The sequence below is a fragment of the Nonomuraea sp. NPDC050547 genome, from assembly GCF_044457345.1.
Classification (GTDB): domain Bacteria; phylum Actinomycetota; class Actinomycetes; order Streptosporangiales; family Streptosporangiaceae; genus Nonomuraea.
In genome coordinates this window covers 1-56,441 of the sequence record NZ_JBITGW010000030.1, presented here as the reverse complement: position 1 = coordinate 56,441, position 56,441 = coordinate 1, and the positions used below count along the sequence as shown (strand labels likewise).

Here is a 56,441-nt window from a genome sequence, read left to right as displayed (position 1 = left end):
TGGTGCTCCTCCACCCTGAAGCTGTTGACCTGGTAGGTCTTGGTGCCCGTCTTGCCGTAGCAGAACTTGGGGGTGACGCCGGAGTACGGCTTGTCGCCGTCGGGGTGCGGGTCACCGGGGTAGCCGAAGGCGTAGACCGGCTGGCCCTTGGGCTGGTTCCACGCGAACCCCTGCCCGCCCACGACGTCCCCGAGCTTCCCGGTGTCCTTGGCGAGACCGATGATGTACTCGGCCACGAAGTACTTGCGGCTGGTGCCGGGCTTCACCCACTTCTGCGTGTAGAAGTGGGTGATGGTGTAGTTGCCGTACTTGTCGGTGCCGGGCTTGCCCGGACCCTTGTAGGCGTCGTGCGCCGCCTTGGTGACCTGCTCCACCACGGGCTCGCCGAACTTGAAGCCCTGACCCTTGCCGATCTTGGCGTCGGTGTAGGTCTTCTCGTTGACCTCGACCTTCTCCAGCACCGCGCCGGGGAAGTCGGGACCGACCAGGTCGGCGGGCTTGTCCTCGCCCTCGGACCAGCAGTCGCCGAGGTTCAGCTTGCACTTGGCGAACTCTTCTGCGGTGATCTCGCGGGGTTTGATCCACTTGTCGCCGGCCCAGGCCTTGTACTGCTGCGCGGTGACCTTCTTCTCCTCGGTCAGCGTGAAGCCGTTGTGCACGGCCACGAAGGCGTAGTCGCCGTCATAGTCGTCGTACACGTCGAGGTCATACGTGGTGAAGGCGTACGCGCCCGCGTAGACGCCCCAGGGGGCGTTGCCCTGGTAGTAGCCGGGTACGAAGACCCACTTGCGGTAGACGTCCTTGCCGTCCTCGTACACGCAGTGGCCGGCGGTCGCGACCAGGTTGCGGTGGCGCGACTGGATCGAGGTGGCCGAGCACCAGCGGTAGTCGCCCTTGCGGTCGAGGAAGAAGACCTTGCCGATGCTGCGGGGCAGGTTGACGTTCTTCACCTTGGCGCCGGGCTTGGACGAGGTGATCGGGGCGGTCATGCCGGGTTTGCCGTCGAACTTCTTGGCCTGGGTGGTCACCAGTTTCGGGACATCCTTGGCGTCCCAGTGGTACTGGGTGGCCTTCTTCAGCGCGGCGGCGTTGCCGTCCAGCCAGAAGAAGGCGTTGCTGTAGGCGTCGGCCGGCTTCGGAGCGAGCGGATCCTGGACCCAGCTGGGCTCGGCGGCGGCGGGGAAGGCGACGGCGGCAGCACTCAAACCGGCGACGGCGAGGGGGACGAACAGGCGCTTCACAGGGGGGCTCCACAGGAGTAACAAAGGGGATGTCAGGACCCTATCGACCCTTGCGCCCCTCTGATAAGGGATCTTCGCGGAAAATTCCTGAAGAATGCCGAAGGGCCCGGCACAAGCCGGGCCCTTCGGGTGATGCTGGGGCGAGTCAGAGTTTGGACCTCCGACTCAGGTGATCACGAGGTTACTTGGCAACCGCGGTGATCGGGCCGGACCACACGTTCGCAGCGGCGGAGTACACCGAGTGCGTCTCCTCGTCGAAGTACGGCGAGGACATGTAGTCCCAACGGTCGTTGCCGTCCGTGTCGTACAGAACGCTGGTCACGCCGTTGACGTAGCCCATGCGCTTGGCGTTGCTGTACTTGAGCAGCCACGGGGCGCCGTTGTAGCCGCCGGTGACGGCGCACTTCAGCGACACGTGCTCCTCGATCTTCAGGCTCGCGACCTTGGTGGCCTTGGGGCCGGTCTTGCCGTAGCACCACTTCGGCGTAACGCCGGAGTAGGGCTTCGAGCCGTCGGGGTGCTTCGAGTAGGGGTAACCGAAGGTGCGAACGACCTTGCCGGTGCCCTGGTTCCACGAGAAGCCCTGGCCACCGACGTTGTCACCGAGGCGACCGACGTCCTTCAGCGCAGCGCTGAAGAGGTAGTAGTCGGTGCGGGTGTACTTGGTGGCCTTGCCCGCCTTGTACCACTGCTGCACGAAGTAGTGCGTGATGGTGGCGTTGGTGTTGCCGTCGACCGCGACAACGCCCGGGTAGTCCTTGGTGGGCGTGGGCAGCGCGTCGCCCGGCTTCCAGCTCGGCTTCTGCTTCTTGATGTAAGCAACAGCCTCGTCGTAGGTCACGTGCTCGACCACGGGCTCGCCGTACTTGAAGCCGTTGCCCTTGCCGACCTTGGCAGCGTCGTAGATGAACTTGCGAACCTCGACCTTGCCGACGACAGCGCCGGGGTAGTCGGGGCCGGAAGCCTCGTCAGAGCTGCCCTCTTCGACGTTGTAGTCGTCGGTCGTGGCGGGGTCGAGCTTGCCCTTCTTGTACTCCTCGGCGGTCACTTCGACGACCTTGGTGTCCTTGGACCCCGTGAAGGCGTCGTACTCCTTCTTCGTGACCTTCTTCGCGTCCGCCTGCACGCCGCCGATACCGTTGTAAACGGTGACGAAGGCGTAGTCGCGGTCGAAGTCCTCGTAGTTCGAGAAGTCGTAGTGGGTGAAGGCCTGCTTACCCACGTAGATGCCCCACGGAGTCTTGCCCTGGTAGTAACCGGGAACGAAGACCCACTTGGAGACGACTTCGCCGTTGTTCTTGTAGTCGTACGCGCAGTGGCCAGCGGTCGAGACCAGGTTGCGGTACTTGGCCTGGATCGAGGTACCGGAGCACCAGTAGAGGTTGCCGTCGCGACCCTCGAAGAAGACCTTACCGATGGACTTCGGCAGGTTCACGTTGTGGGACTTGACGGTGACCTTCTTCTCGGCACCGATCGGGGGGAGCTCGCCGGGCTTGGTGTTGCCGACGTAGCCGCCCTTCTCGACGATCTTCTTGACGTCCTTGTTGTCCCAGTAGTAGGCCGTGGCCTGCCGCAGGGCAGCGTTGTTGGACTTGGTCCAGAAGTTGAGAACCTCGGCCGCCTTGGCGTTCGACGCCGCAAGGGCGTCGGCGTCAATGTTCGGCTCGGCCTGGGCGGCACCGGCGAGGCCGGCGGCCAGAAGACCAGTGGCCAGGATGGCGCCACCGGCGGGGAGGAGGATGCGCTTCAAGGTAACTCCTTGCGCTGTCGTGGAACGCCTCTTGCGTCCCATGCGTCAGTAAAGGGATAGCCAGGAACATACAGCGCCGATCTTGAAAACAGGAACCCGCTTCGGGCGGAAAAGATGGGACAAGTCGGCCGTGATCGCTTCGTGATGTTTATGCAGCCGATGTGGCTGACCGGGCGAGAGGCCAGACCTGTGATGTTTTCGCAGATCAACAGATGCTTGTTGCTGGTGTGACGTGTGGGGTTGGGGTGTTGCCTTGATGGGCGGTTCGCCCCCAATGTGACGCAGATCACATCAAGTTCATGGCACCGTCTGCGGACCCCATGCGTCCAAACGGCTTCAACTTTCGGCGGGACAGCCGTGGGGCCCGGCGATTGCCGGGCCCCACGGGTTGTTCACGATCTACGAACAGCTAGTGCCGCTCGCGTTGCGTTACCTAGAACGCCTTGCCGGACCACACCTTGGCGGCGGCCTTGTAGACAGCCGCGGTCTCACCGTCGAAGTACGGCGAGGTGATGGTGTCGACGCGGTCGTTGCCGTTCTGGTCGGCGAACGTGCTCGTGACACCGTTCACGTAACCGATGCGCTTGGCGTTGCTGTACTTGAGGAGCCAGGGGCCACCGTCGGCGCCCTCGGTCATCGCGCACTTGAGCGCGACGTGCTCCTCGATCTTCTTGGCGGCCGAGGCGGCCAGCTTCGAAGAGGTCTTGCCGTAGCACCACTTCGGCGTGATGCCGGTGTAGTTCTTGTTGCCGTCGGGGTGCGGGGCGGCCGGGTAGCCGAACACACGGACGTACTTGCCCGTGGGCTGGTTCCAGGCGAAGCCCTGGCCGCCGACGTTGTCACCGAGGCGACCGGCGTCCTTGACGAAGCCCTCGATGATGTAGAACTCGGTCTTGTAGAACTTGGTCGCCTGGCCCGGCTTGTACCACTGCTGCACGTAGTAGTGCGTGATGGTCCAGTTGCCGCGCGCGTCCTGCTTGACCGTGGCCGGGTACTTGACCGGGTCCTTCTTCTGGTTCTCGACGTAGGCCTTGGCAGCCGGGTCGGTCACGATCTCGGTGACGGGCTCGCCGAACTTGAAGCCGTTGCCCTTGCCGATCTTCGCGTCCTTGTACTTGTCCGCGCTGACCTCGACCTTGGCGACCTCGGCGCCGGGGTAGTCGGGGCCGGTCGGCTCGGCGTCCGAGCCCTTCTTGACCCAGCAGGCCTCGATCGAGGTGGGGTCGAGCTTGCACTTGCGGAACTCCGCGCGAGTGATCTCGACGTCCTTGGCGTCCTTGACGCCCTGGTACTTGTCGAACTCGGCCTTGGAGACCTTCTTGGCGGTGCCGTTGCCGAGCTGGACGCCGTTGTAGACCGTGACGAACGCGTAGTCGCGGTCGTAGTCCTCGTAGGTGGAGAAGTCGTAGTGGGTGAAGGCCTGCTTACCCACGTAGATGCCCCACGGCGTCTTGCCCTGGTAGTAACCGGGGACGAAGACCCACTTGGACATGACGTCCTGGTTGTTCTTGACGTCGTACACGCAGTGGCCGGCCGTGGCGACCAGGTTGCGGTACTGCGACTGGATCGAGGTGGCCGAACACCACTTCTTCTCGCCCTTGCCGTTCACGAAGAACACCTTGCCGATGGTCTTCGGCAGGTTCACGTTCTGAACCTTGGCGGTGGTCTTCTTCTCGGCGCCGATCGGGGGCGTGGTGCCGGGCCGGCTGTCGGCGGTGTAACCGCCCTTCTGCTTCAGCTTCTCGACGTCTTTGCCGTCCCAGACGTTGGACTCCTTGGCGCCCTTGAGGGCGGCGCCGTTGTTGTCCGCCCAGAAAGCGGCGATGGCCTTAGCGGTGGCTGCGCTCTTCGCCATCGCGTCGGTGTCGACGTCGTTGGCGGCCGAGGCGGTGCCGGCCAGGCCGGCAGCCAGCAGGCCGGTTGCCAGAACGGCTCCACCGGCGGGGATGAGGATGCGCTTCAAGGGAACTGCTCCTTGGTCTGTCGTGGGTCGCAACATGCGTCCCATGCGTCAGTAAAGGGATAGCAAGGAACATACCCGTGTGATCTTTGCAGGTGGAAGCCGTTTCGCCCGGTCTGGTAGTCACCCTTACCGCCGTGACCGTGCTGTTATCTGTCAGATACAATTACCCGCGGTGATCGTTTGGGCATGTTTTCACTGGCCAATCGGGGGCATGTGGCGAACGGTGCAAATGAGCGGTAAGTGCCTCGGCACTCCCCGTGGCCCGGTGAATGTGACATAGATCACAGGAACCAGATGGGGCCCTCACCCCGTCTAAGTCGCTCCGATCATGAGCGGGCACGGGTGCGCGGCGGTCCTATTCGGGCAGCAGACGACCGCCAGGGATGCGAACCGGCCGCCCGTGAGCCAGAAACCCCACTGGACGTCGACGCCGCCCGTGAGGGATTCGGTCGCGTTGGCCAGCCGTACGGCACGCCCGACGCGCTCTTCGTCGGCGGGCAGGAGCAGCTTGCGGCACGCCGGCGTGTACTCCCGGCCCAGCCAGCCCACCGCGTCGGCGGCGGACTCGAAGGTGGCGGCCACCTGGCGGCGCGGGCGCGCGAGCCAGTCGGCGGTGCGCACCGGAGGCAGCGGCGAGCTCGGGAACTCGGGCGTGCCGGTCCGGCGCTCCTCCTCCAGGCGCAGTTCCTCGCCGATCCCGGTCCACCGGTAGGCGTGAAAGTGGCCGGCCATGCTGGGAGATATGCCCAGAAACGCGGAAGGGGCCCGGCATCGAGCCGGGCCCCTTCACACGGTGGTCTTACTTGTAGAGCTCGCCGTTCGGGCCGACGACCTTGCCGGACCACACGTTCTTCGCGGCGTTGTAGACGTCAGCCGTCTCGCCGTCGAAGTACGGGGAGGTGATCCAGTCGATGCGGTCGTTGCCGTCCTGGTCGGCGAAGGTGCTGGTGACACCGTTCACGTAACCGAGACGCTTGGCGTTGCTGTAGTTCTTCAGCCAGGGGCCGCCGTCGTAACCGGGGGTCACGGCGCACTTGAGGCCCACGTGCTCCTCGATCTTCAGCCAGGAGGCGCCGACCTTCTTGCCGGTGGTCGGGCCGTAGCAGGTCTTCGGGGTCACGCCCGAGTAGACCTTGTTGCCGTCCGGGTGCGGCGCGTACGGGTAACCGAAGGCGCGCACCGGCTTGCCGCTCGGCTGGTTCCAGGAGATGCCCTGGCCGCCGACGTTGTCACCGAGGCGACCGGCGTCCACGAACTTCTTGCCGTTGTGGCCGATGCCGTTGTAGACGGTGACGAACGCGTAGTCGCGGTCGTAGTCCTCGTACGTCGTGAAGTCGTAGTGGGTGAAGGCCTGCTTGCCCACGTAGATGCCGAACGGCGCCTTGCCCTGGTAGTAGCCGGGGACGAAGACCCAGCGGTCCATGACGTCGCGGTTGCCGTCGGTGTCGTACACGCAGTGCGCGGCGGTGGAGACCACGTTGCGGTAGTTCGACTGGATCGAGGTGGCCGAGCACCAGCGGTACTTGCCGGACGCGTCCACGAAGAAGACCTTGCCGATGGTCTTCGGCAGGTTCACGTTCTGGGACTTGCCGGAGCCGGCGGACTGCGGCGCGGTCTGGCCGGGACGTCCGTCGGGGCTGTAGCCGCCCTTCTGGACGACCTTCTTCACGTCGGCGGCGTCCCAGGTGTAGGCCGTCGCGTTGCGCAGGGCTGCGTAGTTGGACCGCATCCAGAACGCGGCGACAGAGTAGGCCGCCTTGGTGTTGGTGGCCATCGGGTCCTTGGCGATGTCGTCGGCGGCCTGGGCGGTACCGGACAGGCCGGCAGCCACGAGACCGGTCGCCAGCAGAGCGCCACCGGCCGGGAGAAGGATTCGCTTCAAGGTAACTCCAGGTTGCGCTGGTATGGGCGCTCCAAGCGCGCCGAACTCAGCAAAAACGGACAGCCCGGAACCTACAGCGCTGACTCGTGTCATGTGAATTTTCGGTAGATCATGTCAACCGGTCCAACACGCGGTGTGATCGTTCCGAGACAGAAGGAGTGCCTGATCACAGAGTCGACCTATGGGGCCGATGTGACTTGCCTCACTTTTCGCTGCTGCCCTGTGCGTCGGCCTGCCGGTAGACGTCGGCGGTGGTGGCGATGAAGGGGGGCGCGGACACCGCGTCGTACGCCCCGCGGGCGTCGCGGTTCCAGGTCAGGCTGTTGACCCCGTTGAGGTAGCCGAGCTTGGTCGAGCTCTGGAACTTCCACAGCCAGGGGCCGCCGCTCGCGCCCGCGGTGAGGTTGCAGGGCTGGAGCAGGACGCCGTACTGCAGTTCCCGGCTCGGCGCGGTCGTCTTGCTGGTGCCGCCGGCGCAGGTCTCGAGCGTCTTGCCGTTGAAGGGGCGGGTGCCGTCGGGCTGGGCGCCCGCCGGGTATCCGAAGGCGTTGACGCGGTTGCTGTATCCCTTGGAGATCGCCAGGCCCTGGCCGCCGACGTTGTCCTGCAGCTTGCCGACGTCCTTCATGGAGTAGGTGCCGTCCTTCTGCTTCTCCCAGACGAAGCCGCGGTGGACGGTGACGAAGGCGTAGTCGAAGTCGTAGTCGCCCTTGACCCAGTCCTCGTGCAGGCTGAGTGAGGCGCCGACGTAGATGCCGTCAGGCGTGGTGCCGTCGGCCTGCGGGTTGGGGACGAAGATCCAGTTGTGCGCCTCGCCGGGCTGGCGTGGGTCGTAGGCGCAGTGTCCGGCCGTGGCGACGACGCTCTTGCTCTTGGACGCCACCGCGCTGGCCGAGCACCAGAACTCCTTGTTGCCGAACCGGAAGAAGACCTTGCCCATGGTCTTGGCGGCCGAGCCGCTCTTGGGCAGCGCGGGCGCGACGTCGCGGGGGCCCGTCTTCGCCTTCTTCGCGGTGGCGGAAGCGGCCTGTACGGCGGCGCCGGCCGACGACCCGGCGGCGGTCGAGGAGGCAGCGGGAGCGTTGCCCGCGGGCGTGGCCGGCGAGTAGCTGTCGGCCTTCTTGAGCCGGTCGGGCTGCCAGTACTCCGCGACCTTCTTCATGTCCGCGTCGGTCTTGGCCAGCGGGACCGTCATGACCTTGCTGGGCGCGGCGTTCGCGATCCCTGTCAGGGCAGGCACCATCAGCAGCGCGCCGAGGGCGGCGGCCGCGAGGGACCTGACCGGGGGGATCATGAAATGCCTTTCTTGGGGTCGTAAGGGAGGATTTTTCCAGATCGACTCACTCTATGGCAGCTCGGATGGAGATTCGTTATCTGATCAAGGTTGACGTGTGTCCCATAAAGCCCATGTGAGGCATGCGTCCCGCGCGTCGGTCGTTGGCCGCCGATGATCTGCGAGCAAGGCTGCCAGTATGCGACTCATGTGTCTCGCCGTCCTTTCATGTACGGCTATCGCCGCTGGTCCAGCCGCAAATCCCGCGGAACCACCGAAGAACGGATTCGTGCTCACCCACGGCGCCCGCCACGTCCTGCTCGTCTGCGACGGCAACCCCAGCGTGCACCCGCGCGCCACCGAGGCCTGCGCCGCGCTGACGGCCACCGCGGGCAACCCGGCGCGCATGCCGGTGGCGCAGGTGCTGTGCACGGAGGAGTACAGCCCGGTGAAGGTCACGGCCACCGGCGTCTGGGGGGAGCGGCTGATCAACCACACGGCGGTGTACGGCAACCGCTGCAGGATGAGCGCCGCCACGGGCCCGCTGTTCGCCTTCTGAAGGGCCTCGGAAACGGGGAAAGTCCCCGGGGAGGGCCCGGGGACTTTCAGCTCGCGTCAGACCGCTACAGCGGGAAGTTGCCTGTCCACCGGTTGGCGGCGGCCTTGTAGACCTTGTAGGTGTCGGCGTTGAAGTACGGCGACGAGATGTGGTCGTACCTGTCGTTGCCGTCGGTGTCCCACGCCACGCTGTTGACGCCGACCAGGTAGCCGGTGCGCGAGGCGCTCTTGTAGTTGTAGATGAACGGCCCGCCGCTGGCGCCGGCGGTGAAGGAGCACTTGAAGCCGATGTGCTCCTGCAGGTTGTACTTCGGCGCCGACGGCATCGGCTTGGTCTTGCCGTAGCACCACTTCATGGTGCGGCCGGTGAACGGCTTGTCGCCGTCGGGGTGCTCGCCGGCCGGGTAGCCGAAGGAGAAGACGTTCACCTTCGTGCTGCGGTTCCAGGCGAAGCCCTGGCCGCCGACGTTGTCACCGAGGCGGCCGACGTTCTTGACCGTCCACTGCCACTTGCCGTTGACCTTCTCCCACTTGACCTTGATGCCGTTGTAGACGTTGACGAACGCGTAGTCGAAGTCGTAGTCCTCCTTCACCACGAAGTCGTCGTGCGCGTTGAACGTCCTGGCGGCGTAGATCCCGTAGGGAGCCTTGCCCTCCCACGCGTTGTTGCCGTCCCAGTACGACGGGATGAAGATCCAGTTGTCGTAGAAGACGTCCTTCTTGGTGTCGTAGACGCAGTGCGCCGAGGTCGCCACCATGTTGCGGAACTTGCCCTGGACAGAGCTGGCCGAGCAGAAACGCCAGCTCTTCGGGTCGTTCGGGTTGGCGCCGGGCAGCGTGAAGAAGACGCGGCCGACCGTGTTGGGCAGGTTGACGTGCTTGCTCTTGGCGGTCTTCGTCTTCTCCTCGCCGATCGGCGGGACCGATCCGGGCGGACCGTCAGGGCTTTGGGTGCCGCCCTTGACGCCTCTGGACGAGATGTCCAGGGAGTCCTTCATGTCCGTGGCCAACCGGATGCGGTCGGGCGTCCAGAACTGGACTGCCTGAGTCGCGGGCGTCGTCGCGTTCTTGGAGACGACGTCCTTGGGTGCCTGAGTCGCCGAAGCGGTGCCGCTCATCATGCCGGCGGCCAGTCCGATGGCCACGAGGCCGGCGAGCGGAATCGCCATGCGCCTTGCTCGGGAATTCATGGAGCTCCTTCCAGTTCTCGGCGGCCCAGAGCGGGGTACGGCGCCCCGGTGGGCCAGGAAAACGCTGGGAACGCTAATGAATGGCGCGGGGCGAGTTCCAGGAAACGACGCGAAAAAGTCTGGGCCGGTTCCGTTCCGTTATAGAAATAGCAATTGGGCATGTATTCTCAATCGGTATTCGCGCAGGTCTCCAAGGCGCCCGGAATTCATTTTCCTCACAGATAACAGGGGTCACTTATATCCGTGCGCCGCCTGTGCTCACTCCGGTCAGAAACGTCACAGGCGAGCCAAACCGAATCTTGTTCTGGTTAGATGGGTGGCATGGATCCGCGCACCCCCTGCCTCGTCGGCGCCGCCCAGCTGACCGTCCGGACGCAGCCCGGACCGGAACCCCTCGTCCTCTGGGAGCACGTGGCCAGGCAGGCCGCGCGCGACGCCGGTCTCGCGCCGTCGCGGCTCGACTCGATCGGGCTGGTCTACACCGATTCCTGGCAGTACGACGCGCCGCCGTACCGGCTGGCGGAACGGCTCGGCGCGGCGCCGCGCCACAGCGTCTACTCCAATGTCAGCGGTACGGCCCCGCAGATGCTCATCGGCGCCGCGGCGGGACGGATCGCGGCGGGGGAACTGGACAGCGCTCTGGTGGCGGGGGCGGAGGCGCTGGCCACGCGCAGGTACGTGCGCAAGCTGGGCGAGCATGTGGCGTGGAGCCATCCGGCCGATCCGAAGCCGCCGTACGGGTGGGACCGGCCGCCGCATCCGGCGGAATTGGCGCACGAGTTGTTCCTTCCTGTCCACACTTATCCGATCCTGGAGACGGCGCACCGCTTTTCCCGAAATATGGCGATAAGTCGGGAAATGTCGGAGCGAGCGCGGTTCATGTCGCTTATGTCGGAGGTGGCGGCGGCCAATCCCCATGCCTGGCGGCGGGAGGCGTTTTCTCCGGAGGAGCTGGAGTCCGGGCGGTTCGTCGGCTGGCCGTACACCAGCAACACGGTCGCGACGCTGGAGGTCGACCAGGCCGCCGCCGTCATCCTGGTCAGCTCGGAGCTGGCCGACCGGCTGGCGATCCCGCTGGAGCGGCGCGTGTACCTGCGCGGCTGGGCCTACGCCGAGGACACCTGGGAGGTCGCCGCCCGTCCCTCGCTCGCCTCCTCCCCGGCGATCGCCAAGGCGGCCGAGGCCGCGTTCGCCCGCGCCGGGCTGGGTCTGGACGACATGGCCGCGCTCGACCTCTACAGCTGCTTCGCCATCGCCCTGCGGCAGGCCTGCGACGCGCTCAAGCTCGACCTCCTGGACCCGCGCGGCCTCACGGTCACCGGCGGCCTGCCGTACGCCGGCGGCCCCGCCAGCAACTACGTCCTGCACTCCACGGCCACCATGGCCGGGCTCCTGCGCTCACAGCGCGGCCACGGCCTGGTCACCGGCGTGGGCATGCACCTGACCAAGCACGCCTGCGCCGTCTGGTCCACCGAACCCGGCGGCACGCTCGGCGACGCCGCCCCCGTGCACACCGCCACCCCCGTCCCCATCCAGGACCTTTACGAGGGCCCCGCGACGGTGGCCGGCTACACGGTCGCCCACGGCCGCGACGGCGCCCCCGAGCGCGCCATCCTGGTCGTCGACGTCCCGGGCGGCGCCTCCAGGGCCCACGCCGTCGTACGGCGGGCCGACCTGCTGGCCGACGCCGAGACCCGCGAACTGGTGGGCCGCCAGGTGCGCCTGCGCCCCGAGGGACAGGCGAACGTAGCCGATTGGTGACAGGCCAACCCGATGCGCGGCCGTAGCCGAGCGGCTACCCTTCGTGTGTTGACATTTTTATGTCACCGGCGAACGCTGGAGTCATGCGGAGGACCACGGTGCGCATCGACGAGACGCTCCTCAACGAGGCGAAGGCGTACGCAGCACGCAACGGACGCAGTCTCACCTCGGTCATGGAGGACGCCTTGCGGCAACTACTCAACCGCTCCACCGAGGCGGCCCAACGCCCACGGGTGGAGCTCCCGGTCTCCGGATCTCGTCTCCGGCACGGGATCGAGCTCACCCCCGAGTTCATCAAGGACCTGCTCGACCGGGAGGACGTCGAGCATCACGTCAAGTCGGTGGACGATGCTGCTGAGTGACGTCAACGTCCTCGTCAACGCCTTCCGCTTGGAGGCGAAGGAGCACCGGTCCTGCCGCGCGGTCATCGAAGAGCTGGTCAACGGCGATTCGGCCTACGCGGTCTCGGATCAGGTGATCAACGGCTTCATCCGGATCCTCGCGAATCGGCCGCTCTATGAGAACCCGGCCACGATGGAGGAGATCCTCGCCTTCGCGGAGCTGGTCCGCAACCAGCCCCACGCGATCGTGGTCAGCCCGGGTGAGCGTCATTGGGAGATCTTCACCGTTTTGTGCAAGCGGATAGGCACGAACCACAAGCTCGTGCCCGACGCCTACCTGGCTGCGCTGGCGATTGAGCACGGTTGTGAATTTGTGACCTGTGACAAGGACTTTGCCCGGTTCGAGGGGTTGCGCTGGAGGTCGCCGCTCAACTGAACTGGGGCCGAGGGCGTAAGCCGCACTACTCCGCGAGGATCGCTGGTGGCGGATCAGTTCGACGTCATCGAGGCCGGCGAGAAGGGGCGTCGGCGGTGGATCGGCATCGTGGTGCTGGTCGCGGTACTCGCGGTGCCCGTCGTCGGCCTGCTGGCCAGCCGGGCGCCGGAGGCGGAGCCGCCCGCGCGGCCGACGGCCGACCCGATTCCGACGTTGACGACGCTCACGTCCGCACCCAATGTGCTGCATGCCCAGGCGCGTGCCAAGGGGGCCGACGAGGTCATTCAGGTGGTCTTTCCGCATGGGCTGCGGGCTGATGTGCGGTATCCGGCCGAGCTGGGGCTCGACGACCTCGGGTCGCGGCCGTTCGTGGGGCTGTGGATCGCCGGCGGGGAGTTCTCGCAGTACCGGCAGCTCGCGGCGCCCTACGGGGGTGACGTCGAGGTGACTCGGGGGGAGAAGCCGCTGCGGTCGTTCACCGGCAACGTCACGCTCTGGCCGCGCCCGCCGGGGCCGGGGCTGGTGGGGCAGGTGATGTTGTTCGCGTTCGGGCCGTGGCGGATGGCGATGTACGACCGGCCGACCGGGATGCGCTTCGAGCAGCGGATGGAGCTGGCCACGAGCCTCAAGGGAACGGTGACCAAGGACGGCTACCTGGTGCTGAAGTCGGCGGGGCGGATCCGGCTGGCCGCGCCGGGTGACGGGCGGCGTAGTGATCCGGTGGGGCCGCAGTTGCTGTTCGGCGGCGGGTCCAGCGACATGCTGGCCCTCGTGCCCACACCGGGCTGCGCGCTGCCGGAGGTGCCCAGCGCGATGGGCGCGCGCGGGCGCCACACCGAGTCGGTCTGCATGGGCGACTTCATGGTGGCCGCCTCGGGCTCCCGGGAGTTCGTGCGAACGGCGGTCAGCAAGATCCGCATCACCGTGAAGTAACCGGCCGGCGGTCTGTGGGAGCGACGCGAAACCGGTCCGTGAGGGTGCCGTGAATCCGGTCTGTGAGGGTGCTGAGGAACCAGTCTGTGAGAGCGCCGGGAAGCCAGCTTGTGAGAGTGCCGCGGAATCAGTCTGTGAGGGTGCCGCGAACCGGCGGTGGCGGGGATCAGGGTGGTCTTCGCGGCAGGAACGCAGCGGTGGGTCAGTGGGTGGCGCTGGTCAGGTGGCGGCGCGGGCGGGTGCGGGCGGCGCGGCGGGCCTGGTAGGCGAGGGGCATGTACCGCAACCGCTCGGGCAGCCGCGGCGTCACCATCGCCACCAGCCGCCCGATCCGCCGTAGCCGCCGCTCGTCGCGGGCCGTCCACCTCAGGCCGAGCGTCGCGCGGACGGCGGGCGGCAGCGTCCCCACGGTCACGAACGCGTTGAACCCCCCGGAGGCCACCCCCACCGGCATCCACAGCCGCCGCACCGCCGCGGGCAGCCGAGGCGGGGCGGGTGTGCCGCGCATGACCGCGAGCACGTCCAGCGCCGTGGGGTGCGCCTCCAGTCGGTGGGCGACCATGTCGTCGAAGTAGGCACAGAAGGCCGGCATGTCCGGCGGCATCTCCCGCTCGGGCACCCGCAGGATCCGGGCGAGCCGCCGTGACTCGGCCAGCATCCGTTCCTCGTCCGCCGCCGAGTAGGGGGTGCCGAACACCCGGTTCAACGTCAGGAACCGCTCGAACAACGACCAGTGCACCCACGCCCACGCCTCGCCGTTGAGCGCGTGGTAGGCCCGGCCCCGCTCGTCCACGCCACTGATCGGCTCGTGGAGCTCGCGGAGGCGCCGGCCTTCCGCCAGGCCGTTCTGCCCGCCGTACACCCAGGTCTGGACGGAGGTGAGCGTGCGGTCCAGGCGGCCCCACGGGTCTTGTTTGAACGTGGAGTGCTCGGCGACGGCGGCGCCCACGGCGGGGTGCATGGTCTGCAGGATCAGCGCGCTGCCGGCGACCAGCAGGTTGCGGTACTCGCCCGCGGTGTCCCAGTGCATCGATCCCGGGCCGAAGGGCTCCACGTCCATGACGTCGCCTCCTGGGTGATACATCCTCTCTTTCGTTGTATCACCCAGAAGTCACCCGAGTAACCCATCACTTATCTAGAGGGTGAAGACGATCTTCCCGAAGATCTCGCCCTCGTGCATCGCGGAGAACCCGGCCGCCGCCTCGGCCAGCGGAAGCGTCCTGTCGATGACCGGGCGTACCCCGGTCTGCTCCAGGAAGACGGCCAGGCGCTGGAGCTGGTCTCTGGTGCCCATCGTGGAGCCGACCACGGACAGCTGCAGGAAGAAGACCCGGTTCAGGTCGGCGGGCGGGACCGCGCCGCTGGTGGCGCCGGAGACCACGATGCGGCCGCCCGGCCTGAGCGACTTCAGCGAGTGGTCCCAGGTGGCCTGGCCGACGGTCTCCATGACCGCGTCCACGCGCTCGGGCAGCCGCGCGCCGGGCTCGAAGACCCGGTCGGCGCCCAGTTCGAGGGCCCGCTCCCGCTTGTCCGCCGACCGGCTGGTGGCCCATACCCGGTAGCCGCCGGCCCGGCCGAGCGCGATCAGCGCCGTGGCCACGCCGCCGCCGGCGCCCTGCACCAGCACGGTCGCGCCCGGCTGCAGCCCGGCCTTGTCGAACAACATCCGGTAAGCGGTCAGCCACGCCGTGGGCAGGCAGGCCGCCTGCTCGAAGCTGAGCGCCGCCGGCTTGGGCACCAGGTTCCGCTTCGGGACGGCCACGCGCTCCGCGAAGGTGCCGTCGTAGGTCTCCGACAGCAGGGAGCGCTTGGGGTCGAGCGTCTCGTCGGCGCCCGAGCCGATCACCGAGTGGACGATGACCTCGTTGCCGTCCTCGTCCAGGCCGGCGGCGTCGCAGCCGAGCACGATCGGCAGCCGGTCCTGGCGGATGCCGACGCCCTTCAGCGTCCACAGGTCGTGGTGGTTGAGCGCGGTGGCCTTGACCGTGACGGTCGTCCACCCGTCGGGCGTCTTGGGCTCGGCGTGCTCGCCGAGCCTCAGGCCGGCGAGCGGGTTGTCGGGATCGGTCTGTGCGGCGGTTGCGGCGAACATGGCCGCACCCTACTTCAGCCCGTCAGCCGAGCGTGTCGCGGATCTGCCGTGCGGCCGTGTCGAGGGTCTGGCGGACCTCCTCCAGGCGTTCGCGGGTGAGCTGGCTCTCCGACGCCTCCTCGCGCACCTGCCCCACGAAGTCGGCCAGCATGCCGCCGAGCTCGTTGTCCAGCTCGACCCGGTTGGGGGAGACGCCGCCGATCGTGGTCCAGATGTCGCCCCAGATGCGCCGCCACTCGTGCTTGAGCCGCTCGCTCTCGCCCTGCCACGAGCTCACGTTCTGGGTCCACTGGCGCTTCTGCTCCTCCTTGAGGCGCCGCATGTCGGCCTTCTGCCCGGTACGCACGTCCTTGGCCATCTTCGTCAGCTCCTCGCGGAGCGACTTGACGGTGTCGCGGACGTCCTCCTTGACCTCGCGGGCGATGTCGCGGACCGAGGCGGAGATCTCCTGCTCCAGGTCGGCCAGTTCGTCGAGGCGCTCGTCGAGCTCTTCGCGGCCCTTGTCGGTGATGGAGAAGACCTTCTTGCCGTCTACTACCTCGTGGGTGACCAGGCCCTCCTCCTCCAGGCGGGCCAGACGCGGGTAGATGGTGCCGGGGGAGGGCGAGTAGACGCCGAGGAAACGGTCCTGGAGGAGGCGGATCACCTCGTAGCCGTGACGGGGGCTCTCTTCCAGCAGCTTGAGCAGGTACAGGCGCAGGCGGCCGTGACCGAAGACGGGGCTCATTCCTTCTCTCCCTTGAGCAGCGCGACCTCGCCGGAGACGGTGGTCACCGTGAGCGAGGCCATGCCGCCGCCGAGCCGTCCCGACATCGACTGCGAGCCGGGCTTGCTTTGGTTGACGAGCCGGTCGAAGGTGCTGACGACGCGGCCGGAGGTCGAGCGGACGGCGACGTCGGCCTCGACGTTCTCCGGCAGCCTGACCAGGATGCCGCCCGAGACGCTGTTGAGCGTCACGTGGCCGGTGGGCCGCAGCGCCAGGTCGGCGGTGATGCGGCCGGACACGGTGTTGGCTTTCAGCCGTCGTGGTATCCCGTCGGCGACGGTGAGGTCACCGGAGATGCTCTTGAACGCCAGGTCACCGGCCATCGCGCGGCTCTCGACATCGCCGGAGACGGTGGTGGCGCTCACGTCGCCGCTCACGCCGTCGAGCACGATCTCGCCGGAGACGCTCCTGACCTGCGTCTGCCGCTCGAACCCGGCGACCACGGCGGGCGCGGAGACGACTCCCGCGTTGACCCTGCAGGTCTTCGGCACGGTGAGCGTCAGCACCGAGCGCCGCTTGTCGCGGCGCAGCCAGCCGAGCAGGCCGTCCCAGGTGAGGTCCTTGTAGGTGACGCTGAGCTCTTGGGCCTCCTCGTCATAGGTGACGATCAGCGGCGAGGCCGACTCGACCTCGGACACCTCCAGCACCGGCGGTCCGTCGCTGGCCAGCACGTTGAGCTTGCCCGCGACGATGCGCACGTCCAGCGCCGTCACGGGGCCGAACGTGAGCTCTTCGGGCCCGTCGATAGTCCACTGAGCCATGACCCCTCCGCGTTAGGTTTCCTCCATACACGATATGTCGCGTCAAGCCAAAACTCAAGATGTATCGCGTTTGCTCGCGAGGTCGCGCCTACTCGTCGTCGTCATCCAGCCGGGCCAGCCACGTGGCCAGACGCTCCACGGGCGTCTCGAACTCCGGGTTGAGATCGACGAACTCCTTCAGCCGCTCCCCGAGCCAGAGGATGCTGACCTCCTCCTCGCCGCGGCGCTCGACGAGCTCCTCGATCCCCCGATCGGTGAAGTACATGGTGCTCCGTTCTAACAGAAAGCCCCCGCCGGAGCGGGGGCTTCCAGGTGGAATCGACTAGCCGAAGAGCTCGTGCACGATCTCCTCGAGCTCCTTGTCGTGAGCGGCGTGGGAGCCGGTCGCGGGGGAGCTGTTGGGGGTGCGCGAGACCCGGCGGAGGGCACGGCCGCCGAGCAGCTGCGGGTCCTCCGCCAGCTTCAGCGTGAGGTACGGCCACGGCCCCATGTTGACCGGCTCGTCCTGGGCCCAGAACAGCTCGGCCTGCCCGCCGTACCGGGAGAGCTCGGCGGTGAGCTCCTCGGCCGGGAACGGGTAGAGGCGCTCCAGACGGACGATCGCGACATCCTCGCGGCCTGCCGCGTCACGACCCGCCGCCAGGTCGTAGTAGAGCTTGCCGGAGGTCAGCACGACCTTGGTGACCTTCGACGGGTCGACGGTGGTGTCGCCGATGACCGGCTGGAAGGTGCCCGAGGTGAAGTCGGCCGCCTTCGAGGTCGCCTTCTTGTGCCGCAGCAGCGACTTGGGCGTGAAGACCACCATCGGCTTGTGCCGCCCGGACTCCACCTGCCACCTGAGGAGGTGGAAGTAGTTGGCCGGGGTGGTGGGCTGCACGACCGTCATGTTGTCCAGGGCGCAGACCTGCAGGAAGCGCTCGATCCGGGCGCTGGAGTGGTCGGGCCCCTGGCCCTCGTAGCCGTGCGGCAGCAGCAGGACGACGCCCGACTTCTGGCCCCACTTCTGCTCACCGGACGAGATGAACTCGTCGATGATCGTCTGTGCGCCGTTGACGAAGTCGCCGAACTGGGCCTCCCACGCCACGAGGGCGTCGGGGCGGACCACGCTGTAGCCGTACTCGAAGCCCAGCGCCGCGAACTCGCTGAGCAGCGAGTCGTAGACGTAGAACTTCGTGGTGCCGTGGTTGAAGGTCTTCAGCGGGGTGTGGTCCTCGCCGGTCATCCTGTCGACCAGCACCGCGTGGCGCTGGGTGAAGGTGCCGCGGCGGGTGTCCTGGCCGACGAAGCGGACCGGATGGCCGTCGATGAGCAGGGAGCCGATCGCCAGCGCCTCACCCATGGACCAGTCGATCGCGTCCTGCTCGACCATCTGGCCACGCCGCTGCAGCACCGGCGACAGGCGCGGGTGCACGGTGAAGCCCTCGGGCAGGTTGAGCTGGGTGTCGACGATGCGCTTGAGCGTCTCGTCGGTGATCGCCGTGGGCGTGTCCGTGTGCGACCACTTGATCACCTCGGTCGGCGGCACGCGCAGCTCGCCGGAGTCCTGACGCGGCTGCTTGGCCGCCTCGCGGACCTCGGTGAACGCCTGCTCCAGCTTGGCCTGGTAGTCGCGCAGCGCCGACTCGGCCTCTTCGACCGTGATGTCGCCGCGGCCGATCAGGGCCTCGGTGTAGAGCTTGCGCGTGGAGCGCTTGGCGTCGATGAGGTCGTACATCAGCGGCTGGGTGAAGGCGGGGTTGTCGCCCTCGTTGTGGCCGCGGCGGCGGTAGCAGATCAGGTCGATGACCACGTCCTTGCGGAACGCCTGACGGTACTCGTAGGCCAGCTGGCCCACGCGGACCACGGCCTCCGGGTCGTCGCCGTTGACGTGGAAGATCGGGGCCTGGATCATCCTGGCCACGTCGGTGGCGTACACGCTGCTTCGGGAGGAAGCGGGCGAGGTCGTGAAGCCGACCTGGTTGTTGACCACGATGTGGATCGAGCCGCCGGTGCGGTAGCCGCGCAGCTGCGACAGGTTGAGCGTCTCGGCCACGACGCCCTGGCCGGCGAAGGCCGCGTCGCCGTGGATGAGGACGGGCAGGACGGTGAAGCCCTCCTCGCCCCGCTCCAGGAGGTCCTGCTTGGCGCGTACGACGCCTTCGAGCACCGGGTCGACCGCCTCCAGGTGGGAGGGGTTGGCCACGACCGAGGCGGTGATGGTCTTGCCGCCGGGTGCGGTGAAGGTGCCGGAGGCGCCCAGGTGGTACTTCACGTCGCCGGAGCCGTGGGCGGTCCGCGGGTCGATGTTGCCCTCGAACTCGGTGAAGATCTGCCCGTAGGACTTGCCGACGATGTTGGCGAGCACGTTGAGCCGGCCGCGGTGGGCCATGCCGATGACGACCTCGTCGAGGTCCTGGTCGGCGGCGTCGCTGATCACCGAGTCGAGCAGCGGGATCAGGGACTCGCCGCCCTCCAGGGAGAAGCGCTTCTGGCCGACGAACTTCGTCTGCAGGAACGTCTCGAACGCCTCGGCGGTGTTGAGCCGGCCGAGGATGTTGAGCTGCTCCTCGCGGTCGGGCGAGGCGTGGGCCATCTCCACCCGCGCCTGTATCCAGGACCGTTCCTCCGGGCTCTGGATGTGCATGTACTCGATGCCGACGGTGCGGCAGTACGAATCGCGCAGCACGCCCAGGATCTCGCGCAGCTTCATCAGCGGGCGGCCGCCGAAACCGCCGGTCGCGAACTCGCGCTCCAGGTCCCACAGCGTCAGGCCGTGCGACTGGATGTCGAGGTCGGGGTGCTTGCGCTGCTTGTACTCCAGCGGGTCGGTCTCGGCCATGAGGTGGCCGCGTACCCGGTAGGCGTGGATCAGCTCGATCACCCGCGCCGACTTGGAGACGTCGTCGTCGTGGGAGGCGGAGATGTCCTGGACCCAGCGGACCGGCTCGTAGGGGATCCGCAGCGCCTCGAAGATCTCGTCGTAGAAGCCGTTCTCGCCCAGCAGCAACCGGTGGATCTGCCGCAGGAAGTCGCCCGACTGGGCGCCCTGGATGATCCGGTGGTCGTAGGTGCTGGTCAGCGTCATGACCTTGGAGACCGCCAGCCTCGACAGGGTGTCGGGGGCGGCGCCTTGGTACTCGGCCGGATACTCCATGGCGCCCACGCCGATGATCGTGCCCTGGCCGGGCATCAGGCGTGGCACGGAGTGGACGGTGCCGATCGTGCCGGGGTTGGTCAGCGAGATCGTGGTGCCGGCGAAGTCGTCGACGCCCAGCTTGTTGCCGCGCGCCTTGCGGACGATGTCCTCGTAGGCCATCCAGAACTGGCGGAAGTCCATGTCGTCGGCCGCCTTGATGGACGGCACGAGGAGCTGGCGCTCACCGTTGCTCTTCTGGACGTCGATGGCCAGACCGAAGTTCACGTGCTCCGGCTTGACCAGCGTCGGCTTGCCTTCGACCTCGGTGTAGGAGAAGTTCATCTCCGGCATGGCCTTCAGCGCCTTGACGATCGCGAATCCGATCAGGTGCGTGAAGGAGACCTTGCCGCCGCGTCCCCGCTTGAGGTGATTGTTGATCACGATGCGGTTGTCGATGAGCAACTTGGCCGGAATGGCCCGGACGCTCGTCGCCGTCGGTACCGACAGCGACAGGTCCATGTTGGCCGCCGTACGGGCCGCGGCGCCGCGCAACTTGACCTCTTCGGCGCCCTTGGGCACCGCAGCGGCCGGCTGCTTCGGCTTCTCGGCCGCGGGCGCCGGGGTGGCCGGCGCCTTGGCGGGAGCTGGTGCGGGGGCGGGCGCGGTTGTAGTGCCGTTCGCCGCCTCCCTGGCCGGGGTTCGGCCCGGTCCGTAGTCAGGGTTGTAGTCAGCGAAGAAGTTCCACCAGGCCTTGTCCACAGACTCGGGATCCTGGAGGTACTTCTGGTACAGCTCGTCGACAAGCCACTCGTTTTGCCCAAAGCTTGCCAGCGGGTTTGACCGCGACGACTCAGACGACACGGCGGAAATCGCCCTCTTCCGCAGATCGGCGTTGATGTTAGAGAACCGGTCCAAGGCTACTCGCACAGACCGGCAGAGCGCGCCGGAGAGACCACCGCGCCCCGCCTGATCCTCTCAGGAGAGTCCAAAGAGGTCACGTCCCCCTAGTCAATCCAGGTGGTGCAGCCAATATTACTGTTTGGTCTCAACAGGCTGACAGGAGGTTTAGTTCCCGGCGGAGATGACTCTGCTGGTGATCCGCACGCCGGGGGAGAGCTCGGTCACGAGTTCCGCCAGTTCCTCGCCGGCGACCTTGAGCTCCTCCAGCGTCATCGGCTCCAGGCGCTCCAGCAGGAACAGGCCGTTGACCGTCTCCTCGGTCAGCCGGGTGCGCGCCACCTGACGCCAGTTCCACCGCCGGCAGGTGACGCCGAGGTCGTCGCGCCAGATCACCTCGCCGGGTTCCGGCGTGCCGAGCGCCTCCTCCGACGCCTCGTCGCCGCTCGCCCTGATCAGCCGGGCGGGGCCCGCGTACCGGTCGAGGTCCTCGCCGCCGATCGGCAGCGCGTGGGTGACGCTCACGGAGTTGTAGGCGTCGACGATCCGGTTGATCTCCGGCAGCGGCAGCCTGCGGGTCAGCGCGTCGACGCTCGGGCGCGTGCGCTGGGGCTTGGCGCCGAACGCGCGGTAGGCGTCCTTCCAGGCGTCGATCTTCTCGCTCTGAACGGCCCGCGCCGAAGCCTCGGCCAGCCAGCCGCGCGCCCGCTCGTCCGTGGGCCCGTTCTTCATGCCGTGGGCCGTCATGACCAGGACCGCGAAGTCGGGACGGAGCTCGAAGATCGCCTCGTCCACCCGGATGTGCTCAATCATGCCTGGCAGCTTAGGTGGCCAATTCGCAAAAATCACTTTGCAAAATTGTCTTTGCGGATTATCGTCGAGGCATGGAAGAGGGATACCGGATCACCGATCCCGAAGTGCTCAAGGCGGTCGCGCACCCGCTGCGGGTCCGGATGCTGGGCATGCTGCGCGCCGACGGCCCCGCGACCGCCAGCCAGCTGGCCAGGCGGGTCGGCGAGAGCTCGGGATCGACCAGCTACCACCTGCGCGAGCTGGCCAAGTACGGCTTCATCGAGGAGGACCCCTCCGCGGACGGCAGAGAACGCCGCTGGCGCGCCCGCCACCACTACACGAGCTGGGACAACGTCCAGATGGGCGCCACCCCCCAGGGCCGCGAGGCCCTGAAGATCATGAAGATGCGCCAGGTGGAGGCGCTCGTCCGCGCCATCGAGCGCTTCGACGAGAGCGATTGGTCCATCGCGTGGGTCGAGGCGGGCGGCATGACCGACATCCTGGCCAGGCTTCCGCCCGCCGGGCTGCGCGAGTTCTTCGAGCGCTCCGACGCCCTGATCACCGAGCTGGAAGAGCGCTACGCCGACGACCCCGAGACCGTGCAGGCGCACGTGTTCCTCGCCGGATACCCCAGAAGGGAACTGGACGCGTGACTCCCTTAAGCGCGCGCCGCCGCTACGCCCTCGTCAGCTTCCTCACCTGGCTGCCGCCCGGACTGATGATGGCCCCGATGGTGCTGCTGATGACCGAGCGGGGGCTCAGCCTGCCGCAGGTCGGCCTGACCGTGACCGTCTTCTCCGTCGTGACGATCGCGCTGGAACTGCCGACCGGCGGCCTGTCGGACGTGATCGGCCGGCGCACGGTCCTGGCCGCCTCGGCCGCCGTCAGCGTGCTCGCGATGGTGACGATGGCCTTCGCCACCACCCTCGGGGTGTTCCTGGCCGCCGCCGTGCTCAAGGGCGTGGCCAGAGCGCTCTCCAGCGGCCCCGCGGAGGCCTGGTACGTCGACACCCTCCACGCCGCCCAGGGCCCCGCCGCCGATCTGCGCCCGGGACTGGCCAGGGGCAACGCGATGGGCTCCGTGGCCCTGTGCGCCGGCATGCTGGCCGGCGGCGTCCTGCCGCTGGCCGTGCCGCCCGGCGCTCCCGTCCTCCCGCTCGCCGCGCCGGCGCTGGCCGCCGCGCTGGCCGCCGCCGTACTCCTCGTCGTGGTCCTGCTCGCCCTTCCGGAACCGCCGCACCCGCGCCGCTCGATCGGCGGCGTGCTGCGCGAGGTGCCGCTCACCGTGGCCGCCGGGCTGCGCCTGGCCACCGGCGGGCCGCAACTGCGCCGCCTCATGCTCTACGCGGTCGCCAACGGCGTCGCCCTCACCGCCGTCGAGCTGCTGACCCCCGGACGCCTGGCCGACCTCGCCGGTACGGCCGAGCGCGGCACCACCGCCTATGCCCTCGTGGCCGCCGTCGGCTTCGCGGGCAGCGCGGCGGGATCGTCGTTCGGACCGGCGCTGGCCAGGATCGCCGGCGGCAACGCCAGGGGCGCGAGCGCCGGCGTCGTGCTCGCGGCGCTGTCACTCGGCGCGCTGGCCGCCACCGCCGGGCTGGACGGGGCACCGGGCCTGGTGAGCGCCGGGATCGCCTATGTGCTGATGTTCACCGGGATCAGCGCCACCGGCCTCCTGGCCCAGACCATGACGCACAACGCGGTCACCGCCGCCGAACGCACCACCGTCACCTCGATCGGCTCCCTGTCGCTGCAGGCCGGCGGCGCGCTGTCCAACATGGCGCTGGGCCTGCTCGCCGCGGGCTCGGGAGTGGCCGCTGCCTGGGGCCTGGTGGCCTTCGTGCTGCTGCTGTCGAGCCTGCTGTTCGTCCGGCTGCCGGAGCGTGTGAGGGAGGCGGTGTGAACGCGACCTCCGCCGCCCGCCGGTACGCGCTGGTCAGCTTCCTGACCTGGCTGCCGGCCGGGCTGATGATCGCCCCGCTGGTCCTGCTCATGCTCGACCGGGGGCTGACGATCGTGCAGGTGGGCGTGGTCATGACCGTGTACTCACTGGTCATCGCCGTGCTCGAGCTGCCGACCGGCGGGCTCGCCGACGTGGTGGGGCGGCGGGCGGTGCTCGCGGTCGCCGCGGCCTGCACCGCCCTGTCACTGGGGCTGCTGGTGCCGGCCGACTCGTTCTGGGAGTTCGTACTGGCCTGCGGGGTCCTCGGGGTGTCCAGGGCGCTGTCCAGCGGGCCCGCGGAGGCCTGGTACGTCGACACCCTGCACGCGATCGAGGGGCCCGAGGCGGATCTGCGTCCGGGGCTGGCGCGCGGGCACGTGATGGAGGACGTCGCGCTGGGCGTCGGCGTGCTGGCCGGCGGCTTCGTGCCGCTCCTGAATCCGCCGCTGGGTCTGCCCGCGCTGGCCGTGCCGCCGCTGGCCGGGGCCGTGGCGGCGCTGGTGTGGCTGGGTGTCGTGCTGGTGGCGCTGCCGGAGCCGCCCCATCCCCGGGTGCCCCTGGGCGAGGTGCTGCGCGGCGTGCCGCTCACCGTGGCCTCGGGGGTGCGCGTGGCGGTGCGTGACGGGGTGCTGCGGCGGCTCGTGCTGCTGTCGGCGGTGGTGGGGATGGCGCTGACCTGCGTCGAACTGCTGGTGCCCGGTCATCTGGCCGGGCTCACCGGCTCGGCCGAGTTCGGGGCCACCGCCTACGCGGTCGTGGCGGCGGTGGGGTTCGCGGGCGGCGCGCTCGGCAGCGGTCTGGCTCCCGCGCTCGCGAGAAGACTGGCCGGGCGGGAAGCCGTCGCGAGCGGCGACAAGGGCGGGGAAGCCGTCGTGAGCGGTGCCAGGGGTTCTGTGCGCGGGGCGGTCGCCGGGCTGGTGCTCTCGGGGCTCGCGCTGGCGGGCCTGGCCCTGTCCGCGCTGTTCGCCGGCGCGTCCGGGGTGGGCTCCGTCGTGCTTGCGGGGCTGCCGTACGCGGTGCTCTTCGCCGGGCTGGGCGCGTACGGCGTGCTGCGGGCGGAACTCGGCCATCACCGGGTCACCGCCGCGGAGCGGGCCACGATGGCCTCGGCCGGGTCGCTGGCCGGTTCCGGCGGCGCCGCGCTGGCCAACCTGACGCTGGCGCCCCTGGCCATGGGCCTGGGGACGTCGGCCGCCTGGTGGCTGGTGGCGGCGGTGGTGCTGCTGTCGAGCCTGCTGTTCTTCCGCCTGCCGATCAAGGAGCGGACGGCGGCGTGAGCCGGTCACAGCCACCCGTGCCGCTTGGCCAGCTGGTAGGCCTCGGCGCGGGTGGCGGTGCCGAGCTTGGCGACGGCGGCGGCCAGGTAGTTGCGGACGGTGCCGTTGGACAGGTGCGTACGGCGGGCGATCACCGCGACCGGCGTGTCCAGTTCGGCCAGGCGCAGCACGTCCAGTTCGCGCGGGGTGAGCGGGCACTCGGGGGCGGTCAGGGCGTCGGCCGCCAGTTCGGGGTCCACGTAGCGGGCGCCGCCGTGTACGCGCCTGATGACGTCGGCCAGCGCGCCGCCGGGTGCGCCCTTGGGGAGGAAGCCGCTGGCTCCGGCGTCGAGGGCGCGCTTGAGGAGGGGCGGCCTGCCGTACCCGGTGAGGATGATCACTCGGCAGGACGGGAGCACGGCGGCCAGCTCGGCGCTGACCTCGAGCCCGCCGAGGGCGGGCATCTCCAGGTCGACCACGGCCACGTCGGGGCGGTGGGACAGCGCGGCCTGGACGGCGGCGCGGCCGTCGGGGGCCTGCGCGACCACCTCCAGGTCGGGTTCCAGCCCCAGCAGCGCGGCCAGCGCCGTGCGGATGAGCTCCTCGTCGTCGGCGAGCAGGACCTTGATCACCTGAGGGTCGCCTCCAGGGTGAACACGCCGCCTTCGAGGCGGGTGTGGAGTGTGCCGCCGGACTCGGCCAGCCGGTCGGCCAGGCCCCGCAGACCGGACGAATGGGGGTCGGCCGGGCGCTCGGCGGCGCCGTCGTTGGCCACGGTGACGCCGTCGGGGCCGACCTCGATGGTGCACCAGGTGGCCTTGCTGTGGCGCAGGACGTTCGTGCCGGCCTCGCGCACGACGGGCGCGAGGCGGGCCGCGACGTCCTGCGGGAGGTCCTGCTCGGGCAGGGTCGCGGTGCAGCGCACGCCCGAGGAGCGGAGCACCTGCTCGATCGCGGTGATCTGCGCGCGCAGATCGACCTCCCGATACCCGTGTACGGCCCGCCGCAGGTCGCTCAGCGCCGCGGCGGCCAGCCTGCGCAGGTCCGCGGCCTCCTCGGCGGCGCGGCCGGGATCGCGCTCGGCCAGTTCCGCCTTGAGCGCGATGACCGACAGGTCGTGCCCGAGCAGGTCGTGCACGTCGCGGGCGAAGCGCAGGCGTTCCTCGGCGGCGGCCAGCTTGACCTGCGCCTTCCTGCCCTCGTCGGCCTCGACGAGCAGCGTCCACAGCCACAGGTGCAGGCCGCTGGCGGCCACGAGGCAGAGCCCGATCCCGACGGTGATCGTGAAGTAGCCGATGTCGCCGTGCCACCAGGTCAGCAGCGCGGCGGCGACGAGCGTCGCGGCGACGGTGGTGACGGCGACCGACCGGCGGCCGAGCACCGGCGCGGTCGCCAGGATCGAGGCGCCGATCCAGGCCCACGACTCCCACCGGCCCGCTTCGGGCGTGGCGGCGAGGGGCCCGACCAGCGGGACGGAGGCGAGAGCGGTCACGCCGAAGGTCTGGGCGAGCCGGTGCTGGATGTTCCTGGAGATGCCGGGCGTGACGGTCGCGTACAGCAGAGCGGCCTGCGCGGCGGCGAAGAGCAGTGTGCCCGTGGCGCCGAGCACCGCGCGGACCGGATCGGGCTCTCTGAACACCCCGATGCCCGGCAGGATCAGGCTGGACATCACCGCCATGCTGAGCGTCGCCAGGGTGGCGAGCCGCGCGCGGCGCAGGCGTACGTGCACGGGCGTGATTCTAGGCGCGGTTGTCATGCTTCAACGGTCGGGCCGGGCGCGCGCAAAGGGCAGATGCGGAGCGCATGATGCCGCCATTAGAATATGATTCTGTAACAATGGGTGAATGGCTAAGTTTGTGGTGACCCCCGCCAACGAGGAACAGCGCGCCGCCTGGCAGAGCAGAGTGGCGATGCCGGAGGTCGAGCGGGTCCGGCCCGGATTGTGGTCGATCCCGGTGCCGATCCCGATCAATCCCCTGCGATACGTGCTGGTCTACGCGTTGGAGCTGCCCGGCGGGGTGGTGATCGTCGACGCGGGCTGGAACACCGACGAGGCCTACCGGGCGCTCTGCGACGGGCTGTCGGTGGCGGGCTACTCGATCACCGACGTCAAGGGTGTGCTGGTCACCCACATCCACCCCGACCACTACGGCCTGGCCGGCCGCGTGCGCGAGAGCAGCGGCGCCTGGATCGCCCTGCACCCGGCCGACGCGAACCTTCTGCACGACCGCTACGACGACGGCGCCATCGACGCGCTGGTGGAGAAGGAACGCCGCATCCTCGTACGCTCCGGCGTGCCCCGGCTGACCCTCGACGAGCTGGCCGGAGCGTCGATGATGATCAGGCACATGGTCTCCATGGCCAAGCCCGACCGCCTGGTGGAGGACGGCGAAGCGCTCGGCCTGCCCGGCTGGGACCTGCGGGCGATCTGGACGCCCGGACATTCGCCCGGCCACCTGTGCTTCGTCTCGCCCGAGCGCCGGATCCTGTTCTCCGGCGACCACGTGCTCGCCAAGATCACCCCGATCGTCGCCGTGCACCCGCAGTCGGGGCCGAATCCACTGGCCGACTACCTCGACTCGCTGGCCGCCGTGCGCAAGTGGGACGTGGACGAGGTGCTGCCCGCCCACGAGTACCGCTTCCTCGAACTGGCCGAGCGCGTGGACCACGTGATGCTCCACCACGAGGAGCGGCTGGCCGAGATCGAGGCCGTGGCCGCCGACGTGGCCTCGGGGATCTCCTGCTGGGACATCGCCACGCGGCTCACGTGGTCGCGGCCGTGGGAGACGATCCCGCCGTTCATGCGCCGCTCGGCCAACAACGAGACGCTGGCGCACCTGGTGTGGCTGGAGTCGCGCGGACGGCTGCGCCGTATCGCGGGTGACGTGGACCTCTGGGTGCCCGCCTGATATTTCATGTATATCAAGTAGGAAATGTTGACTACGTCGAATCTCCCGCGTAGCGTCGTCGTCATGAGCCCGGATTTGACCCGGCGCGCGCATGTCGACTTCTGCCGCGTCGTCAGCGCCCAGTGTCAGTGATCACAATCTTTCGCTCCCTGACCCTCGATCGCCTCGGGAGGGCGCTCGATGAAGATCCAGATCAACCATGTGACCAAACACTTCGGCTCTCTCACCGTCCTGTCGGACATCACCTTTGACGTACGGCAGGGCGAGTTCCTGACCATCGCCGGCCCCGGCGGATGCGGCAAGTCGACCCTCCTCGACCTGATCGGCGGCCTGCTCAAGCCGAGCGCCGGCGAGATCCTCCTCGACGGCGCGCCGCCGGCCGGCACCGGGTTCGACCGCGGCGTCGTGCTCCAGCAGCACGCGCTGTTCCCCTGGCGCACCGCGCTGGGCAACGTGGAGTTCGGGCTGGAGGCCACGGCCGTGCCGCGCGGCGAGCGGGCCGGTCTGGCGCGTCATTGCCTCGGCCTGGTCGGGCTCGGCGCCCTCGGCGACCGCTACCCGCACGAACTGACCGCCGGCACGCGCCAGCGCGTGGCCATCGCCAGGAGCCTCGCCTACGACCCCGACGTGCTGCTCATGGACGAGCCGTTCGCGGCGCTCGACACTCGGACTCGTTCCTCGCTGCGCGAGGACCTGCTGTCGGTCTGGGAGAAGACCGGCAAGACCATGGTTCTCGCCACCCGGTCCCTGGACGAGGCCGCCTACCTGGGCCGGCGGGTCGCCATCCTGACCTCGTCGCCGGGCCGCGTCCTGTCCCTTCACGACACGCAGCCCCTCCGCGAGGGGGCGGGCTCCCTTGCCTAGGCCGTCGCCGGTCGCCCCCGGCCTCGCCACCTCTTCTCGACGACGACGGCCCCATCGCGCCCGGCGTCCCCGCTTCCGCCGCGCTCGGGGCGGCGGAACCGGCGAACGCCGGCGCGAGCACCACGTGGAGGACCCCTTGAGCATGCATCTGAACGCCTTTCTCATGGGCGTCGGCCATCACGAGGCCGCCTGGCGGCACCCGCTGACCGACCCCGGCCGCATCACCGACATCCGCCACTACGAGGAACTGGCCAGGATCGCCGAACGCGGCAAGCTCGACTCGCTGTTCCTGGCCGACGGGCTGGCGTTGTGGGGCGACGTGCGGCACAACGCGCTCGGCGGGCTGGAGCCGCTGACCCTGCTGTCGGCGCTGGCCACGGTGACCGAGCACATCGGGTTGATCGCGACCGTGTCGACGACGTACAACGAGCCGTTCCACGTGGCGCGCAAGTTCGCCTCGCTGGACCACATCAGCGGCGGCCGGGCCGGTTGGAACATCGTGACCTCCGCGGGGGAGGCCGAGGCCAGGAACTTCGGCATCGAGCGGCCCGCGCACAGCGTGCGGTACCACCGGGCGGAGGAGTTCCTGGAGGTGGCCGACGCCCTGTGGAGCAGCTGGGCCGAGGGCGCCGTGATCAATGACCGGGCAAACGGGATTTACGCCGATAAATCAAGCATTGGGCCGATTAATCACTCTGGAACGCACTTCACCGTCCAAGGGCCGCTGAACGTCCAGCGCTCGCCCCAGGGACGGCCGCTGCTGGTGCAGGCGGGCTCGTCGGAGGACGGCAAGGAGTTCGCCGCCAGGTTCGCCGAAGCGGTCTTCACCGCCCAGCAGACCCTGGAAGACGCCCAGGAGTTCTACGCGGACCTGAAGGGGCGGCTGCCCGCCTATGGGCGCACGCCGTACCAGCTGAAGATTCTTCCCGGCATCTCGCCCATCATCGGCTCGACCGAGCGTGAGGCGCTGCAGCGGGAGAAGGAGCTCGAAGACCTCATCACTCCCGCGTACGGCCTGCGCCAGCTCTCCAACATCTTCGGCGCCGACCTGACCGGCCACCCCCTCGACGGGCCGCTGCCGGAACTGCCGCCCAACCCCGACGGCCAGCAGAGCCGCATCAAGCTCGTGCGCGACCTGGCCGACCGGGAGGGGCTCACGCTGCGCGGCATCATCAGCCGCCTGGCCGGAGGACGCGGTCACCGGGTGGTCGTCGGCACCCCCGAGCAGATCGCCGACCAGCTCCAGGAGTGGTACCAGAACGGCGCCGCCGACGGCTTCAACATCATGCCCCCGTACCTGCCCGCCGGGCTGGCCGACTTCGTCGACCTGGTCGTGCCCGAGTTGCAGGTGCGCGGGTTGTTCCGTGCCGAGTACGACGGGCGCACGCTGCGCGAGCGCTACGGCCTGTCCCTGGCGGAGGTCTCATGAGCATCGTGACGGTCGTCGGCAACCCAAGGGCCGGTTCCAGGACGTACGGCGCGGCGGTGGCGGCCGCCGCCGCGATCGCGGACCGGCTGGGCGGATCTGGCGGGTTCGGCGGGTTCGGCGGTGGGGCTTCGGAGTTCGGCGGCGGGGACGGGCACCAGGCCGAGGTGGTGGACCTGTCCGCGCTGGCGCCCGTGATCCTGGACCCGGGCCCGCACGCGGCCCTGGAGGTCGCACTCGAACTCGTGGCCTCCGCCTCCGTCGTCGTCTTCGCCAGCCCGACCTACAAGGCCACCTACACCGGCCTGCTCAAGGCGTTCGTCGACCGGTTCCCGCCGGACGCGCTGGCCGGCAAGACCGCGCTGCCCGTCCTCGTCATGGGCGACCCGCGGCACGCGCTGGCGGTCGAGACCCACTTCCGTCCGCTCCTGGTCGAGCTGGGCGCGCACGTGCCCACCCCCGGGCTTGCCCTCCTGGAGTCCGAACTGCCCGGCGAGGACGTCATCGCGCGCTGGGCCGACCGGGTGGGGCCGCAGATCGTGACAAGACAGGAGGCGCTCAGATGACGGCCCACGCGTACGAGCCCGGTTATGGCGTGGACGTCGACGGGTTCCGTACCGCGCTGGCCCAGCACGCGGCGGGGGTCGTGATCGTCACCGCCCGCCCGGAGGGCGTCCCGGTCGGCCTGACCGCGACGTCGTTCTCCTCCGTCAGCCTCGAACCGCCGCTGGTCTCCTTCTACGTCGACCGTTCCTCCACCACCTGGCCGTGGCTGCGGCTGGCCGACCACTTCGCCGTCAACGTCCTGGCCGGCAACCAGCACGACCTGGCCACCCGCTTCGCCCGCCGCGGCATCGACCGCTTCGCCGGGCCGACCCGCTGGCACCCCGGGCCCTTCGAGACGCCGTTGCTGGACGACGTGGCCGCCCACCTGATCTGCGTGCCGCACACGACCGTGGACATCGGCGACCACACGCTGGTGGTGGGGTTGGTGGTGGAGTGCGCGGCCGGGGTCAACCGGCCCCTCCTGTACCACCGCGGCCGCTACGGCCGTTTCCTCCCGCACTAAGGGACTCCGCCCGAGGGCCGGGCGGGCTGAGGGGGCCCGGACGAAGGCTGGCGGCCCGGCCCCCTCAGCACTTCACCACCTCAGACCCGGGGCTGTCCGGGCTTGGACGGCCTTTCGGACCCGGCCGGCCCGGGACCCGGACAGCGCCGGGCCTGAGGAACTCCATGCCCCGACCTTGGGGGCAGGGCCGGCGCAGACCTGGGTCTGGGAGGCACCCAGGTCTGCGCCGCCCGATGGCCGTGCCACGCGGACCGGACAACCACGAAACCCGAACACCCCAGGGCGTCGAGCGGGCCCGAGCCTCGTGTGGCGCAGGGGCGGATGGGCTGGGGAGCCGGGGCGAGGCGGGTGGGGTCAGGCGAGGCGGGCGAGGCCGCGGGCGGTGGGGAGGGGGAGGTCGAGGAGGGTGCGGATGCCGGGCTTGGCTGACACCACGGCGGGGATGGAGTTGACGGCGTGAGAGGCGGCCGCGGCCAGGCCGTGGGAGACCTCCTCCACCGACACCGTCATCTGCGGCACCCCCTCGATGTGGATCGAGAACCCGGGATCGGGCCAGCGCCGTACCTTGGCGGCGTCGGCCTTGTAGACCACTTCGATGGTCATGAAGGGCCGCCCGCGTACCAGACCGCTGAAGACCCAGCGCGAGGCGCAGACGGTGCCCTCGCTCACCAGCCCGGCGGCGATCTCGAACTCCTCCGTCGCCAGCTCGAACTCGTCGCTCTCCTCCACCTCGTCCAGTTGGACGCCGAGCGCGTCGGCCACGAGCTGGGCGCTCTCGGCGAACAGCGAGCGCTGGAAGGCCCGGTACGGCCGGACCGCGGCGATGTAGTCCTTGGCCGATCGTGTGAACCCGACCAGGTCGACGACGATCTGCCGGGACGGGTGGCCGCGGAAGTCGGACGACTCGCGCACGTAGATGTGGTCGACCCTGGACGAGAGTCCGCTCAGCGCCAGGGGCAGGAAGTCGCTCATGAAGCCGGGGTTCACGCCGGTGCCGTGGAGCGAGGTGCCGCCTTCCGCGCAGGCGGTCTCGATGCGGTGGACGACGCCGGGGCCGTAGGACTTGGGGTAGACGAAGCCGGTCGTGGTGATGACGTTCTTGCCGGAGGCCAGCAGGGCGCAGATCGTCTCCAGGTCGGCGGCCTGGTCGGCGCCGAAGTACGAGGCGGGCAGCGGCATGTGCAGGACGCAGTCGGCGTCGGTGGCCAGGATGCGTTCGACGTCGTCGGTGCAGGTGACGCCGGTGCGGGGGAGCGCGACGAGGTCTCCGGCATCCTTGCCGGTCTTGTCGGGGTCGTAGACGAGCACACCCGCCAGCTCTAACTCTGGTCTGCTGAGCACGCTTCGCAGCGCGTAGCGACCAACAGCGCCGGTGGCCCATTGGACCACGCGGATTGCGGGCATGGAGAGCCTCCAAGCCGGATGGAGGGCGGGCGCAGAGCCCAGAACTCTAGCAGAAAAAGACCTGTCTGATCACTATCCGCGACGATCAAACCCTCCGTGATCGCCGGCACCCCTTCTCCGGAAGGAGGGGGCGGGTACTAGAATGTTGTTCTCTTTAACCGAGGTCGACGAGGTGGAGGTTCGATGCTTCGGTTCGATGACAGGGTCGCGATCATCACGGGGGCCGGACACGGTCTGGGCAGGTCACACGCGCTGCTGCTGGCGGAGCGGGGCGCGAAGGTGGTGGTCAACGACCTCGGCGGAGCACTGGACGGCACCGGGGCCTCGACCGGGCCCGCCGCGGACGTGGTCGAGCTCATCCAGAAGAACGGCGGGCAGGCCGTCGCCAGCACCGACAACGTGGCCACGCCGGAGGGCGCCCAGGCGATCGTGCGCACGGCGGTCGAGGCGTTCGGCGGCGTGGACGTCGTCGTCAACAACGCGGGCATCCTGCGTGACAAGTCGTTCGGGAAGATGACGGTGGAGGAGTTCGACGGCGTGCTGGCCGTGCACGTACGCGGCTCCTACCTGGTCAGCCAGGCGGCGTACCCCTATATGAAGGAGGCCGGATACGGCCGCGTCGTCAACACCTCCTCGCCGGCCGGGCTGTTCGGCAACTTCGGGCAGGCCAACTACTCCACCGCGAAGATGGGCCTGGTCGGCCTGACCAAGACGCTCGGGATCGAGGGCGCGCGCAACGGCATCAAGGCCAACGCCATCGCCCCGATCGCCTGGACCCGCATGACCGAGGCGCTGCTGCCGGCCGAGTTCGAGGCGAAGTTCACGCCGGAGCGGGTGAGCGCGCTGGTCGCCTACCTGGCCCACGACTCGTGCGAGGCGTCGGGCGAGGTGTTCAGCGTGGGCGGCGGCCGGGTGGCGCGCGTGTTCGTGGCCGAGGGTCCCGGCTGGAAGTCCGACGACCTCTCGCCCGAGGCGATCGCCGACAACTGGGCGGCGGTGATGACGGAGCAGCCGTACGTGCTGACGGCGGGCGACTCCATGAAGGCCATGCTCTGAGAAGCGAAGATCCCCAGCGGGCCTCCCCGGCGGGGGCCCGCTTTCCATGTCCCGGGGCCGAAGGATGTTCCGTTAGAAGCCGGTGATTCGAGGAAGAAATAATCGCGGCAGTTACGGTCACGACTCGCCTGCTCGCGAAGGGTACCCATGGAGCCTCCCTCCCGGCTGCGCTCGTTAGGGATCGCCGCCTTGTCGCCGCTGGTGCTGTGCGGCTTCGCGCTGGCGCCGGGGATCGTGGGGATGGTCGTCGTCGGCGTGCTCAGGGTGCTGCCGTCGGGCTCCGACATGCTGGCGGTGTGGCTGGGCTGCCTGGCCGCCGTGATCGGGCTGCACGCGTGGGCGGTGCTGGCGACGTTGCGCCGGCGCAGGACGCCCTGGCTGCCGCTGGCCGGGCAGGTGGCGCTGACGGTGACTCCGCTCCTCTACTGGACGGGGTGGGCACCGGTCACCGTACTGCTGACCGGGACGCTGCTGGTGGTGGCCGAGAGGAAACGGTCCTGGACGCTGGTGGTCGTGGCGCTGGGGTGCGGGCCGGTGATGCTGAGCGTGGTCGACCAGCCGTGGCTGCTCGCGGCGCCGGTGGTGGGGTTCGCCGAGTACGCGGTGGTCAGCCTGACCGTGCGGGCGCACTCGCTGCGGGCCGTACTGACCGACCAGGTCTGTCGCGCGGTCGAGGACGAGCGGCACCGGCTGACCCGTGACCTGCACGACCTCGTGGGCCACCGGCTGACGCTGCTGATCCTGCGGATCGAGCTGGCGCAGCGGCAACTGGAGAAGAACAGCGAGCGGGGGCGCGAGGAACTGGACGAGGCTCTGGAGCTCGTGCGCGGGGTGACCGAGGACGTGCGCTCGGTGGCGCACCTGGGCCGCAGTTACTCCCTGGAGACCGAGCTGAGCTCGGCCCGCTCGGTGCTGGAGTCGGCAGGGCTGAGCTGCCACGTCCACGTCGCCTGCGGCGGGCTCCCGCAGTCGGCCATCCAGGTGCTGACCTACGTCCTGCGCGAGGGCGTGACCAACATCCTGCGGCACACGACCGCCCGTGAATGCTCGATCCAGGTTCTGGAGGAGGGCGGCATGGTGTTGCTGTCGATACTCAACGACGGCGCCAAGAAGCCGCGCCACCAGCCGGGCCAGGGGCTGCGGAACCTGAGGGAGCGGGTCGTCGAGTACGGCGGCTGGTTCGAGGCCAGGGCCATGCACCACGGCCGATTTAGAATGTCAGTATATATTCCGGGGAATTCCAACTAATCGCCTGTGAAACCTTCACAAATGGCTGTGTGGTCTTCCTACCTGCTGATGATTCGTGTAACTAGACGAATAGCCCCGTCAGCTCGCATTCTCTAGAGGTGTTCCCACCAGGGAGGCGGGCTTGATGGAGCAGTACGAGATGTATTGTCTGGCGGATCCAGTCTTTTATGACGTGCTGGACGAGCGGAAGTCGCCGGACGCTCTTTTCCCCGTCGCCCGCCGCCCGGTGCCCGACGGCTGGACCCATCACCCCACCGACACCTGGATGTACTACGCGCCGGTCAACGAGGAGCCGTTGCCGGCCCAGGGATGGAAGATCCACGTCTCCGCCCGGGTGGACGACGCCGAGAAGGCGCTCTCCGCCGTCTGGGACTACTGCGTGCCCCGCGGCGTGGCCTTCAAGTTTCTGCGCGGCCTGCCGGTGCTGGTGATGCTCGGCTCCAAGGCCGCGTCCCGCGCCTCCAGCGGCAAGCTCGTCACCATCTACCCGCGTGACGAGGCCCAGCTCGAACTCGTGCTCAAGGAGCTCAACGAGCTGCTGCGCGGGGTCAAGGGCCCCTACATCCTGAGCGACCTGCGCTACGGCGACGGCCCCCTGTTCGTCCGGTACGGCGGCTTCGCCGAGCGCCACTGCCTGTCCGAGAGCGGCGAGCGTGTGCTGGCCGTCGAGGACGGCGAGGGAAACCTGGTGCCGGACGTGCGGAACGCGGTGTTCTCCGTGCCGCCCTGGACGAGCCTGCCCGACTTCCTCCAGCCCCACCTGGACGTCAGGAACGCGGTCAAGCTGGACGGCCTGCCGTACAAGGTGGAGAGTGTCCTGCACTTCTCCAACGGCGGCGGCGTCTACCTCGCCGCGGACCTGCGGACCGGCGCGCGCGTCGTGCTCAAGGAGGCCAGGCCGCACGCAGGGCTCGACGCGGCCGGACGGGACGCGGTGGCGCGGCTCGGGCACGAGCGCGACATGCTGGCGCGGCTGGCCGGCCTGGACGCCTCCCCCGCGCTCATCGACCACTTCGAGCTGGGCGAGCACCACTTCCTCGTGCAGGAGTTCGTGGAGGCCACGACGCTGCAGCGCAGGCTGGTCCACCGCTATCCGCTGACCAGGGCGACCTGTACGGCCGCCGACATGGAGGAGTACACCGCCTGGGCGCTGGAGACCCTCGCCCAGGTGGACGCGGCGGTGCGCTCGCTGCACGGGCGCGGGGTCGTCTTCGGCGACCTGCACCCGGACAACATCCTGCTCACCGACGACGGCCGGATCGTGCTGATCGACTACGAGGTCGCCACGCTCGTCGAGGACGGCGCCCGCGCCGCCCTGGCCCACCCCGCCTTCGTCGCCCCGCAGGAGCGGCAGGGAGTGGAGGTCGACGAGTACGCGCTGGCGTGCCTGCGGATGGCGTTGTTCGCGCCCCAGTGCACGATCATGCAGCCGCTCCACCACGGCAAGGTGCGCCACCTGGGCGCGATCGTGACGGAGACGTTCGGCGCCGACCTCGGCGAGGCGGTCGAGACGATCGCCGGCGGCGCGACCTGGACACCCCCGCCGCTCCCCGGCGAGGACCCCTGGCCGCGGGTACGCGACGCGCTGGCCAAGGCCATCACCGCGAGCGCGACACCCGAGCGCGACGACCGGCTCTTCCCCGGCGATCCGGCGCAGTTCAAGCCGGGCGGGGGCCTCGGGCTGGCCCATGGCGCGGCCGGTGTGCTCTACGCGCTGGTCAACGCGGGCTGCGAGCCGGTGCACGAGGACTGGCTGCGCGAGCGGGCGACCAAGCCGGCGCCGGGTTCCGGCCTCGGGTTGTACGACGGGCTGCACGGCATCGCGCACGTCCTCGACCTGCTGGGCCACCGCCAGGACGCGCTCGACGTGGCCGACATCGTGCTGCGCGAGAAATGGGAAGGCCTGGAGGCGTCCCTCTTCTCCGGCCTGTCGGGCATCGGGCTGAACCTCTTCCACCTCGGCCTGGACGAACCGGCCAACCGCGCCGTGGAGCTGTGCGCCGGCCGCCTCGACGTCGAGGTGCCCGAGATCAGCGGCGGCACGAACCCGCACGCCGGGCTCATGAACGGCTTCACCGGCCCCGCGCTGCTCTTCGTCCACGCCTACGAACGCACCGGCGACTCCTGCCTGCTCGACCTGGCCGAGAAGGCGCTCCGCCTGGACCTGCGGCGCTGCCGTACCGCGGAGGACGGCTCGCTCCAGGTCAACCAGGGCTGGCGGCTGCTGCCCTACCTCGACGAGGGGTCGGCCGGCATCGCTATGGTCCTCGAACGTTACCTGCGCCACCGGCCCTCCTCCGAGCTCGCTCCCGAGCTGGAGAAGCTGCGGCTGGTCGCGCGATCAGGCTTCTTCGTGCAGTCGGGCCTGTTCACCGGCCGCGCCGGCATCCTCGCCGCCTTCGGGAAGGGCACGCGCGATCTGCGCTGGCACGCCCTGCCGTACGGCGGGGGCCTGGCCTTCCCCGGTGATCAGCTGCTGCGGCTGTCCATGGATCTGGCTACAGGAAGCGCGGGTGTGCTACTCGCTCTGGCAACGGCGGTGCCGGAGCCGCGGGCTCACCTCCCCTTCCTGGAGTCACCTGCCCGAGACGAGCACAGGAAGGAGGTGTAGACACCATGACTCTCCTCGACCTTCAGGGCCTGGAGGCACCGGCAAGCAGCGACGTCGCCAGCGGCGGCAGCACGCTTACCATCCTTTCGTGCCACTCCGGCAAGCCGAGCAACCTCAGCGTCGCTCTGTGCCACTAAGAAAGTGAATGGGGTCCCGGGGCGTCTGCAAAGGACGTCCCGGGATTCCGGGTTTTGAGCGAAGGGAACATCGTGCGGTCTGGTGATCGGCTCGTCTTGGACGCGGTACGGCGCAGCGGCCCCTGGCCCCTCGTGCTGGCGTTCACGGCGACCGCCGCAGCCGCGGCCGAGCTGGCCCTGCCGTACCTGATCGGACGGACCATCGACGGCCAGGACCGCACCACGTGGCTCACCGCCGCCGTCGGCGCGGTAGCCGTGATCATGGTCTGCGAAAGCCTGTCGGTCTGGACCCGCGGCGTGAGCGGAGCCGCCGCGGCGGCCCGGATGCGCGGCGCGCTCATGCGGCGCGTGCTGGGCGTGGGCCCCGGGATGACCCGCCGCTTCGGCCAGGGCGACCTGGTCACCAGAGCGGGACTGAACGCCGAGGAGCTCGGCGGCGCGCCGGACGCGGCCGTCAGCGTGATCACGCTGCTGGTGCCGACCGTCGGCGGCCTCGTGGCCCTCACCCTCATCGACCCCCGGCTCACGCTGACCCTGGCCGCCGGTCTCGTCGCGATCATGTTCGTGCTGCGCGCCTTCATGCGGGCCAGCGGCGAGATCGCCGCCGCCTACCAGGAGACGCAGGGCGAGATCGCCACCCGCCTGGTCGACGCGCTCGCCGGAGCCAGGACCATCGCCGCGGCCGGGACCGAGGAGCGCGAGGTACGCCGGGTCCTCACGCCGCTGCCCACGCTGCGCACGCACGGTCTGGCCCTCTGGCGGGCCACGGCGGGCGCCGGGGTCAGGGCCGGGATCATGGTGCCGGTGCTGGAGGTGGCGGTGCTCGCCATGGGCGGGTTCCTGCTGGCCTCCCGGCAGATCACCGTCGGCGACCTCTACGCCGCCGCCCGGTACGCCGTTCTCGGCGCCGCGCTGAGCGGCGCGCTCGGCTTCGTGGCCAGGCTGGCCAGGGCGCGCGCGGCGGCCGACCGCGTGGCCGAGGTGATGGACGAGCGGGAGGCGGAGACGGGCGCGGCGACGCTGCCCGCCGGCGACGGGACCGTGGAGTTCCGCGCCGTGACCGCGGGCGGCCTGGAGGTCGGCGATCTGGTGCTGCCCGGCGGGTCGGTGACGGCCGTGGTCGGGCGTTCCGGAGCGGGCAAGTCCGCGCTGGCCGCGCTGGCCGGGCGGCTCACCGACCCTGACCGGGGAACGGTGTCGCTGGACGGGGTGAACCTGCGCGAGCTGTCGCCCTCGGCTCTGCGGCAGGCGGTCGCGTACGCCTTCGAACGCCCGGTGCTGCTGGGGGAGACCGTGGAAGAGGCCATCGAGTTCGGCCGGGCCCCGGCCGGCGCCGCGGAAGGGGCGGCACGGGCCGCACGGGCCGACGGATTCCTCTCCCGGCTGCCCCAGGGCTTCCTGACGCCGCTGGAGCGCGCGCCCATGTCCGGCGGCGAACGCCAGCGGGTCGGCCTTGCCCGCGCCTTCGCCCAGGGCGGCCGCTTCCTCGTGCTGGACGACGCCACCTCCGGCCTCGACACGTTGACGGAACAGCAGGTGGGCGAGGCGCTGACCGGTGAGCTCGGCGGGCGTACCCGGCTGGTCGTCACCCATCGCGCCGCCACCGCCGCCCGCGCCGACCGGGTGATCTGGCTGGACGGCGGCCGGGTACGCGGCCACGCCCCCCACGCCAGCCTGTGGAAGGACCCCGGATACCGGGCCGTCTTCGAGCACGCCGGGGTCGCGTCGTGAAGGCCGGCCGCGTGGTGTGGACGGCGTTGCGGGCCCGGCCCGGGGCGCTGGCCAGGATCGCGGGCTGGTCGGTGGTCGAGGTGGCGCCCGCCTTCCTCATCGGGCTGGCGATCGCGCGCGCGATCGACGACGGCTTCGCCGCCGGGCGCGTGGACGTCGGGCTGGCCTGGCTGGCGGCGCTCGGGACGGCGTGGCTGCTGGCGGCGTTCGCGGCCCGGCAGGTGATCCTGGCTGTGGCCGCCGTGGCCGAGCCGTTCCGCGACGACCTGCTGACGCTGGCCGTACGCGGGGCGCTGTGCGAAGGGCCCCAGGACGCGCCGGCGAGCGCGGTCGCCCGGATCAACCTGCAGGTCGAGCTGGCCAGGGACGCCTTCGCGGCGGTGGTCACCGTCGTGCGCGGGTTCGCGTTCACGGCGGCGGGCGCGGTGCTCGGGCTGGTCGCGCTGCATCCGGCGCTGACCGTGCTGGTGGTGCCGCCGTTCGTGCTGGGGGCGGTGCTGTTCACGATCTCCCTGCCCGCTCTGTACCGCCGCCAGCGCGCCTACCTCGAAGCCGACGAGCGCACCGCCCAGACCCTCGTCTCGGTCACCGGCGGGCTGCGCGACGTCACCGCCTGCGGCGCGGAGGAACGCGTCGAGGCCCTGGTCGGCCGCCGCATAGCAGCCCAGGCCCGCTCGGCCGGGCGCCTGGCCGGGATGACCGCGCTGCGCACCGCCGCCCTGGGCGTCGGCGCGTGGACCCCGGTCGTCCTGATCCTGGTCGGCGGGCCGTGGGTGGCGGGCGGCACGCTCGGCGCCGGCGTGATCGTGGGCGCGCTCGCCTACGTCACCCAGTCGCTCGCCCCGGCGCTCGGCGGCCTCGTGGAAGGCGTCGGCGTCAGCGGCGTACGCCTGTTCGCCTCCCTCGACCGCATCCTCCACACGACTTCCCCTTCCCCTTCCCGCGAACGCACCGCCTCCCCCAATGTGGCCGACCCGCCCGCGCTCACGTTCACGGGCGTGAGTTTCTCGTACGGCGAGCACGCCGGCCCCGTCGTCCAGGACCTCGACCTGGAGATCCGGGACGGCGAGCACCTGGCGATCGTCGGCCCGAGCGGCGCGGGCAAGTCCACGCTGTCCGCCCTGGCCGCGGGACTGCTGCACCCCGGCGCCGGCACGGTCACCGTGGCCGGAGTCCCCGCCCACCTGGCCGACCCGGGCACCAGGGTCCTCATCCCCCAGGAGGCCTACACCTTCCGTGGCTCGCTGCGCGAGAACCTGGCCTACCTGTCCGACGCCCCGCCGGAGCGCATCCTGGCCGCCGCCCGCGAAGTGGGCGCCGACGAGCTGATCGAGCGCCTGGGCGGCCTGGACGCCGACCTGGACCCCGGCGGCCTGTCCGCGGGGGAGCGGCAGCTCATCGCCCTGGTCAGAGCCCATCTGGCCGACGCCCGCCTGGTGATACTCGACGAGGCCACCTGCCATCTCGACCCGGCCGCGGAGGAGCGGGCCGAGCGGGCGTTCGTACGGCGGGGCGGCACGCTGATCGTCGTGGCCCACCGGCTCACCTCGGCCCGCAGGGCGGGACGGGTTCTCCTGCTCGACGGCTCCCGGGCGAGCATGGGCACCCACGAGGAGCTCGTCGCGGCGGCACCGCTCTACGCCGACCTGGTCGGTCACTGGGAGACCACCCGCGAGGAGGCCCAGCTTTCATGAAATATCCGGACGCATCCCGGCTGCCGCTGGTCGACGAACTCCACGGCCACCGGATCCCCGACCCCTACCGGTGGCTCGAAGACCCGGCCGACCCCGCCACCATCACCTGGCTCGACGCCCAGGACGCTCTCTGGCGCGAGCACGCCGCCGCCCTCCCGTGGCGCGAGCGCATGCTGACCCGGCTGGGCGAGCTGAGCCGTACCGGCATCGCGACCCCGCCCGTCTGGCGCGGCGAGCACCGCTTCGTGGAGCGCCGCGCGGCCGACCAGGAACACCCCGTCCTCTACCGCGACGACGAGATCCTGCTCGACCCGATGCGCCTGGACCCCACCGGCCTGACCACCCTGGACGAATGGCAGCCCGGACCGGACGGCACCCTGCTGGCCTACCAGCTGTCGCGGCGCGGTGAGGAACGGGCCGAGCTGCGTGTCATGGACGTCAGGACCGGCGCCGACGTGGACGGTCCGATCGGCGACTGCCGGTACTCGCCGGTCGCCTGGCTGCCCGACGGCGCGGCGTTCTACTACGTCCGCGCCCGCACCGGCGTCTACCTGCACCGGATCGGCTCGCGGGAGCCCGACGAAGAGGTCTTCACCGCCGACGGAGCCGGCTCCTACGGGCTGACGCTCAGCGCGGACGGCCGCTGGCTCACGCTGTCGGCCGCCCCCGGCCCGAGCACCCCGAACGAACTGTGGCTGACCGACCTGGCCGGCGGCGAGCGGCGGCGGGTGCAGCCCGGCGGATCGGCCAGGAGCGTGGCGGCGGTCGGCGCGGACGGGCGGCTCTACATCCTGACCGACCGCGACGCGCCGCGCCGGCGGTTGTGCGTGGCCGACCCGGAACGTCCCGACGCGTGGAAGGACCTGGTGGCCGAGGATCCGGAGTCGGTGCTGGCCGCGTTCACGATCCTGGAGGGCAACCGTCTGCTGGTCTCCCGCGTACGGCACGCGGTCGCCGAGGTCGTCGTGCACGAGCTGGACACGGGGCGGCCGGCCGTACCGGTGAAGCTGCCGGGTGCGGGGACGGTCGGCCCGCTCACCGCGCGGCCCGAGGGCGGGCACGAGGCGTGGTTCCTCTACACCGACGCCGTCACGCCCGCGGGCGTGTGGCGCTACGACGCGAAGGACGGCTCGCTCACCGCGTGGGAGGCGAACCTGCCGGTGCCGGGCGTCGCGAGCAGGCAGGTGACGTTCACCTCGCGCGACGGCACCGAGGTGCGCATGACCGTCGTGGCCATGCCGGGCGACGGCCGCCCGCGTCCGGCGATCCTGACCGGTTACGGCGGTTTCGGGATGTCTCTGACGCCTGGCTACGCCGCCGACTCGGTGGCCTGGATCGAGGCGGGTGGCGTGCTGGCGGTCGCCGGCATCAGGGGCGGCGGCGAGGAGGGCGAGGCCTGGCACCGCGCGGGCATGCGCGAGCACAAGCAGAACGTCTTCGACGACTTCGCCGCTGCGGCAGAGAAGCTCGTCGCCGACGGCTGGACCACCCCCGCCCAGCTGGGCATCTGGGGCGAGTCGAACGGCGGGCTGCTCATCGGCGGCATGCTGACGCAGTACCCCGGGCTGTTCACCGCCGCGGTCTGCTCGGCGCCGATCCTCGACATGACGCGTTATGAGCGCTCGGGCCTCGGCGCGTCCTGGAAGCAGGAGTACGGCACCGCCGACCGCCCGGAGGAGCTGGCCTGGCTGCTGTCCTACTCCCCGTACCACCGGGTGGCCGAGGGCACGGCCTACCCGGCGACGCTGTTCACGGTCTTCGGCGAGGACACTCGCGTCGATCCCGCGCACGCGCGCAAGATGTGCGCGGCGATGCAGCGGGCGGACGCGGGGGGCCGGCCGCTGCTGCTGCGCCACGAGGGCGACGTCGGCCACGGCGCGAGGGCCGTCAGCCGCTCGGTGGCGCTGGCGGCGGACGCGCTGGCCTTCCTCGCCGAGCACACCGGCCTTCCGCTGCCGTCAGATCCAGCGCTGCCGCCCGATCCTGAGCTGCCGCCCGATCCTGAGCTGCCGTCAGATCCAGCCTGATTCGCGGGCGATGCGGATGGCGTCGATGCTGCTGCGCGCGCTCAGCTTGGAGCGCGTGCGGCTGAGGTAGTTGCGCACGGTGCCCTCCGCGAGGAAGAGCGAACCGGCGATCTCCGAGACGGACGAGCCGTCGGCCGCGGCGGTCAGCACGTCGAGTTCACGGGAGGTCAGCGGCGTCTCCGGGGTGGTCATGGCGGCGATGGCCAGCGAGGAGTCCACCACGCTCCCGCCGGACGCCACCCTTCTGATGGCGTCGGCCAGCTGCGCGGGTGGCGCGTCCTTGGCCAGGAACCCGCGCACCCGCGCGTCTAAAGCCCGCTTCAGCATGGCGGGGGTGCCGACCGCGGTGAGGATCAGCACCCCGCAGCCGGGCAGGGCCTCGTGCAGCTCGCGTGCCGCCTCCAGCCCGTCGGCTCCCGGCATCACCAGGTCGATCACGGCCACATCAGGTTTGGTGGCCCGCGCGGCTTCGAGGATGTGGTCACCTCGGTCCACTTCGGCGACGACCTCGATGTCCTCCTCGTAGGCGAGGAGGGCCACGATCGCCCCGCGGACGAGCTCCATGTCCTCAGCGAGCAAAGTACGGATCACCGGCATCCTTTCGGAACACAGCGTGATGTACGACTACATCCTGACTAATGGCTTAAGGGTTGAAAAGCCAGAACGTTGCAGAGGTATAGCTTAACTATTAGGTGTTTGTTTGTTTTTCCGGCTTACTGACGCTTTTAAGGGTGCATTTCGGTGAGGTCAGAACCCGCCTGGTGAACCGACGGTCCTTACGAGTGCATCGCCATTTACTATGCGTGCTCTCCGCATCTGTGAAACCAGATTCTCATTCTCTTTTGCGCCTTTGGGCCCTGGTCGGGACTTTGTTCGATCGTCGGCGGAAGTCCGCCAGGTTTGTTGGATCAGGGTCTTGCTTCTGACCGACGAGTGCTCCTATGGTCGGCGCATGAGCTCACCCCCCGGCTCTCCCGGCGACGTGCTGACCCTGATCAGCGCCGGGTCGGCCACGACCCGCTCCGACCTCGCGCGGGTCACCGGCCTGGCCAGATCCACCATCTCCCAGCGGGTCGACGCGCTCATCGAGCGCGGCCTGGTCGAGGAGAGCGACAGCGGCGAGTCCACCGGCGGCCGCCCGCCGCGCCAGCTGCGCCTGCACACCGACGAACACAGCGTCGCCGGCGTCGACCTGGGCGCCACCCACTGCCGCGTCGCGCTCATGGACCTCACCGGCGCCGTCCTGGCCGAGTCCGAGGAGCCGCTGCACATCGCCGAAGGCCCGGAAGCCGTCCTGCCCCAGGTCGATCGGCTGGTCGACCAGCTACTCGCCGAGGTCGGCCGGCCGCGCGCCGGGCTCAGGTCGCTGGGCATCGGGGTGCCGGGGCCGGTCGAGTTCGCCACCGGCCGGCCGAACAACCCGCCGATCATGCCCGGCTGGAACGACTACCCCATCCCCGACTACTTCCGCGGACCCACGGTCCTGGTCGACAACGACGTCAACGTGATGGCGCTGGGCGAGCACCGCAACGCGTTCGCCGCCACCGGCCACCTGCTGTTCGTCAAGGTCGGCACCGGCATCGGCTGCGGCATCGTGACCGAGGGCGCCCTGCACCGCGGGGCCAGCGGCTCGGCCGGCGACATCGGCCACATCAGGGTCAGCGGCCACGAGGAGGCGGGCTGCCGCTGCGGCAACAGCGCCTGCCTGGAGGCGGTCGCCGGCGGCGCCGCGCTGGCCCGCAGGCTCACCGAACTCGGCTTCCCCGCCGAGTCCGGCGCCGACGTGGTGCGGCTCGTGCAGAGCGGCAACACCCAGGCGCTGCGGCTGGTCAGGGAGGCCGGACGGCTCATCGGCGAGGTCCTGGCCGGCCTGGTCAACTTCTTCAACCCCGAGGTCATCGTCATCGGCGGCGCCCTGTCACGCGTGCACGAGCACCTGCTGGCCGGGATCCGCGAGACCGTCTACCGCCGGTCGCTGCCGCTGGCCACCCACCATCTGACGATCGTGCCGAGCCGTACGGGGGTGAACGCGGCCGCGCTGGGCGCGGGCATCCTCGCGATCGAGCACTACCTCTCACCCGAGAACATCAACCGGATCATCAACGCCTGAGAGGGCCCATGCTGGTCATCAGGGGAGTCGTCAAGCAGTTCCCCGGCGTGCGCGCGCTCGACGGGGTCGATCTCGACGTGCGGGCGGGCGAGGTGCACTGCCTGCTCGGCCAGAACGGCGCGGGCAAGTCCACGCTGATCAAAGTGCTGGCCGGCGTGCACCAGCCCGACCAGGGCACGATCGAGTTCGGCGGCGTCCAGGTACGCCCGAGCAGCCCCAACAACGCCATCAGGCTCGGCATCGCCACCATCTACCAGGAGCTCGACCTCGTCGACGGCCTCAGCGTGGCGGAGAACATCCTGCTCGGCCACGAGAAGTCGTCCCTGGGCTTCGTCCACCGCTCCGCCACCAACCGCGCCGCCGCCGAGGTGCTGGCCCGCCTCGGCCACCCGGAGATCCGCCCGTCCAGCGAGGTCGGCCGCCTGTCCCCGGCGGCCAAGCAGATCGTCTCCATGGCCAGGGCGCTCTCCCACGACGCCCGCCTGATCATCATGGACGAGCCCTCCGCCGCCCTCGCCCACGACGAGGTCGCCAACCTCTTCCGCATCATCCGCGAGCTGACCGCCCAGGGCGTCGCCGTCGTCTACATCTCCCACCGCCTGGAGGAGATCCGCGAGATCGGCGACCGCGTCACCGTCCTCAAGGACGGCCGCACCGTCGCCGTCGGCCTGCCCGCCCACGAGACCCCCACCTCGCAGATCGTCTCCCTGATGACCGGCCGCAACGTCGAGTACGTCTTCCCCCCGCGCGGCTCCGACCGCGGCCGCGAGGTGCTGCGGGTGGAGGGCCTCAGCTCGCCGGGCGCGTTCGCCGGCGTCTCCTTCTCCGTGCACGCGGGCGAGATCGTCGGCCTGGCCGGCCTCGTCGGCTCCGGCCGCTCAGAGATCCTGGAGGCCGTGTACGGCTCCCGCCCCAGCACAGGCCGGGTCCTGCTGGAAGGCAGGCAGATCAGGAGCGCGGTCGGGGCCGTCAGGCAGGGCATGGGCCTGGCCCCCGAAGAGCGCAAGGCCCAGGCGCTCCTGCTCGACCAGAGCGTCACCGCCAACATCACCCTCGGCACGCTGCGCGGCTTCTCCACCTTGGGCTGGCTGGACCGCGCCCGCGAACGCGCCGAGGCCAAGCGCCTCGTGGACACGCTCGACATCCGTCCCCACGATCCGGAACGCCCGATCAAGACCCTGTCCGGCGGAAACCAGCAGAAGGCCGTGCTGGCCCGCTGGCTGCTCGACGACCGCAAGCTGCTCCTGCTCGACGAGCCCACCCGCGGCGTGGACGTCGGCGCCCGCGCCGAACTGTACGCGGTCATCCGCAAGCTGGCCGACCAGGGGATCGGCGTGCTGCTGGTCTCCAGTGAGGTGCCCGAGGTGCTCGGCCTGGCCGACCGGGTGCTGGTGCTGCGCGAGGGCCGGGTCATCCACGAGAGCGCGGCCGAAGGGCTCGACGAGCACCGGGTACTCGACATGATCATGGAAGGGAGCGCGGCGTGAAGGTGGACACCCGTGGCGTCGCCGTACGCGAGGCCTGGTGGGGGCGGGTCGGCGAGGCCCGCCACCTCGGGTTGGTGGCGGCGCTGGTGCTGCTCGCGATCGTCGGCCTGATCACCAAACCCGACAACTTCGCCACCGCCTCGAACCTGGTCAGCATCCTGTCGCTGGCCGCCACCATCGGCGTCATCACGGTCGGCATGACGTTCGTGATCATCGGCGGTGGCATCGACCTGTCCGTGGGCGCGATCATGGCGCTGGCCTCGGTGTGGGCGACCACGCTGGCCACCCAGGACTGGGGGCCGCCCATGATGGCGCTCTGCGCCGTCCTGGTCGGCACCGGGGCCGGGCTGGTCAACGGGTTGCTGATCTCCTTCGGGCGGATGGTGCCGTTCATCGCCACCCTGGCCATGCTCGTGGCCGCGCGCGGTCTGGCCCAGCGCATGTCCGACCGCAAGACCCAGATCGTCCAGCCGGAGAACTCCGCCATCGTGGACCTGTCGACCACGCGGCTGCTCGGCATCCCGCTGCTGGTCTACATCTTCGCGCTGGTCGTGGTGCTGGGCTGGATCCTGCTCAACCGCACCACGTTCGGGCGCCGCACCTACGCGGTCGGCGGCAACCCCGAGGCGGCCAGGCTCGCCGGGATCAACGTACGCCTGCACACGATGCTGCTGTACGCGCTGTCCGGCCTGTGCTGTGGCATCGCCGCGATCCTGATCATGGCTCGCACCACCACCGGCTCGTCCACCCACGGCGACCTGTACGAGCTCGACGCCATCGCCGCCGTGATCATCGGCGGCACCCTGCTGACCGGCGGCCGGGGCACCATCGTCGGTTCGATCCTCGGCCTGCTCATCTTCACGGTCATCACGAACCTGTTCATCCTCAACGGCCTCAACACCAGCGACCAGCTGATCGCCAAGGGCCTGATCATCGTCGTCGCCGTCCTTCTCCAGCGGCGCAACCTCAAGGAGAGAGCACCATGACCGAAAACGTCGCGCGCCGGGGATTCCTCATCGGCGGCCTGGGCGGTGCCGCATTACTGGCCACGGGCTGCACCTCGAACGAGCCGGCGGCGGCGCCCACCAGCGCGGCCCCGGCACCCGCCCCCGCCGCGAGCGGCAACGACCAGCCGGGGGAGAAGGTCGTCATCGGCTTCTCCGCGCCGGCCGCCGACCACGGCTGGATCGCGGCCATCGCCAAGAACGCCGAGGCGACCGCGAAGCAGTACACCGACATCGAGTTCAAGCCGGTCGAGCCGACCAACGACATCAACGCCCAGATCTCCGCGGTCGAGTCGCTGATCGCGGCCAAGGTCGCCGCGCTGGTGATCCTGCCCAACGACGGCCAGCAGCTCAACCAGGTCGCGCTGCAGGCCACCGCGGCGGGCATCCCCGTCGTCAACCTCGACCGCGTCTTCCCCGACAAGCTCGCCTACCGCACCTGGGTCGGCGGCGACAACTACGGCATGGGCGTGGCGGCCGGCCACCACGTCGGCAAGAAGCTCAAGGACAAGGGCGTCGCCAACCCGGTGATCGTGGAGATCCAGGGCATCGCGACGCTCCCGCTCACCCAGGACCGCAGCAAGGGCTTCGCCGACGCGCTCAAGACGTACGGCTTCAGCGTCACCGCCAAGCAGGACGCCAAGTTCACCGTGGAGACCGGCAACCAGGTGGCCGCCAGCCTCCTGCAGGCGCACAAGAAGATCGACGCGCTGTGGAACCACGACGACGACCAGGGCGTCGGCGTGCTCGCCGCGATCAAGGAGGCGGGCCGCAGCGAGTTCTTCATGGTCGGCGGCGCCGGTTCGCTCAACGCCATGAAGGAGATCCAGTCGGGCAGCTCGGTCCTTGAGGCCACGGTCACCTACAGCCCCACGATGGCCTCGTCGGCCATCAAGCTCGCGCGACTGATCGCCCAGGGTAAGGGCATGAGCGATCTCGTGGAGAACCAAGTGCCCCAGTCGATCACCCTCGCGTCGGAGACCATCACCAAGGAGAACGTCGAGAAGTACCTGCCATTGGGGTTTGAATCTTGATTAACGGCGTAGGCATGATCGGTTATGCCTTCATGGGACGCGTCCACTCCCAGGCGTGGCGGAACGTCTCCGCCTTCTTCGAACTGCCCGCGAAACCCGAGATGCGGGTGATCTGCGGGCGCTCGAAGGAGGCGACCGAGGCGGCGGCCGCCCAGATGGGCTGGGCGGAGGCGGTGACCGACTGGCGCGAGGTGGTCGCCCGCGACGACATCGACATCATCGACATCTGCACGCCCGGCGACTCGCACGCCGAGATCGCCATCGCCGCGCTGGCCGCGGGCAAGCACGTCATCTGTGAGAAGCCGCTGGCCAACACGGTGGAGGAGGCCACGCGGATGGCCGAGGCCGCCGCGCGCGGGCCGGGCAAGAGCATGGTCGCCTTCAACTACCGGCGGGTGCCCGCCGTCGCCCTGGCCAGGCAGCTGGTCGCCGAGGGCCGGCTGGGCGAGATCAGGCACGTACGGGCGCAGTACCTGCAGGACTGGATCGTGGATCCGGACTTCCCGCTGGTGTGGCGGCTGCGGAAGGACAAGGCGGGCTCGGGCGCGCTCGGCGACATCGGGGCGCACATCATCGACACCGCCGAGTTCGTCACCGGCCAGCGCGTCGTGGGCGTGACCGGGCTGACCGAGACCTTCGTCAAGGAACGGCCGCTCGAGGGCGGCAGCCGTACGGACAAGGGCACGGAGATGGGCACGGTCACCGTGGACGACGCGGCGCTGTTCGTCGGCCGGATGTCGGGCGGCGCGCTGGCCTCGTTCGAGGCCACGCGCTTCGCCACCGGGCGCAAGAACGCGCTGCGCATCGAGCTGAACGGCGCGCTGGGCAGCCTGTTCTTCGACTTCGAGGCGATGAACGAGCTGTGGGTCAGCGTCGGCGGCGCGGGCTTCACCCGGATCCTCGTCACCGAGCCCGACCACCCCTACGCCGGGGCGTGGTGGCCGCCGGGGCACGGGCTCGGCTACGAGCACACGTTCACCCACGAGATCAAGGACTTCCTGGAGGCGATCGCCGCCGGCGCCGACCCCTCGCCCTCGTTCGCCGACGGGCTGCGGGTGCAGCGGGTGCTGGAGGCGGTCGAGCAGAGCAACGGCGCGTACAAGGAGATCCCATGACCAGACCGGTCACGCTCTTCACCGGACAGTGGGCCGACCTGCCCTTCGAGGAGGTGTGCGGGCTGGCGGCGGAGTGGGGCTACGACGGGCTGGAGATCGCCTGCTCCGGCGACCACTTCGACGTGGCCGCCGCCCTGGAGGACTCCGGATACGTCACCCGCAAGCTCGAACAGCTCGACAAGCACGGCCTGAAGGTGTGGACGATCTCCAACCACCTCGTCGGCCAGGCCATCTGCGACCACCCCATCGACGAGCGGCACCAGGCCATCCTGCCCGCGCGCATCTGGGGCAGCGGTGACCCGGAGTCGGTGCGCCAGGCCGCGGCCGAGGACATGAAGAACACCGCCAGGGCCGCCGCCGCGCTCGGCGTGGACACCGTGGTCGGGTTCACGGGTTCGTCGATCTGGCACACCGTGGCGATGTTCCCGCCGGTGCCGGCCTCGATGGTGGAGGCCGGGTACCGGGACTTCGCCGACCGCTGGAACCCGATCCTGGACGTCTTCGACGAGGTGGGCGTCCGCTTCGCGCACGAGGTGCACCCGTCGGAGATCGCCTACGACTACGTGACGACCCAGAAGACGCTGGAGGCGATCGGCCACCGCCCCGCCTTCGGCCTGAACTGGGACCCCTCGCACATGGTCTGGCAGGACATCGACCCGGTGAACTTCATCCTCGACTTCGCCGACCGCATCTACCACGTGGACTGCAAGGACACCCGGATGCGCGTGGGCGACGGCCGCCGGGGCCGCCTGTCCTCGCACCTGCCGTGGGCGGACCTGCGGCGCGGCTGGGACTTCGTCTCGACCGGGCGCGGCGACGTGCCGTGGGAGGACTGCTTCCGGGCGCTCAACTCCATCGGCTACACGGGCCCGATCTCGATCGAGTGGGAGGACGCGGGCATGGACCGCCTCGACGGCGCCCGCGAGGCCCTGGGCTTCATCCGCACGCTGAACTCCATCACCCCGCCCGCCACGGCCTTCGACGCCGCGTTCTCCACCACGTGAGACCCCGGCCGGCCTTCTCGCGAGGCCGGCCTCTCACTCGCCTGAAGGGCCCAGGACGCGCTCCGCGGTCTCGCGGATCGAGGCGTGCACCACGGCCGGGTCGTCGAGGTCGAAGCCCACGGCCACGCCGTCGCGCACGATCATGAGGATGTCGGCCGTGGTGTCGGGCGTGGGGTGCCGCGCCTCCTTGAGCAGGCCGAGCATCAGGTCGCGGAACCACTCCCGGTAGGCGGCGACGGCCTTGCGCACCGGGTGCGAGCGGTCGGGATACTCCGCGGCCGCGTTGATGAACGGGCAGCCCCGGTAACCGGGCAGGCTCCCGAACTCGCCCATCCGCTCGAACATGGCCAGCACCCGCTCCCGCCCGGACCCGTCCGGCAGTTCGCCGGCCAGCGCCCGCTGCCGTTGACTCTGGTCCTCCACGTACGCGGTGACCAGGTCGTCCTTGGCCGGGAAGTGGTGGTAGAAGGTCGCCTTGGCCACTCCCGCCTCGGCGATGATCCGGTCGATGCCCACCGCGCGCACGCCTTCGGCATAGAACAACCGCGTCGCGGTATCCAGGATGCGCTGGCGGGCAGGACTCGTCATGCCTTGACATTACCAGACAGGTCTGTCTAGTGTCTTGCTGTATATAGACAGACCTGTCTGTCTCCATCTGCTGCGAGGAGCACTCCGATGAGCAAGGCCCTGTACACCGCGGTCGGCACCGCCTCCGGCCGCGACGGCCGCGGCGTCACCACGGACGGCAGGCTCGACGTCAAGCTGTCCCCGCCCGCCGAGCTCGGTGGCGCCGGCGCGGGCACCAACCCCGAGCAGCTGTTCGCGGTCGGGTACGCCGCGTGCTTCGCCAGCGCCATGCAGCTCGTCGGCAAGAAGCAGAACCTCGACGTCACCGACGTGGCCGTGACCGCCGAGGTGGGCCTGGTGTCCAACGGCGCCGGCGGCTTCGGCCTCGAAGTCACGCTGCGCGTGGAGCTGCCCGACGAGATCTCCGCCGAGGCGGGTCACGCCCTGCTGGAGGCCACCCACCAGGTCTGCCCCTACTCCAACGCCACCCGCGGCAACATTCCCGTCAACCTCGTGGTCGAGTAGCCCTCGCAGCGGGGCCGCGGACGCCCAGCGCCACGGCGGAGGATCGGGACGCCATCGCGTAGCCGGCTCGCGACAGCCGCATCGCGCTTTCGGTGGCATGCGAAAGGGCCGGGGTGTCGGCCCGGCCCTTCCCTGTGTCGCTAGTCCATGACCACGATCTGGCGCAGCACCTCGCCGCCCTTCAGCGCGGCCACGGCGTCGTTGAGGTCGGCCAGCTTGATCCTGGCGCTGATCATCGACTCCAGGTCAAGCTGACCGGCCTTGTACAGGGCGGCGAAGTAGGGGAAGTCGTGCCGCACGTCGGCCTCGCCGTACATGCTGGACAGCAGGTTCTTGCCCTCGAACAGCAGGCTGAACGCGGAGATCTGCACCATGTCGTCCATGGCGCCGGCGCCCACGACGATGACGTCGCCGCCCGCGCGGGTCGTCTGCCACGCGCTGGTGATGGTCGCGGACTTGCCCACGACCTCGAAGCCGTAGTCGAAGCCGCTGCCGCCGGTCAGCTCGGCCAGGGCGCCGGGCAGGTCGTCGGGGGTGACCGCGTGCGTGGCGCCGACCTTCCTGGCCAGCTCGTGCTTCGACGTCAGCGGGTCGACGGCCAGGATCACGCGGGCGCCGGAGACCCGCGCGCCCTGGATCACCGACAGTCCCACGCCGCCGCAGCCGATCACCGCGACCGTGGAGCCCGGACGCACCTTGGCGGTGTTGAGCGCCGCGCCGACGCCCGTGGTGATGCCGCACCCGATCAGCGCGGCCGCCTCCCACGGCACCTCCGGGTCGATCTTGATCGCTCCCTGCCACGGCACCACGCACTCCTCGGCCCACGTGCCGCAGCCCGCCATGCCGAAGACCGTGGAGTCGCCGCCGATGCGGAAGTTGCCCTTGGAGAACGACTCGATCACATACTTCATGCACAGGTACGGCTGGCCGCCCAGGCACAGGGCGCATTCCTGGCACGACGGGCGCCAGTTGATGATCACGTGGTCGCCCGGCTGCAGCGAGGTGACGTGCTCACCCACCTCGACCACCTCGCCCGCGCCCTCATGGCCCGGGATGAGCGGCACCGGCTGGGGCAGCACGCCGGACATGGCCGACAGGTCGGAATGGCAGACACCGGTCGCCCGGATCCGGACGCGTACGTCCGCCGGCCCGACCGGGGCCAGTGTGACGTCATCGCGGAGGTCGAGCTTGTCGTCGCCTACAGCGTGCAGAATGGCGGCGCGCATGGGGGGTTCCTCCTGTTACTCCTCTAGGGAGAGGGCGGCTTTCGGGCAGGAACGTACGGCGTGCCGTACCCGGTCCTGCATGTCGGCTGGCGGCTCGGGGAGAAGGACGTGCAGGTTGTCCTCCTCGTCCACGTCGAACACTTCAGGGGCGAGCCCCATGCATACGGCGTTCGCCTCGCACACCAGGTAGTCGACCTTGATCCTCATGTGAGCCTCCTGTGATCCCATGAGACCACCCTGGCGCGCTCGACCACGTATGCGATGCGTTTTCTTCCGGTCAGTTCCACGTACGGGCGTAGTTCCGCGTCGGGCACTCCGGGCGTCATCCGGCGGGCGATCTCCATGCCGATCTCCAGCACGCGCTCGTGCTCGGCGACCTGCTTGGCCACGCCGTACAGGAGGACCCCGCGCAGTTCCGCGTAGTCGTCACCGGTCTCGATCAGGCAGCTGACCCTGGGGTCGCGGGCGAGGTTGACGGCCTTCTGGGCTTTGCCGTAGGTCCAGAAGGCGATCCGGCCCTCGTCGAGGCCGTAGAACATGGTCACCAGGTGCGGGGTGCCATCGGGGTTGATGGTCGCCAGCTGGAGCTTGCGCGAGCCCTCGATGAGGGCTGTGACGTCCGCTTCCGGCATCGCGATGCGCGCGCGCTGATTCACGTTGCCCAGTAGAACAGGTTCCAGAATCGCCGACAAGAGGGCAATGGAATGTTGTTCGGTTCCACTAGGGTGCTTCTCCATGACGATGCCGCCTGACTTGCGTTACGCAGCCGAGCACGCCAAGGGATTCATGCCGGCCGGCGAAGGGCTCGCCCTCTTCCACGCCGCCCTTAAATACGGAGGGCAGGGCCCCATCTGCGAGATCGGCACCTACTGCGGCAAGTCCGCGATCTACCTCGGCGCGGCGGCCCGCCAGACCGGCAGCGTCGTGATCACCGTCGACCACCACCGGGGGTCGGAGGAGATCCAGCCCGGCTGGGCCCACCACGACCCGACGCTGGTCGACCCGCGCTTCGGCAAGATGGACTCGCTGCCCGCCTTCCGCACCGCCATCGCAGCGGCCGGGCTGGAGGACGAGGTGATCGCCGTGGTGGGGCAGTCGGGGAGGGTGGCCGCGTTGTGGAACACGCCGCTGGCCCTGCTGTTCATCGACGGCGGGCACTCCGAGGAGCCGGTGACCGCTGACTACGAGGGGTGGGCGCCACATGTGATGGAGGGCGGGGCGCTGGTGTTCCACGACATCTACCCCGACCCTGCCGAGGGTGGGCAGGCGCCGTACCGGGTGTATCTGCGGGCCCTGTCGTCCGGGGCGTTCAAGGAGGTGGGGGGTGAGGGGTCGCTACGGGTGCTGGAACGCGTCGGCCCCGGCATCTAGGCCATGGCCTTATCCGGACATAGAGCTTTGTCCGGACATAGAGCTTTAGGCGGGACATGGAGCTTTAGGTGGGGACGTGGAGCTTTAGGTGGACATCGGAACGCCTTGGTCGGCGGCGCGGGCGAACGCGTCGTCGATGACCACGACCTCGCGTCCCGCCTTCGCCAGGAGGGACGCGGCGGCGGTGGCACGGTAGCCGCTGCCGCAGTGCACCCAGATCTCGCCCGGCGGGATCTCGGCCAGCCTTGTGGTGAGCTGGGGGAGCGGGATGTTGAGCGAACCGGCCACATGCCCGTCCCGCCATTCCCCCGCCAACCGCACATCCACCACAACCGGCCCCCCACGCACGCCATCCCCGGCACCCGCCGCTCCGCTCGCGGCGGGCGCCGCTTCACTCACACCACCCGCCGCCGCGCCCGCGCCGCTCGGGGCGCTTCCTGCTTCGCCCACGCCACCTGCTGCCGCGTCGGCGCCGCTCGGGGCGCTTCTCGCTTCGTCCGCGCCACCCGCCGGAGCGCCTGCATCACTCGGGGCGCTTCTCGCTTCGTCCGCGCCGCCCCTTGGCGTGCCGGCGCCGCTTCTGTTGTGGGTTGTGCCGGGCGCCTTGTCGCCTGGGGTTGCGGGGTTGGTGGTCAGGGCCTTGGCCAGGTCGGTGAAGGTGGCTCGGCGTAGGGAGCCCAGGCGGGTGGTCGAGGTGGTCAAGGCTTCTGGGGTGCCTACGGCCACGGCGGCCGGGTGGTCGATGCCGATGCGGACCAGTTCGCGCTGGGCCTCGGCGACCGATTCGCGGGTGGCGCCGATCAGGGTGATGGGGGCGCCGCGGGCGGTCAGCCAGCCGAGCCAGGTGGCCATGCTGCCGTCCAGGCCCAGGCTGACGGTGCCGATCAGGTGCGAGGCGGCATAGGCGGTGCGGGAGCGCAGGTCCACGACCCACTCGCCGGCGTCGATGCGCCGGGCCAGTTCGTTGGGGGTGGCGGGTTCGGGCAGGCGCAGGTCCACGGGGGCGGGACCGGCGGCGTTGGTCGCGCCCATGTGGGCGTAGTAGGCGGGGTAGGCGTCCAGGCCGGACAGGACTTCGGTGACGAAGGCGTCCTCGGCGAGGCGCAGGGCCGGGTTGGCCAGTTTCTCCTGGCCCAGGGTTGAGGCGTCGCCGCCGGCCGTACCGACCGCGCAGAAGCTGCCGAACCCGTGTGTCGGCCAGATGCGCGCGCCGTCGGGCAGGGCGTCGGCGAGTCTGCGCGCGGAGGCGTGCTGGTGGCGGGCGAGGGTCTCGGTGTGTTCGTTGCCGAGCAGGTCGGGGCGGCCGGTGGTGCCGAACAGCAGCGAGCCGCCGGTGAAGACGCCCTCGGGGGTGCCGTCGTGGTCGAGGACGTACGACAGGTGGTGGAACGTGTGGCCGGGGGTGTGCAACGCCCGGAGGCGCAGTGTGGGCGAGATGTCGAGCGTGTCGCCGTCGCTCAGCGCCCGGTGCGGGAAGTCCGCCGCGTCGGCCAGACCGTAGACCGCGCCGGTCAGCCGGGACAGTTCCAGGCCGCCGGAGACGTAGTCGTTGTGGAGGTGGGTCTCGGCGACGGTGGTGATCCGGACGCCCAATCTGCCCGCCAGGGCGAGGATCCGGTCCACGTCCCGCTGGGGATCCACCACCGCGGCCGATTTCCCGTCGGTGACCAGGTAACTGCGGTCGCCTAGGGTGGACGTCTCGATCACGTGCACGTCGAACATCTGCTCAACCTCCTCACCCATCGCAACGGCTACCCTCCGGGGGTATATTCCGCGACGGATGCTCCTATAGATGTCAAGCGGCGGATTCTTGATCGTTTTTGGTGATGATCTGGTAGAGCTCGCGGGCGATGTAGCGCTTGAGGCAGCGGAT

Annotated in this window: 51 protein-coding genes (1 of these 51 running past the window's edge); 28 read left to right on the top strand and 23 right to left on the bottom strand. The window is 69.8% G+C overall.

The features are described from left to right. The 6 genes from ACIBHY_RS50595 to ACIBHY_RS50570 form a co-directional block, all read right to left on the bottom strand. Positions 1–1,241, bottom strand: partial view of a trypsin-like serine peptidase gene (locus tag ACIBHY_RS50595; protein ID WP_397310565.1) — the 5' portion only. Its footprint begins 244 nt before the window's first position; 1,241 of the gene's 1,485 nt are visible here — the first part of the coding sequence; its start codon is at positions 1,239–1,241; the stop codon falls past the left edge of the window. A 181-nt stretch (positions 1,242–1,422) separates the two neighbouring features. Further along, positions 1,423–2,991 carry a trypsin-like serine peptidase gene (locus ACIBHY_RS50590; protein ID WP_397258092.1) on the bottom strand — a complete coding sequence of 523 codons (1,569 nt, stop codon included), beginning with the start codon at positions 2,989–2,991 and terminating at the stop codon, positions 1,423–1,425. A 433-nt stretch (positions 2,992–3,424) separates the two neighbouring features. After that, positions 3,425–4,954 carry a trypsin-like serine peptidase gene (locus ACIBHY_RS50585; protein ID WP_397258090.1) on the bottom strand — a complete coding sequence of 510 codons (1,530 nt, stop codon included), beginning with the start codon at positions 4,952–4,954 and terminating at the stop codon, positions 3,425–3,427. Positions 4,955–5,266: 312 nt separating this feature from the next. After that, the gene (locus ACIBHY_RS50580) at positions 5,267–5,686 is read right to left on the bottom strand and encodes a hypothetical protein (protein WP_397310564.1); all 420 of its coding nucleotides are present in this window, start codon (positions 5,684–5,686) and stop codon (positions 5,267–5,269) included. Positions 5,687–5,753: 67 nt separating this feature from the next. Then, positions 5,754–6,836: a trypsin-like serine peptidase gene (locus ACIBHY_RS50575; RefSeq protein WP_397108402.1), complete on the bottom strand. Its 1,083-nt coding sequence runs from the start codon at positions 6,834–6,836 to the stop codon at positions 5,754–5,756. Between the two features lie 202 nt (positions 6,837–7,038). Continuing rightward, entirely contained in the window at positions 7,039–8,130 is a 1,092-nt protein-coding gene (locus tag ACIBHY_RS50570) for a trypsin-like serine peptidase (RefSeq protein ID WP_397310563.1), read from the bottom strand. 268 nt (positions 8,131–8,398) lie between these two features. Here ACIBHY_RS50570 and ACIBHY_RS50565 point away from each other — a divergent pair, with 268 nt between their 5' ends. Continuing rightward, entirely contained in the window at positions 8,399–8,668 is a 270-nt protein-coding gene (locus ACIBHY_RS50565; RefSeq protein WP_397258084.1) for an SSI family serine proteinase inhibitor, read from the top strand. A gap of 64 nt (positions 8,669–8,732) precedes the next feature. On the opposite strand, the gene ACIBHY_RS50560 is transcribed toward ACIBHY_RS50565, so the two are convergent. Next, on the bottom strand, positions 8,733–9,857 hold the full coding sequence (locus ACIBHY_RS50560) for a trypsin-like serine peptidase (protein ID WP_397258082.1): 1,125 nt from the start codon (positions 9,855–9,857) through the stop codon (positions 8,733–8,735). A 321-nt stretch (positions 9,858–10,178) separates the two neighbouring features. On the opposite strand from ACIBHY_RS50560, the gene ACIBHY_RS50555 reads away from it, so the two are divergent. From ACIBHY_RS50555 to ACIBHY_RS50540, 4 genes are all read left to right on the top strand, one after another. Then, positions 10,179–11,618 (top strand): acetyl-CoA synthetase, encoded by a 1,440-nt coding sequence (locus ACIBHY_RS50555; protein WP_397310562.1) that lies wholly within the window; start codon positions 10,179–10,181, stop codon positions 11,616–11,618. Positions 11,619–11,701: 83 nt separating this feature from the next. Next, positions 11,702–11,980, top strand: a complete 279-nt coding sequence (locus ACIBHY_RS50550; protein WP_397310561.1) for a DUF6364 family protein — start codon at positions 11,702–11,704, stop codon at positions 11,978–11,980. Further along, positions 11,967–12,395: a type II toxin-antitoxin system VapC family toxin gene (locus tag ACIBHY_RS50545; protein ID WP_397310560.1), complete on the top strand. Its 429-nt coding sequence runs from the start codon at positions 11,967–11,969 to the stop codon at positions 12,393–12,395. The genes ACIBHY_RS50550 and ACIBHY_RS50545 overlap by 14 nt, the downstream gene beginning before the upstream one ends. A 45-nt stretch (positions 12,396–12,440) precedes the next feature. Beyond that, positions 12,441–13,328 carry a hypothetical protein gene (locus ACIBHY_RS50540; RefSeq protein ID WP_397258073.1) on the top strand — a complete coding sequence of 296 codons (888 nt, stop codon included), beginning with the start codon at positions 12,441–12,443 and terminating at the stop codon, positions 13,326–13,328. 202 nt (positions 13,329–13,530) lie between these two features. On the opposite strand, the gene ACIBHY_RS50535 is transcribed toward ACIBHY_RS50540, so the two are convergent. From ACIBHY_RS50535 to ACIBHY_RS50505, 7 genes are all read right to left on the bottom strand, one after another. Next, complete coding sequence (locus ACIBHY_RS50535) at positions 13,531–14,388, bottom strand: oxygenase MpaB family protein (protein WP_397310559.1); 858 nt, start codon at positions 14,386–14,388, stop codon at positions 13,531–13,533. 75 nt (positions 14,389–14,463) lie between these two features. Next, positions 14,464–15,420 (bottom strand): zinc-binding dehydrogenase, encoded by a 957-nt coding sequence (locus ACIBHY_RS50530; RefSeq protein ID WP_397258069.1) that lies wholly within the window; start codon positions 15,418–15,420, stop codon positions 14,464–14,466. 22 nt (positions 15,421–15,442) lie between these two features. Next, on the bottom strand, positions 15,443–16,147 hold the full coding sequence (locus ACIBHY_RS50525; RefSeq protein ID WP_397258067.1) for a PadR family transcriptional regulator: 705 nt from the start codon (positions 16,145–16,147) through the stop codon (positions 15,443–15,445). Further along, a complete protein-coding gene (locus ACIBHY_RS50520; RefSeq protein ID WP_397258065.1) occupies positions 16,144–16,947 on the bottom strand; it encodes a DUF4097 family beta strand repeat-containing protein in 804 nt (267 codons plus the stop codon). The genes ACIBHY_RS50525 and ACIBHY_RS50520 overlap by 4 nt, the downstream gene beginning before the upstream one ends. An 88-nt stretch (positions 16,948–17,035) precedes the next feature. Beyond that, positions 17,036–17,212 carry a DUF6104 family protein gene (locus ACIBHY_RS50515; protein WP_184972535.1) on the bottom strand — a complete coding sequence of 59 codons (177 nt, stop codon included), beginning with the start codon at positions 17,210–17,212 and terminating at the stop codon, positions 17,036–17,038. Positions 17,213–17,269: 57 nt separating this feature from the next. Beyond that, on the bottom strand, positions 17,270–20,923 hold the full coding sequence (locus ACIBHY_RS50510; protein WP_397258064.1) for a multifunctional oxoglutarate decarboxylase/oxoglutarate dehydrogenase thiamine pyrophosphate-binding subunit/dihydrolipoyllysine-residue succinyltransferase subunit: 3,654 nt from the start codon (positions 20,921–20,923) through the stop codon (positions 17,270–17,272). Between the two features lie 204 nt (positions 20,924–21,127). Next, the gene (locus tag ACIBHY_RS50505; protein ID WP_397310558.1) at positions 21,128–21,772 is read right to left on the bottom strand and encodes a B3/4 domain-containing protein; all 645 of its coding nucleotides are present in this window, start codon (positions 21,770–21,772) and stop codon (positions 21,128–21,130) included. Between the two features lie 71 nt (positions 21,773–21,843). On the opposite strand from ACIBHY_RS50505, the gene ACIBHY_RS50500 reads away from it, so the two are divergent. The 3 genes from ACIBHY_RS50500 to ACIBHY_RS50490 are packed head-to-tail and all read left to right on the top strand — an operon-like array spanning position 21,844 to position 24,970. Next, a complete protein-coding gene (locus ACIBHY_RS50500) occupies positions 21,844–22,404 on the top strand; it encodes an ArsR/SmtB family transcription factor (RefSeq protein ID WP_397258060.1) in 561 nt (186 codons plus the stop codon). Then, positions 22,401–23,654, top strand: coding sequence for an MFS transporter (locus ACIBHY_RS50495; RefSeq protein ID WP_397258058.1), 1,254 nt, complete (start codon positions 22,401–22,403; stop codon positions 23,652–23,654). Before ACIBHY_RS50500 ends, ACIBHY_RS50495 begins: the two co-directional genes overlap by 4 nt. Then, positions 23,651–24,970, top strand: coding sequence for an MFS transporter (locus ACIBHY_RS50490; protein WP_397258056.1), 1,320 nt, complete (start codon positions 23,651–23,653; stop codon positions 24,968–24,970). Before ACIBHY_RS50495 ends, ACIBHY_RS50490 begins: the two co-directional genes overlap by 4 nt. Before the next feature lie 5 nt (positions 24,971–24,975). Here the strand turns inward: ACIBHY_RS50490 and ACIBHY_RS50485 are convergent, their stop codons facing one another. Together ACIBHY_RS50485 and ACIBHY_RS50480 are read right to left on the bottom strand one after the other, a co-directional pair. Beyond that, on the bottom strand, positions 24,976–25,581 hold the full coding sequence (locus ACIBHY_RS50485) for a DNA-binding response regulator (protein ID WP_397258054.1): 606 nt from the start codon (positions 25,579–25,581) through the stop codon (positions 24,976–24,978). Next, complete coding sequence (locus ACIBHY_RS50480) at positions 25,578–26,678, bottom strand: sensor histidine kinase (protein ID WP_397258052.1); 1,101 nt, start codon at positions 26,676–26,678, stop codon at positions 25,578–25,580. The genes ACIBHY_RS50485 and ACIBHY_RS50480 overlap by 4 nt, the downstream gene beginning before the upstream one ends. Before the next feature lie 115 nt (positions 26,679–26,793). Here ACIBHY_RS50480 and ACIBHY_RS50475 point away from each other — a divergent pair, with 115 nt between their 5' ends. The 5 genes from ACIBHY_RS50475 (at position 26,794) to ACIBHY_RS50455 (ending at position 31,217) form a co-directional block, all read left to right on the top strand. After that, positions 26,794–27,858 (top strand): MBL fold metallo-hydrolase, encoded by a 1,065-nt coding sequence (locus ACIBHY_RS50475; protein ID WP_397310557.1) that lies wholly within the window; start codon positions 26,794–26,796, stop codon positions 27,856–27,858. Between the two features lie 180 nt (positions 27,859–28,038). Continuing rightward, entirely contained in the window at positions 28,039–28,722 is a 684-nt protein-coding gene (locus tag ACIBHY_RS50470; protein ID WP_397310556.1) for an ABC transporter ATP-binding protein, read from the top strand. Positions 28,723–28,864: 142 nt separating this feature from the next. Beyond that, on the top strand, positions 28,865–30,151 hold the full coding sequence (locus ACIBHY_RS50465) for an LLM class flavin-dependent oxidoreductase (RefSeq protein ID WP_397310581.1): 1,287 nt from the start codon (positions 28,865–28,867) through the stop codon (positions 30,149–30,151). Then, positions 30,148–30,714 (top strand): NADPH-dependent FMN reductase, encoded by a 567-nt coding sequence (locus ACIBHY_RS50460; protein ID WP_397258046.1) that lies wholly within the window; start codon positions 30,148–30,150, stop codon positions 30,712–30,714. The genes ACIBHY_RS50465 and ACIBHY_RS50460 overlap by 4 nt, the downstream gene beginning before the upstream one ends. Further along, entirely contained in the window at positions 30,711–31,217 is a 507-nt protein-coding gene (locus tag ACIBHY_RS50455) for a flavin reductase family protein (protein WP_397258044.1), read from the top strand. Before ACIBHY_RS50460 ends, ACIBHY_RS50455 begins: the two co-directional genes overlap by 4 nt. A 354-nt stretch (positions 31,218–31,571) precedes the next feature. Here ACIBHY_RS50455 and ACIBHY_RS50450 read toward each other — a convergent pair whose 3' ends face one another. Further along, complete coding sequence (locus tag ACIBHY_RS50450; RefSeq protein WP_397258042.1) at positions 31,572–32,621, bottom strand: dihydrodipicolinate reductase; 1,050 nt, start codon at positions 32,619–32,621, stop codon at positions 31,572–31,574. A gap of 183 nt (positions 32,622–32,804) precedes the next feature. On the opposite strand from ACIBHY_RS50450, the gene ACIBHY_RS50445 reads away from it, so the two are divergent. From ACIBHY_RS50445 to ACIBHY_RS50415, 7 genes are all read left to right on the top strand, one after another. Next, positions 32,805–33,677, top strand: coding sequence for an SDR family oxidoreductase (locus ACIBHY_RS50445; RefSeq protein WP_397258040.1), 873 nt, complete (start codon positions 32,805–32,807; stop codon positions 33,675–33,677). 147 nt (positions 33,678–33,824) lie between these two features. After that, on the top strand, positions 33,825–34,925 hold the full coding sequence (locus tag ACIBHY_RS50440; protein WP_397258038.1) for a sensor histidine kinase: 1,101 nt from the start codon (positions 33,825–33,827) through the stop codon (positions 34,923–34,925). 124 nt (positions 34,926–35,049) lie between these two features. Beyond that, on the top strand, positions 35,050–37,536 hold the full coding sequence (gene lanKC / locus ACIBHY_RS50435) for a class III lanthionine synthetase LanKC (RefSeq protein WP_397310580.1): 2,487 nt from the start codon (positions 35,050–35,052) through the stop codon (positions 37,534–37,536). 5 nt (positions 37,537–37,541) lie between these two features. After that, positions 37,542–37,673, top strand: coding sequence for a SapB/AmfS family lanthipeptide (locus tag ACIBHY_RS50430; protein ID WP_397108348.1), 132 nt, complete (start codon positions 37,542–37,544; stop codon positions 37,671–37,673). Between the two features lie 72 nt (positions 37,674–37,745). Beyond that, positions 37,746–39,404, top strand: a complete 1,659-nt coding sequence (locus ACIBHY_RS50425) for an ABC transporter transmembrane domain-containing protein (RefSeq protein WP_397310555.1) — start codon at positions 37,746–37,748, stop codon at positions 39,402–39,404. Further along, positions 39,401–41,098, top strand: coding sequence for an ABC transporter ATP-binding protein (locus tag ACIBHY_RS50420; RefSeq protein ID WP_397310554.1), 1,698 nt, complete (start codon positions 39,401–39,403; stop codon positions 41,096–41,098). The genes ACIBHY_RS50425 and ACIBHY_RS50420 overlap by 4 nt, the downstream gene beginning before the upstream one ends. Continuing rightward, positions 41,095–43,125 (top strand): prolyl oligopeptidase family protein, encoded by a 2,031-nt coding sequence (locus ACIBHY_RS50415; protein ID WP_397310553.1) that lies wholly within the window; start codon positions 41,095–41,097, stop codon positions 43,123–43,125. Before ACIBHY_RS50420 ends, ACIBHY_RS50415 begins: the two co-directional genes overlap by 4 nt. Here the strand turns inward: ACIBHY_RS50415 and ACIBHY_RS50410 are convergent. Beyond that, the gene (locus ACIBHY_RS50410) at positions 43,111–43,722 is read right to left on the bottom strand and encodes a DNA-binding response regulator (protein ID WP_397258031.1); all 612 of its coding nucleotides are present in this window, start codon (positions 43,720–43,722) and stop codon (positions 43,111–43,113) included. The two genes, ACIBHY_RS50415 and ACIBHY_RS50410, sit on opposite strands and share 15 nt — an antisense overlap. A gap of 355 nt (positions 43,723–44,077) precedes the next feature. Between ACIBHY_RS50410 and ACIBHY_RS50405 the strand changes: the two genes are divergently transcribed. From ACIBHY_RS50405 to ACIBHY_RS50380, 6 genes are read left to right on the top strand one after another with little or no spacing between them, the layout of a single operon-like run. Next, positions 44,078–45,235, top strand: a complete 1,158-nt coding sequence (locus ACIBHY_RS50405) for an ROK family protein (RefSeq protein WP_397258029.1) — start codon at positions 44,078–44,080, stop codon at positions 45,233–45,235. Positions 45,236–45,243: 8 nt separating this feature from the next. Continuing rightward, positions 45,244–46,722: a sugar ABC transporter ATP-binding protein gene (locus tag ACIBHY_RS50400; RefSeq protein WP_397258027.1), complete on the top strand. Its 1,479-nt coding sequence runs from the start codon at positions 45,244–45,246 to the stop codon at positions 46,720–46,722. After that, entirely contained in the window at positions 46,719–47,708 is a 990-nt protein-coding gene (locus ACIBHY_RS50395) for an ABC transporter permease (RefSeq protein ID WP_397258025.1), read from the top strand. Before ACIBHY_RS50400 ends, ACIBHY_RS50395 begins: the two co-directional genes overlap by 4 nt. Then, a complete protein-coding gene (locus tag ACIBHY_RS50390; RefSeq protein ID WP_379612160.1) occupies positions 47,705–48,760 on the top strand; it encodes an ABC transporter substrate-binding protein in 1,056 nt (351 codons plus the stop codon). The genes ACIBHY_RS50395 and ACIBHY_RS50390 overlap by 4 nt, the downstream gene beginning before the upstream one ends. 14 nt (positions 48,761–48,774) lie before the next feature. Beyond that, on the top strand, positions 48,775–49,875 hold the full coding sequence (locus tag ACIBHY_RS50385; RefSeq protein ID WP_397310552.1) for a Gfo/Idh/MocA family protein: 1,101 nt from the start codon (positions 48,775–48,777) through the stop codon (positions 49,873–49,875). Further along, positions 49,872–50,879, top strand: a complete 1,008-nt coding sequence (locus ACIBHY_RS50380) for a sugar phosphate isomerase/epimerase family protein (RefSeq protein WP_379639624.1) — start codon at positions 49,872–49,874, stop codon at positions 50,877–50,879. Before ACIBHY_RS50385 ends, ACIBHY_RS50380 begins: the two co-directional genes overlap by 4 nt. A 33-nt stretch (positions 50,880–50,912) precedes the next feature. On the opposite strand, the gene ACIBHY_RS50375 is transcribed toward ACIBHY_RS50380, so the two are convergent. Further along, the gene (locus ACIBHY_RS50375; RefSeq protein WP_397310551.1) at positions 50,913–51,467 is read right to left on the bottom strand and encodes a TetR/AcrR family transcriptional regulator; all 555 of its coding nucleotides are present in this window, start codon (positions 51,465–51,467) and stop codon (positions 50,913–50,915) included. Between the two features lie 87 nt (positions 51,468–51,554). Here ACIBHY_RS50375 and ACIBHY_RS50370 point away from each other — a divergent pair, with 87 nt between their 5' ends. Next, on the top strand, positions 51,555–51,971 hold the full coding sequence (locus ACIBHY_RS50370; protein ID WP_397258016.1) for an organic hydroperoxide resistance protein: 417 nt from the start codon (positions 51,555–51,557) through the stop codon (positions 51,969–51,971). 140 nt (positions 51,972–52,111) lie between these two features. Here the strand turns inward: ACIBHY_RS50370 and ACIBHY_RS50365 are convergent, their stop codons facing one another. The 3 genes from ACIBHY_RS50365 to ACIBHY_RS50355 are packed head-to-tail and all read right to left on the bottom strand — an operon-like array spanning position 52,112 to position 53,853. Then, positions 52,112–53,197, bottom strand: coding sequence for a Zn-dependent alcohol dehydrogenase (locus ACIBHY_RS50365; protein WP_397258014.1), 1,086 nt, complete (start codon positions 53,195–53,197; stop codon positions 52,112–52,114). A gap of 15 nt (positions 53,198–53,212) precedes the next feature. Beyond that, positions 53,213–53,404 (bottom strand): ferredoxin, encoded by a 192-nt coding sequence (locus ACIBHY_RS50360; protein ID WP_397258012.1) that lies wholly within the window; start codon positions 53,402–53,404, stop codon positions 53,213–53,215. Further along, on the bottom strand, positions 53,401–53,853 hold the full coding sequence (locus ACIBHY_RS50355) for a pyridoxamine 5'-phosphate oxidase family protein (RefSeq protein WP_397258010.1): 453 nt from the start codon (positions 53,851–53,853) through the stop codon (positions 53,401–53,403). The genes ACIBHY_RS50360 and ACIBHY_RS50355 overlap by 4 nt, the downstream gene beginning before the upstream one ends. 85 nt (positions 53,854–53,938) lie before the next feature. Here ACIBHY_RS50355 and ACIBHY_RS50350 point away from each other — a divergent pair, with 85 nt between their 5' ends. Then, positions 53,939–54,568, top strand: a complete 630-nt coding sequence (locus ACIBHY_RS50350) for a class I SAM-dependent methyltransferase (protein WP_397310579.1) — start codon at positions 53,939–53,941, stop codon at positions 54,566–54,568. Between the two features lie 84 nt (positions 54,569–54,652). On the opposite strand, the gene ACIBHY_RS50345 is transcribed toward ACIBHY_RS50350, so the two are convergent. Further along, a complete protein-coding gene (locus ACIBHY_RS50345) occupies positions 54,653–56,311 on the bottom strand; it encodes a rhodanese-like domain-containing protein (protein ID WP_397310550.1) in 1,659 nt (552 codons plus the stop codon). Positions 56,312–56,441: the final 130 nt, after the last annotated feature.

Coding starts and splice junctions, on each gene's coding strand:
- ACIBHY_RS50580 (WP_397310564.1), bottom strand. CDS start 5,686: ATGGCCGGCCACTTTCACGCCTACCGGTGGACCGGGATCGGCGAGGAA.
- ACIBHY_RS50570 (WP_397310563.1), bottom strand. CDS start 8,130: ATGATCCCCCCGGTCAGGTCCCTCGCGGCCGCCGCCCTCGGCGCGCTG.
- ACIBHY_RS50560 (WP_397258082.1), bottom strand. CDS start 9,857: ATGAATTCCCGAGCAAGGCGCATGGCGATTCCGCTCGCCGGCCTCGTG.
- ACIBHY_RS50555 (WP_397310562.1), top strand. CDS start 10,179: ATGGATCCGCGCACCCCCTGCCTCGTCGGCGCCGCCCAGCTGACCGTC.
- ACIBHY_RS50550 (WP_397310561.1), top strand. CDS start 11,702: ATGCGGAGGACCACGGTGCGCATCGACGAGACGCTCCTCAACGAGGCG.
- ACIBHY_RS50545 (WP_397310560.1), top strand. CDS start 11,967: ATGCTGCTGAGTGACGTCAACGTCCTCGTCAACGCCTTCCGCTTGGAG.
- ACIBHY_RS50535 (WP_397310559.1), bottom strand. CDS start 14,388: ATGGACGTGGAGCCCTTCGGCCCGGGATCGATGCACTGGGACACCGCG.
- ACIBHY_RS50530 (WP_397258069.1), bottom strand. CDS start 15,420: ATGTTCGCCGCAACCGCCGCACAGACCGATCCCGACAACCCGCTCGCC.
- ACIBHY_RS50525 (WP_397258067.1), bottom strand. CDS start 16,147: ATGAGCCCCGTCTTCGGTCACGGCCGCCTGCGCCTGTACCTGCTCAAG.
- ACIBHY_RS50520 (WP_397258065.1), bottom strand. CDS start 16,947: ATGGCTCAGTGGACTATCGACGGGCCCGAAGAGCTCACGTTCGGCCCC.
- ACIBHY_RS50515 (WP_184972535.1), bottom strand. CDS start 17,212: ATGTACTTCACCGATCGGGGGATCGAGGAGCTCGTCGAGCGCCGCGGC.
- ACIBHY_RS50505 (WP_397310558.1), bottom strand. CDS start 21,772: ATGATTGAGCACATCCGGGTGGACGAGGCGATCTTCGAGCTCCGTCCC.
- ACIBHY_RS50500 (WP_397258060.1), top strand. CDS start 21,844: ATGGAAGAGGGATACCGGATCACCGATCCCGAAGTGCTCAAGGCGGTC.
- ACIBHY_RS50475 (WP_397310557.1), top strand. CDS start 26,794: ATGGCTAAGTTTGTGGTGACCCCCGCCAACGAGGAACAGCGCGCCGCC.
- ACIBHY_RS50470 (WP_397310556.1), top strand. CDS start 28,039: ATGAAGATCCAGATCAACCATGTGACCAAACACTTCGGCTCTCTCACC.
- ACIBHY_RS50465 (WP_397310581.1), top strand. CDS start 28,865: ATGCATCTGAACGCCTTTCTCATGGGCGTCGGCCATCACGAGGCCGCC.
- ACIBHY_RS50460 (WP_397258046.1), top strand. CDS start 30,148: ATGAGCATCGTGACGGTCGTCGGCAACCCAAGGGCCGGTTCCAGGACG.
- ACIBHY_RS50455 (WP_397258044.1), top strand. CDS start 30,711: ATGACGGCCCACGCGTACGAGCCCGGTTATGGCGTGGACGTCGACGGG.
- ACIBHY_RS50450 (WP_397258042.1), bottom strand. CDS start 32,621: ATGCCCGCAATCCGCGTGGTCCAATGGGCCACCGGCGCTGTTGGTCGC.
- ACIBHY_RS50445 (WP_397258040.1), top strand. CDS start 32,805: ATGCTTCGGTTCGATGACAGGGTCGCGATCATCACGGGGGCCGGACAC.
- ACIBHY_RS50440 (WP_397258038.1), top strand. CDS start 33,825: ATGGAGCCTCCCTCCCGGCTGCGCTCGTTAGGGATCGCCGCCTTGTCG.
- lanKC (WP_397310580.1), top strand. CDS start 35,050: ATGGAGCAGTACGAGATGTATTGTCTGGCGGATCCAGTCTTTTATGAC.
- ACIBHY_RS50430 (WP_397108348.1), top strand. CDS start 37,542: ATGACTCTCCTCGACCTTCAGGGCCTGGAGGCACCGGCAAGCAGCGAC.
- ACIBHY_RS50415 (WP_397310553.1), top strand. CDS start 41,095: ATGAAATATCCGGACGCATCCCGGCTGCCGCTGGTCGACGAACTCCAC.
- ACIBHY_RS50410 (WP_397258031.1), bottom strand. CDS start 43,722: ATGCCGGTGATCCGTACTTTGCTCGCTGAGGACATGGAGCTCGTCCGC.
- ACIBHY_RS50405 (WP_397258029.1), top strand. CDS start 44,078: ATGAGCTCACCCCCCGGCTCTCCCGGCGACGTGCTGACCCTGATCAGC.
- ACIBHY_RS50400 (WP_397258027.1), top strand. CDS start 45,244: ATGCTGGTCATCAGGGGAGTCGTCAAGCAGTTCCCCGGCGTGCGCGCG.
- ACIBHY_RS50390 (WP_379612160.1), top strand. CDS start 47,705: ATGACCGAAAACGTCGCGCGCCGGGGATTCCTCATCGGCGGCCTGGGC.
- ACIBHY_RS50385 (WP_397310552.1), top strand. CDS start 48,775: ATGATCGGTTATGCCTTCATGGGACGCGTCCACTCCCAGGCGTGGCGG.
- ACIBHY_RS50380 (WP_379639624.1), top strand. CDS start 49,872: ATGACCAGACCGGTCACGCTCTTCACCGGACAGTGGGCCGACCTGCCC.
- ACIBHY_RS50375 (WP_397310551.1), bottom strand. CDS start 51,467: ATGACGAGTCCTGCCCGCCAGCGCATCCTGGATACCGCGACGCGGTTG.
- ACIBHY_RS50370 (WP_397258016.1), top strand. CDS start 51,555: ATGAGCAAGGCCCTGTACACCGCGGTCGGCACCGCCTCCGGCCGCGAC.
- ACIBHY_RS50365 (WP_397258014.1), bottom strand. CDS start 53,197: ATGCGCGCCGCCATTCTGCACGCTGTAGGCGACGACAAGCTCGACCTC.
- ACIBHY_RS50360 (WP_397258012.1), bottom strand. CDS start 53,404: ATGAGGATCAAGGTCGACTACCTGGTGTGCGAGGCGAACGCCGTATGC.
- ACIBHY_RS50350 (WP_397310579.1), top strand. CDS start 53,939: ATGCCGCCTGACTTGCGTTACGCAGCCGAGCACGCCAAGGGATTCATG.
- ACIBHY_RS50345 (WP_397310550.1), bottom strand. CDS start 56,311: ATGGGTGAGGAGGTTGAGCAGATGTTCGACGTGCACGTGATCGAGACG.